Source organism: Brachybacterium sp. sponge (assembly GCF_001613775.1).
Lineage (GTDB): Bacteria > Actinomycetota > Actinomycetes > Actinomycetales > Dermabacteraceae > Brachybacterium > Brachybacterium conglomeratum.
In genome coordinates this window covers 1-55808 of the sequence record NZ_LRMP01000002.1, presented here as the reverse complement: position 1 = coordinate 55808, position 55808 = coordinate 1, and the positions used below count along the sequence as shown (strand labels likewise).

The following is a 55808-nucleotide window of genomic DNA, read 5'->3' as shown; positions in this document are numbered from 1 at the left end:
GCAGGATCCTCGTCGTCGGGTCCGCGAACGTGGATCTGGTGCTCGAGGTCCCACGCCATCCGCTGCCCGGCGAGACGCTCTCGAGCACCCGCATACGACGCTCCCCCGGCGGGAAGGGCGCGAACCAGGCCTGCGCCGCCGCCCGCCTGGGCGGCCACGTCAGATTCGTCGGTCGCACCGGCACCGACGACGATGCAGACCTCGCGCTCTCGCTCCTGCGCGAGGCAGGCGTCGAGCTGGACGACATCTCCGCCGTGGAGGACGTCGAGACCGGGCTGGCAGTGGTGACGCTCGACAGCGCCGGGGAGAACAGCATCGTGCTAGCCCCCGGCGCGAACGCCACCTGGACTCCGCAGCTGGTGGAAGCACTCGCTGACGACGTGGCCTCCAGTGACGTGGTCATCGCCCAGGGTGAGATCCCGGCAGAGGCGGTCGACGAGGTCGCGAGGCTCTGCCTCCTCACCGGGACGCGTCTTGTCCTGAACCTCGCGCCGGTGATCGACGTCGCGCGCTCGACGCTCATGAGTGCAGACCCGCTCGTGGTCAACGAGCACGAAGGCCGCCTGGTCCTCGAGATGCTCACCTCCGGTGACAGCCCTCAGGACGACGCCCTCGTCGTGCACGAGCTCCGACGGGCGGGAGTCCCGTCGGTGATCATGACCCGCGGCGCCGAAGGCGCCATCGTCAGCTCCTCGGACATCGAACCCGGTGACGAGGAGATCGCCGGCGGCGCAGTTCTCGACGAGGTCAGCTCGCCATCGGTCTCCGCCGTCGACACGACGGGAGCAGGCGATGCGTTCGTCGGCGCGCTGGGCGTCGCGATCTCTCGCGGTGAGGCCCTTCTCGCCGCGAGCGACTTCGCTGCTCGCGTGGGCGCCTTCGCGGTCACCCGGCACGGAGCGCAGGCCGCCTATCCGTGGAGCAGGGACCCGCTCCCTCGCTGACCGACGGGGCGAGATGCTCCATCGGTCCAGGGCCCTCGGACCGGTGCCGCCCTCACCGCTGCGGCGGCGGTGCCGAGGACGCGCGCTGGATCAGCCGCGGCGGCTGCTCGTCGAGGACGGTCTCGCCCTCGGTCGACTCCTCGATCTGCTCGATGAGCAGGTCCACCGCCGCGCTGCCGATGTCCGCGAGCGGGAGCTGGACGACGGTGAGCGAGGGGGTGAGGTGCTCGGCGAACCAGGTGTCGTGGATGCTCACCACGGAGATGTCCTCCGGGATGGCCGCTCCGGAGGCGAGCACCCCGGCATGCACGCCCAGCGCGCTGGTCGAGCTCGCGACGACCAGCCCCGTGGCCTCCCCTCCGGCCGCGAGAGAGGAGGCGATCTCCGCGCGCGCGGACTCCGCCTCCCAGCCGCCGGCGATCATCGGCAGCGGGGCGAGCCCGCCGCCCGAGAGCGCCTCGGCATAGCCCTGGAAGCGCCTGCGGGAGGTCGCGCCCTCGGCGCCGACGAAGGCGATCCGCGTGTGCCCGAGGTCCATCAGGTGCCGCGTCGCGGCCCTCGCGGCGGCAGCGTCGTCGAGCCGGAGCGTGCGCAGCCCGGGCGTCTCGTCGGCGTTGAACACCAGGGACGGCACCTCCCGGGCGACGTCCTGCAGGCCGGCGTCCACCGCCTGGAACCCGCTCTGGATCAGCAGGCCGTCGACGCGATGCCCGCGCACGAGGGCGCGATGAGCGCTTGGCCGGCCCATGAGGTCCTCGGCGCTGAGCAGCACGACCGAGTACCCGCGCGAGGTGGCAGCGGCCTGTGCGGAGTCGACGAGCTGGGCGTAGATCGGGTCGTTCACCCGGTGCAGCGCGAAGCCGAGCAACCCCGTGCGCGAGCTGCGCAGCGCGCGGGCCGAGGCGTGCGGGATGTACTGGAGCATCTCGACGGCCTCGAGCACGCGCTCGCGCGTCGCGGCGCGGACCTTGAGGGTGGGGTCGTCGTTGACGATGCGCGAGACGAGGCCGGGAGAGACCTCGGCCAGTCGTGCCACGTCGGACAGCCGGGCACCTCTGCGTGACACCGTCCCTCCCCTCCGCTGCGCCGTGCCGCCCTCGGGCGGACGCGTCGGTCTCAGCCCTTGACGTTGAGATGGACCAGGATACGGGCCGGTTCGGCCTCGCTCGCGCCCGTGATCCGCAGGCGCAGCCAGTTGCCGAAGAGCTCGAGGCGGTTGACCGCCATCGTCCCGTCGGCCGGGAGGGTGCTCGCCCGGCCGCACTCGGCCCAGGTGATCCCGTCCGGCGAGATCTCGGTGGTGACGGTCAGCGGCGGATGCGCCCCCTCCACCTGGGTGAAGAACACCGCCTCGGACGCCCACCCGGCCTCGTGGGGAAGGGTGACGTGCTCGGAGCGGATCCGGATCCTGCGGGCGAGGACGGAGGTATGGGTGGTCAGCACAGCGGGTCCTTTCGACGTGCCGGACGGGATCACTCGGTCGAGTAGAGGACCGAGTCGAGGAAGAGGTGCACCTGGCGGTCCGTGTCGGTCTCCACGTAGAAGATGGGGTTGATGAGGTTGTCGATGGCGCGGTAGCGGTCTGCAAGCGTCGGCTGGATCCCCCGCAGGTCGAAGACCCTGTCCATGCTCTGCAGCTCCACGTACTCGCGCTTGTCGACGTCCACGAGCAGGCGGAGGTAGAGCCAGTTGATCTTGTCCGGGCTCTCGTTGTAGAGCAGGTCCTGCTCGCCACCGGGCACCCACTGATAGCCGTCGGTGGAGCCGTCCTCGTGGCGGCGCCCGTACCAGAGGTTGTCGATGCCCGGGGCGCACCAGCCCTTCTCGACGCCGAAGTTCCAGTCGGCGTGGCTGACGCCCTCCTCCGCCTTCCAGTACTGCCATCGCTTCACGAGCTTCCCGTCCAGGGAGTTCACGTAGCGCACGCCGGGCATGTACCGGTGCTCGCCGTCCTGGATGTCGAAGTAGAAGCCGAAGGCGCGGATGTCCTCCTCGCCGATGCCGACGCGGTCCTGCGCAGGGGTGTACGCGTACCAGGTCTCGATCTGGATCTTCGAGGGATCGCCGAACCGGGACAGGCGCTTGACCGCCACCCCCATGGAGCCGTCGGCGGGCGGCTCGGTGGCCGGGGCGGCGGCCGCCCCCGTCGTGAGCTTCAGCGAATACGTCCCCTCCATCGAGCCGTGCGAGGCCGCGAAGCGCATCGGGGCGGAGCTGAGCATGCAGGGCGCCCAGCTGGTGAGGTCCACGGAGCTGTCGAAGGACTCGTAGTCCTCGTAGACGAAGTTCGGCGTCAGATCCATCCATCCGTTGAACCCGCGATCGAAGTCGTCGAAGGTGACCACGCGCTCCAGCGGCTGGAAGCGTGCGAGCTGTGGATCAAGGGCCCGTGTCCTGTGCATGCCTGCCTCGCTAAATCGTCGTAACCCGAAGCTCCTGCTCCCAGGCGGCGATCACCTGGGCCGATCCGTTCGATCGAGCCCCGTTGCGATCAGAAGTATAACGTCATACTCTCGTGGGGCGACAGCGGTGCGACGCAGCGCGCTGCGCAGACAGGAGGCATTGCCATGCGACGACGCACCTTCCTCACCGGGGCGGGCCTCGCCGGCGTCACGGCAGGGTCGACCGGATGCCTGCCGGGCTTCTCCCGCACGAGGCCGGGCTCCGAGGGCATCACCCTGCGGATGACGATGTGGTCCTCGAACCCGGATCACCTCGCCCTGTTCCAGGAGATCGCCGACGACTTCCTGGCCGAGCACGAGGAGGTCTCCGGCATCGAGTTCGAGAGCCTGAGCCTCGACCAGCTCGACATGGTGCTCACCACCGGGATGACCGCGGGCGACCCGCCGGACCTGACCTGGCTCCCGGTGGAGTCCAGCCGCGAGTACATCGACGCGGGAGCGCTGCTCGATGTCGCGCCGACGCTCGCTTCCACCCCCGACTACGACGTGGACGACCTCGTGCCCGAGCTGCAGGAGCGCTGGCGAGCGGGCGAGGCGCAGTACGGGGTCCCGTTCTCCACCGGGCCGCTGATCATGTACTTCAACAAGACCCTCTACGCCGAGGCCGGCGTGGCCTCGCCCGCAGATCTCCTCGCGGCCGGCGACTGGACCTGGGAGTCGTTCCGGGAGACCTCCCGTCAGCTCACCGAGGCCACCGGGCTGCCCGGCTACGTCGTCAACGACTTCGACTTCCAGAACTGGACCCGGCTGCTCCCGATCATGGAGGCCTACGGGGCCTCCCCCTGGGACGAGGACGCCGTGCGATGCACCGCCGACGCCCCCGAGATGGCCGAGGCGCTGGGGCTCTTCCACTCGATGGTGTACGAGGACGGCTCCTCCCCGGTGCCCGGCCGGCAGGTGGACTTCTTCGGCGGCCAGGCGGGCAGCACGACCGCCTTCCTGGGCTCCAGCACTCTCCTGGACGGCGCCGGCTTCGACTGGGACGTGCTGCCCACCCCGGGCGGGCCCGCCGGCGACATCCAGTCGGTGGGCCAGTCCGCGATCGTCGCGCTCAGCGCCGGGCGGCAGCAGGACACCGCGCTGGCCTTCCTCGCCCATCTCACCGCACGCGCGAACGCCGAGAAGATCTCCCGGTTCTTCCCGCCGTCCCGAGCGAGCCTGCTCAGCGCGGAGGTCCTCGCGCAGTCCTCGGGGCTGCTCTCCGCGGAGCAGCTCGAGCCCGTGGTCGAGGCGATCTCCGGCAGCGGGCACATCTTCCCCGTCGCCCCGAACGGGGCCCGTGTCGCCAACGCCCTGGACTCCTCCCTGGACGAGTTCGTGTACACGCCGGAGGCCGACCTCGACGAGGCCCTGCCGCGCGTGTGCTCCGCGATCGATCCGGTGATCTCGGCATGAGCGTCGCGACGCAGGCCGCACCCTCCCGCCCCCGCCGGTCCCTCCGCACGCGGGGGAGGAACCGCTTCGGATACCTGCTCCTGGCACCCCAGATGATCGGCTTCACCGCGGTGGGGCTGGTCGCGATCGTGTGGGTGATCTGGCTCAGCCTCCACGACGTCAACGTCCTCGCCGGCTCGCAGGACTTCGTCGGCCTGGACAACTACGCCCGGATCCTCACCGACCCGAGCATGATCACCGTCCTGCCCAACACCTTCTTCTTCGTCTGCGTGCTGAGCGTGGCCGGCACCGTGATCGCGCTGCTCCTGGCCGTGCTGCTGAACCAGACGCTGCGCGGCATCGGGATCTTCCGCTCGATCGTCTTCATCCCGGCGCTGGTCACGATGGTGGCGTGGGCGCTGGTGTGGAGCTTCATCGTGCAGCCCGAGGGGCTCCTGGACGCGCTGCTCGGCGCGGTCGGGGCCGACGGCCCGCCCTGGCTCCGCGGCGGCTGGCTCACGCTCGTCGTCTTCGCGGTGATCCAGCTGACCAAGAACGTCGGCATCAACGTGATGATCCTGCTCGGCGCGCTGCAGGCGGTGCCGCAGGAGCTGATCGAGGCGGCCAGGATCGACGGCGCGGGGCGCGTGCGCGTGCTGCGCAGCGTGGTGGTCCCGCAGATCTCGCCCGCGATCATGATGGTCTTCATGCTGATGATCGTCGGCTCCTTCAAGGTCTTCGAGGTCGTCATGCTCCTGACCGAGGGCGGGCCGGGCGTGCAGAGCTCGGTGCTGGCCTTCGAGATCTACAAGCAGGGGTTCCTGCTCAACGACGTCGGCTACGCCAGTGCGCTGGCCGTCCTCCTGTTCGCCGTGATCCTGCTGCTCACCGCAGCGCTGTGGCAGGCGAGGAAGCGAGTGGTCTTCCATGAGAACGACTGATCCGCGCCGCACCGTGGCCCGGGGCGCGAACTACCTGGTGCTCGTCCTGCTCGCCCTCGTGGCGCTCGCCCCGATCCTGTGGATGGTCAGCGCCTCCCTGAAGACGCCGGGCGAGATCCTGAGGTACCCGCCCACGATCCTCCCGGAGGAGGTCCGCTGGGAGAACTACGCCGATGTCTTCACGCTGCAGCCCTTCGCGCAGCAGTTCCTCAACTCGGTCGTCATCATGGCGCTCGTCGCGGTGCTCACCCTGGTCATGTCGATCCCCGCCGGCTACGCCCTGGCACGTGTCCGTCCCGTGGCCGCGGGCGCGGTGTTCCTCATGCTGCTGAGCGTCATCTTCATCCCGCCCGAGGCGACCATCATCCCGCTGTTCCAGTACGCGGCGACGCTCGGCTGGGTCGACACCCACTACCCGCTGATCATCTTCACGGCCGCGCTCGTCACCGCGCCGATCGCGACGTTCGTGATGCGGCAGGCGTTCCTGACGCTGCCGGCCGAGTTCGAGGACGCCGCCTCGATCGACGGCTCCGGGAGATGGCGCACCATGGTGCAGGTCTATCTGCCGCTCGTGCGGCCGTCGATCGCCTCGGTCGTGGTGCTCTCCTGCTGGTACAGCTGGAACCAGTTCCTCGAGCCGCTCATCTACCTGCGCTCCCCGGAGAAGCTCACGGTGCCCGTGGCGCTCACGCACTACGAGGATCCGCTGGCCGGCCCGCTGTGGGGAGTGCAGATGGCGGCGACGACCCTGTCGGTGATCCCCGTGCTGCTCGTCTTCTTCCTCGCGCAGCGGCACGTGGTCTCCGGCCTCACGGCCGGTGGCCTGAAGTCCTGAGCCGTACCGCCGCGCTCCCGTCCCCTCGAGAGGTGTCCCATGCCCGCCACGTACTCCGCGCCGCTCCGCCTCGCCTATGACCAGTACACCGTCAGATCCGACCGTCAGATGCTCGAGACGACGATCCGGGTGCTCGAGCCGGCCGGTCTGGACCAGCTGGAGAACCCCCGGCTGCTCTTCCTGCTCCCGGCCACCCCGGAGCTGAGCCACCGCTCCGGCGACGGGCTCGACGAGGTCCTGCGTCACGGCCTCCACGACCGCCACGGACTGATCGCCGTCGCCCCGACCTTCTCCGACTGGCCCTGGATGACTGACCTGCCGGACCGGCAGATGTTCCAGCAGGTGCTCTACTTCGTCGAGGACGTCGTGGGCTTCATCGACCAGAAGTACCCGGATCTGCCCCGCCTGCTGGTCGGCTACAGCAAGGGAGGCTCGGCGAGCCTGCAGCTGCTGCTGCGGTACCCGGAGCTCTTCCGCGCGGCCGCGGCCTTCGACTCGCCCGTCATGAAGGAGCAGCCGGATCAGTGGGAGATGCCCTACTACTGGCCGAACCCGGAGCACTTCCGTGACTTCGCGATCCCTCACTTGCTGAGGACGCGGGGTGGGCTGCTCGGCCCGAACCCTCGCATCGCGCTCTTCGGCCACGCGAACTTCGGAGCGGATCCCCCTCAGTGGTCGAAGGACCACCTCGGGGAGGGCCACGAGCTCATGGAGCAGCTCGGCATACCCCATCTGTACTCCGACGACACCCGGCGCGAGCACCGCTGGGACTCTGGCTGGCTGCCCACGGCCATCGACGCGCTCGACCGCATGTCGAGGTGATCGGGCCGAGCGCGACCGGCCTATGACGACGACCGACTCACGGCTCGCCACTGCGCAGGAAGGGGATCGCACGGCGACGAGTCCGACGCGCAGCTCGCTGGCTTCTCCGCGGCGCGCACCTCGACGCGGACGTGACCGACGTCGGCGGAGGACTACCGTGGGCGCCGTCCCCGTCCGCGCCTCCGAAGGAGTCACCCGCTCATGCCCTGCACCACCCTCCTCGTCGGCCGCCGTGCGAGCGCCGACGGCTCCCCGCTCGTAGCCCGCACCGAGGACTCCTCGGCCGGCAGCTTCGATCCGAAGCGGGCCGTGGTGGTGCGTCCCGAGGACCAGCCGCGCACCTACACCTCCGTGCTCGGCGGGCGCTCTATCGAGCTGCCCGAGAACCCGCTGCGCTACACCGCGATCCCGAACGCCCTGCCCGACGAGGGGATCTGGGGCTGCGCCGGGATCAACGCGGCCGACGTGGCGATGAGCGCGACCGAGACGATCACCTCGAACCCGCGCGTGCTGGCCGCGGATCCGCTGGTCGAGCGCGACGGGGAGACGCCGGGCGGCTTCGGGGAGGAGGACTTCGTGACCGTCGTGCTGCCGTACATCCGCTCGGCCCGCGAGGGCGTGCTGCGGCTCGGGGCTTTGCTGGCCGAGCACGGCACCTACGAGATGAACGGGATCGCGTTCAGCGACGCCGAGGATATCTGGTGGCTCGAGACGGTCGGCGGGCACCACTGGATCGCGCGGCGCGTGCCCGAGGACCACTACGTGACGATGCCGAACCAGCTGGGCATCGACTCCTTCGACCTCGAGGACGCCGAGGGTCCCGGCCGCGACCACCTCGCGAGCCCCGACCTGCGCGCCTTCCTGCGGGAGCACCACCTGGACCTCACCCTGCGCAGCGGCTCCACCGCCGGCGACACGGCGTTCAACCCCCGCGAGGCCTTCGGCTCCCACACCGAGCACGACCACCTCTACAACACGCCCCGCGCCTGGTACATGCAGCGCACCCTCAGTACCCGCGCCGAGGAGTGGGACGCAGGCCGCCCCGGCGCGAGCCCCGAGGCCGACGACCTCCCCTGGAGCCGCCGGCCGGAGCGCCTCCTCACCGTCGAGGACGTCAAGGACGTGCTCTCCTCCCACTACCAGGGCACCGTCTTCGACCCCTACTCCCCGCGCGGCACCGACGCGGAGCGGCGCGCCTTCCGCCCCATCGGCATCAATCGCCACAACGCACTGGCGATCCTGCAGATCCGCGGCGACCTGCCCGCCCCGCACCGCTCGGTGCAGTGGATCGCCTACGCCTCGCTGCCGTTCACGACGCTGATCCCGATGTTCACGAACGTCGAGGAGGCCCCGGCCTATCTCTCGACCACCGGCGAGACGGTCTCCACCGACAGCTTCTACTGGACGTCGCGGATGATCGCGGCGCTGGCCGATCCGCACTTCCACCAGGTGATCCCCCTGATCGAGCGGTACCAGCAGCGCACCATGGCGCTCGGCCGCGCCGCCGTCCGGGCGGCCGACGGGAGGGCCGCGTCGGCCACCGCCGACGAGGACGTGCCCGCGCTGCTCGCCGCGGCGAACACCGAGATCGCCGAGCAGGTGCGCGAGGCGACCGAGGCGCTGCTGGGGCAGGTGCTGTTCCTCGCGAGCGAGGGGATGACCAACCGGTTCTCGCGGTCGGACGGGTGAGTGGCGCAGCACGGGCTCGCGCCCATCGCCTCGACGATGCAGACGTCCTGGGACGGACCTGACCGATCGACGGATCGACCCCGTACTGCCGTGATCGCACCGCGCTGAAGTGCAGCGAGCCTCCTATCCTGGCGGAGTCCTGCCCTGTGACCTCGAGGAGACCGCCCCGTCATGCCCAGCTACGATCGCCCGTTCATCGATTCCCTGCCGAAGGCAGAGCTCCACCTGCACATCGAGGGCACCCTCGAGCCTGAGCTGAAGCTCGAGCTGGCCCGCCGCAACGGTGTCGACATCGGGCAGAGCACGGTGGAGCAGGTGCGTGCGACGTACGACTTCACCGATCTCACCAGCTTCCTGGCCGTCTACTACCCCGCCATGGAGGTGCTGGTCACCGAGCAGGACTTCCATGACCTGGCCATGGCGTACTTCGAACGCGCCGCCGCCGACGGAGTGGTGCGCGCGGAGACCTTCTTCGACCCGCAGGCCCACACCAGCCGCGGCGTGCCCTTCGCCGCCGTGGTCGACGGGCTCTGGTCGGCTGTGCAGGAGGCACGGGGCCTCGGCGTGGAGGCCGCGCTGATCATGTGCTTCCTGCGTGATCACAGCGTCGAGTCGGCCGAGGAGACGCTCGCGGCCTCGCTGCCCTATCGAGACCGGATCCTCGGGGTGGGGCTGGACTCCGACGAGCGCGGCAACCCGCCCGAGAAGTTCGCCGCAGTCTTCGACGCCGCGAAGCAGGCCGGCTACCGCCTGACCATGCACTGCGACATCGACCAGGAGCAGTCGATCGCGAACATCGCCACGGTGCTGCACAGGATCGGCGTGGAGCGCATCGATCACGGGACGAACATCCTCGAGGACGACGCCCTGGTCGCCGAGGCGAAGGAGCGCGGGATCGGGTTCACCTGCTGCCCGCTGTCGAACTCCTTCGTCACTGAGCAAATGAAGGGTCAGGAGATCACCGACCTCCTGCGCCAGGGGCTGAAGGTCTCGGTCGCCTCGGACGATCCCGCCTACTTCGGCGGCTACGTGGGCGACAACCTCGAGGCGCTGGCCATCGCCCAGGAGCTCAGCCGCGAGGAGGTCGTGCAGCTTGCCCGCAACTCGCTCGAAATCAGCTGGGCCGACCCTCAGCGCATCGACGCGTGGGTTGCTCAGCTCGAGGAGATCGCCGCTCGATGAGAGGAGGGAGGGCCGCGGCCGGTCCGGCCGCGCCGCTCACCCCCACCCCTTCTTCGCCGACGTCTCCCCCACCCCGACGTTGAACATGTTCAGCGGGTCCAGCTCCCGGTAGTGGGCGACCAGCTGCTCGGGGGCCGGGTAGATCCGCCCGTAGTTGTGCTCGGCCGGGACCGCAGCCCCGCGGTCCACCAGCAGCTGCGTCATCCGCTTCTTCAACGCGACCGGGTCCACGCCCTTCTTCGCCACATGGTCCTGGTGCAGGACGTGGCAGAAGAAATGGCCGAAGTAGGCGCTTTCGAGCAGCTGGTCGGAGATCTCCTCGGGCAGGCGCTCCAGCCAGTCCTCGTCGTCGCGGCGCAGGGCCACGTCGAAGGTGACCATCTCCGAGGCCTCGGCGCGGCGCATGACGAAGCAGCGGCTCGCGGCGCTGGCGACGCCGAAGCGGATCAGGGTCGCGCTCTGGGCCTCGTCGGCGTCGCACTCGAAGAAAGCACCCTCGTGCTCCGGCTCCGCGAAGAACTCGCGCAGGAACCGCTCCGTCGCCGCGCGCTCGCTGCCGCTGACCACCAGCAGCAGGTGGTGGTCGAAGCGGTCGCGGAAGTCGGTCAGTCGGCGCGGGATCCTCTCCGGCACCAGGGAGAAGAGCTTCTGGGAGATCGCATCGGCGGTGGAGGGTCCGAAGCCGGGCAGCTTCGCGAACACGCCGTTGGCCCAGGCCTTCAGCGCGAACATGCGCACCAGGGTGGCCGAGCCGGCGTGCTTGAGGGAGACGTAGGTGTCCTTGCCGTACTCGGTCGCGAGGTCGAAGGCGTGCGCGCTCATGTACTCCCCGGAGATCGGCAGCGGGCCCTCGGCGGCGAGGATGCGGCGGCGCAGCGCCTCGAGATCGGCAGGGCGGTCGGTGCCGATGTAGAAGGTGGCCTTGTCCTTCTCGAGCGGGAAGGTGCGGGTGCGCACGGCGAAGACCATGATCTTGCCGGCGTTGCCGGAGGCCTCGTGGAGGAAGGTCGGGTCGGCGTTGAAGCGCGCCGGGGTGTCGACCAGCTGGCGCACGTGGTCCGCGTAGTCGGTGCCGGTGGAGTCGGGCGGCGGCGGGGTGACGTCGGCGGCGTCCCAGTCCCCGCGCTCGAGCCGGTCGAGGATGTGCGTGGGGTCGGTGCCGAGATCGATCCCGAGGTGGTTCACCAGGTGGATCCGGCCGTCCTCATCGACGCGCGCGAAGATCGCCTGCTCCGTGTAGGCGGGGCCCTTGCGGATCTGGGAGCCGCCTGAGTTGTTCGCGATGCCGCCGACGACGGTCGCGCCGATGGAGCTCGAGCCGATCACCGAGTGAGGCTCGCGGTCGTGCGCGGCGAGCTTCTCCTCGAGCGAGAACAGGGTGGCGCCGGCCAGGCTGATCGCCTCGCGGGCATCGTTGATGAGGTGGATCCCGTCGATCCGCAGCGTGGAGAGGATGACGATGTCGCGGTCGTAGTCCTGGTCGCCGGGACCGGAGCCGCCGGTGAGACCCGTGTTCGCGGCCTGGGTGATGACGATCAGATCGTGGTCCACGCACACCTGCAGGGCCCGCCACATGTCCACCAGCGAGCCGGGCCGCAGCACGGCGAGCACGTCACCGGCGCCGAAGCGGCCGCCCGTGGTGAACGGCGCGGTGGCACGCGCCGAGGTGAGCACGTGCTTGCGTTCCATGATCCGGGTGAAGGCCTCGACGGCCTCGGCCGATCGCTGGTTCCTCGGTGTGCGCATTTCCGGCTGCTCCTTCGCCTCGGGTGCTGCGAGCACGCTGCGGTGCTCGGGGCCGTCGCGACCCCCTCGACAGCGTAGTCACCTGCGAGCGTCGCATGCGGGGCGGGGGCGACGACAGGGGCGTTCTCGGGCTGTGAGAGGCGCGGACGGCTGCTCAGCTCATGATGCCGTGCCGTCGGCCTCGCCGTTCGCGGCGCGCACGGCCTCGAGGTGCACGGACTTCACCCGGTCCACGGAGTCCGCGAAGTCGTCGTGGCCGCGGACCCAGCGAGCGACGTACGGGCAGACGGGCACGATCCGCTTGCCCTGCTCGACGCTCGCGGCGAGCGCGCCGCGGGTGAGCACGCCGGCCAGTCCCCGCCCGCCGAAGGCGTCGTCGATGACGGTGTGGTAGAAGATCCGCTGGTCATCGGGGTTCTCCGCCGGGGTGGTGAACATCGCGAAGCCTGCCTGGCGGCCACCGACGAGGATGTCGAAGCGCTGCCGCTCGGGGTTCTCCCGCACCTCGACGGTCTCGTCGGCCGGGTCGACGGTCTCTGCGGGGGTGGTGTCGTCGGTCATCGGGGGTCCTTCCTGAGGAGGGCGCGGCGGTCAGCGGGCGCCGGGCACGGGGTGGTGGGAGAGCACGGACAGACGGTTGTACGTGGTCATCAGCACGGCGGACCACTCCAGCGCCGCGAAGGCCTGCTCGCCGAGCACGTCGCGGGCGGTCATCAGGTCGCGGTCGCGGACCATCGGCTCGGGCAGGGTCGTGACCGTCTCGCCCAGCAGCAGCGCGGCGCGCTCGACGGCATCGAAGCTGGGCGAGTCGCGCCAGACGGGCAACTGGGCGACCTGGTCGTCCGGCGCGCCGGCGCGCACGGCACGACGGTGGTGGAGGTCCACGCAGAAGGCGCAGCCGTTGAGCTGGGAGATGCGCAGGTACATGAGCTCGAGCGTCGTCGTCGCGATCCCGGCGGACTCGTTCTGCTCCGCGACGGCGCGGCGCACCTCGCCGAGCAGGTCCCAGGCCTCGGGCGCGGTCCTGTCCAGGAACGGCAGCGGCCGTCTCATCACGCGCTCCCTTCGTCGGGTCCGTGCTCGCACACTAGTTCACCGGTGCCCGGACGCGGGGCGGTTCCGCAGGACGATCGAGAGCACGGACCAGTAGGTCGGCGCCGCCCGGACGATCCCGCCCTCGCCGAGACGCTCCGGATCGCCGCCGAGCAGGTCACGGCCGAGGCCGCAGCGCGACGCCTGCACATGACCCTGTCGGCCATGAGCCGGCGGTCGACGCCGCTCGAGCGGCGTCCGCGACCGATCCCCGGTGAGCGGTCCGACGGCTCCCGGTCCGAGCAGGACGATCGCGTGCGGAGGTCCGGTCTCGACGCGCCCGGGCCGTGACCTCCCCAGCACGGACTCTCCGCCGCACCGGACGGGTCGACGCGGGCAGCGCTCTCCCGCGGCTCCTCTCACACCCGATGGAGGTGCGCACCGCCCTTTCGCTACCGTCGGATGACCGCGTGATGGGGCGCACCGATCCAGTCGCCACGCCCCGGAGCCGCCATGACCCGCCTCGCCCGCCGATCCGTCCTGCAGCGCACCGCCGCGGGGATGATCCTCGCCCCGCTCGTGCTGGGCGCGGCCTCCTGCACCGGGGGCGAGGACGACCCGGGGCCCGCCCCCGGCGACAGGACGGACACGCCCGACGACGGGTCCGAGAGCCTCCGCCCCCGCTTCCATCTCACCCCTCCCACCGGCTGGATCGGCGATCCGCAGCGCCCCGTGCGGATCGGCGACACGCTGCATCTCTACGGGCTGCACCACGGCGAGGACACTGTTCCCGGCCCCACCGCCTGGGCGCACTGGACCAGCACGGACCTGGTCTCCTTCACGCACCAGGGCACGGCGCTCACAGGGGCCGACGGGGTCGACGTGTGGAGCGGCTCCGCGGTGGTGGACGAGCAGGACACCGCCGGCCTCGGCGCCGGGAGGGTGATCGCGCTGGCCACCCGGCCCACGGACGGCCGCGCCGAGCTGCAGGAGCAGTACCTCGCCGTCTCCGAGGACGCCGCGACCTTCGCTCTGGAGCCGGATCCGGTGCTGGCGAACCCCGACGGTCCCGCCGCACGCACCGAGGAGGAGATCGCCCAGGCCTCCTGGTTCCGTGATCCGAAACTGCAGCGGGACGAGGAGCGGGAGCAGTGGGTGTGCGCGATCGGCCGCGACCACCGCGTGTCCTTCTGGACCTCCCCGGACCTGCGCTCCTGGGAGCAGCGTGAGGAGTTCGCCTACCGCGACCTGGATCCCGACGGCCCGGACCTGGGCGGGGTGGAATGCCCGGACATGTTCCCCCTCACCGCGGACGACGGCACCGTGCACTGGGTGCTCGGCGCGAGCCTGGACGGCAGCGGCGCAGGCGAGCCGACGAACTACGCGTACTGGGTGGGCGCCTGGGACGGCGAGCGCTTCGCCCCGGCGGACCCCGCGCCGCGCTGGCTCGACCGCGGAGAGGACTGGTACGCCGCGGTGACCTGGCCGTCCGCGGATGACCCGGAGCACGTGCGCCACGCGATCGGGTGGATGAACAACTGGGCCTACGCGCGTGCGGCCTCTGCGACCGCGGCCTCCGACGGCTACGACGGCCAGTACTCGGTGGTGCGCGAGGTGCGCCTGGTGCGCGACGACGATGGCGCGCTGACCCTCGTCTCGACCCCGGTGCCGACGCTCGCCGCGACGGCGACCGCCGCGCGGGACCTCGCGGACCAGGAGGTCGTCCCCGAGGAGACCGACGGCACCGGATCCGACGACGCAGAGGAGGTCGAGGGGCTCACGGAGCTCGGTGCGCTGGGGCGCGCTGTCGCCCTGGAGATGGACGTGAGCTGGGACGATGCCGCCGAGGCGGCGGTGACCGTGGTCGGCTCCGCAGACGGCTCCCGGGGCACCCGGATCACGCTCGGCGGCGGGCAGATGCGGGTGGACCGCAGCGGCAGCGTGCTCATGCAGAGCGCGGCCGACGCTGTCGACGGCGGAGCGGGCGCCGAGGACGACGCCGACCCGGACGGCGCCGCGGAGCCCTTCTCGGGACTGACCGCGGCGATCGCCCCGATCGATCCGGCCGCTCGCTCCGCGCACCTTCAGATTCTGGTGGACACGCAGAGCGTGGAGGTGTTCCTCGACGACGGCCGCACCGCGATGTCGATGACGGTCCACCCCTCCCCCGGCGAGGAGCACGTGCGGCTGCACGCGGTGGGCGGATCCGTCCGTTTCACGGGACTGCGCCTGCGCGAGCACTGAGTCGTACGGCGCCGCACCCCTTCGGCACCGAATCTGCGCAAACGCTTGACCACCGACCGGCGAGCGTTCTACAGTCCCTGATCAAACGTTTGATCACGAGGGAGTGACATGCACCGCGCGCCGTTCTTCACCCCGACCCCCGACTGGGTCGGTGACACCATTCCGTTCGTCCACGAGGACGTGCTGCACGTCTACTACCTGCACCACCAGCGGGAGGCGCCGGGCCAGGGCACCTCCTGGCACCTGGTCACCACCACCGACCTGGTGACCTGGGAGGACCACGGCGAGGTGCTCCCCCATGGCACCGCGGCCGAGGAGGACCTCAACTGCTACACCGGCAGCATCGTCACCGACGAGGACGGTCTGCACCACCTCTTCTCCACCGCTCAGAACCCCGCGTTCACCGCCCCGGACGGCCGCCCCCTGCAGCGCGTCGCCCATGCCACGAGCACCGATCTGCTGCACTGGACCAAGCACCCCGAGCACACGTTCAGCGCGCCCGAGGGATACGACCCGGCGGACTTCCGCGACCCCTTCGTGCATCGGCCCGACCCGCATGGCCCGTGGGAGATGCTGCTCGCCGCTCGGCACGCCGCCGGTCCCGAGCGTCGCCGGGGCACCGTCGGCCGCCTCAAGAGCACGGATCTGCACACCTGGGAGCCGGCTCCGCCGCTGTGGGACCCGCAGCGCTTCCTCACCCAGGAGTGCCCCGAGGTGTTCCGGATCGGTCAGTGGTGGTACCTGGTGTACTCCGAGTTCACCGATGCCTTCGTCACCCGGTACCGCATGTCCCGCTCCCCGGAGGGTCCCTGGCACGCGCCGCGCTACGACTCCCTGGACGGCCGGTCCTTCTACGCGGCGAAGTCCGCCGAGTGGCGGGGGCGGCGGATCTTCGCCGGCTGGATCGCGACCCGGGAGGGACGGCGCGACGCCGGCCCCTGGCAGTGGGCGGGAACCCTCTCGCTGCTCGAGGCCGTGCCGCGCGAGGACGGCACTCTCGACCTGCGCCTGCCACCGGAGGTGCTCGCCCAGGACACCACCACCGCAGACCCCGGGCTCGAGCCCGTCCTCCTCGAGGCCGCCACCGGCTACGCCTCCGCCGTCGGCCGCACCGAGCTCCCCTCCCGCGCGACGATCCGCGCGGACCTCGCCCTCGACCCGGACGGTCGCGCCGGCGGGCTGCTGCTGCGCACCGACGCCGAGGGCGAGCACGGCTACGTTCTGCGGCTCGAGCCGCAGGCGGGACGAATGGTGCTGGACCGCTGGCCCCGCACCATCACCGGCTCCGAGCAGTGGCAGATCTCCGGGGACGTCCCCCACCTGCTCGAGCTCGAGCGCCCCGCGGATCTCAGCGCCCCGCACCACCGCCTCGACCTGGTGCTCGAGGACGACCTGCTGGTCGCGGTCCTCGACGAGAGCGTGGCCCTCTCCACCCGCCTCTACGACCACCCCGCCGGGCGTCTCGGCGTGTTCGCCGAGGACGCCTCCCTCACCCTCACCGCCCTGCACGTCACCACCGCCTGACCCCACTGCCCGAACCGCTCATCACCTGTCGAAGGAGACATCCCATGAAGCGCAAGCAGTTCCTGGCCCTCGCCGCCGGTGCGGCCTCCCTCCCCCTGATCGCCGCGTGCGGTGGCAGCACCGGGGGTGCGAGCTCCACCGCCGCCGCCGTGGAGGGGGAGATCGAGCCCCGCACCATCTCCTGGCTGCTCTCGCGGCCCGCCAACGGCGCGGTCATCGAGATCATGACGGCCCTGGCCGAGGAGTACGCCGCCGACCACGAGGGCTTCTCCCTCGAGCTCATCACCACCCCGGACCGCCCCAGCTACATCCAGAAGTACGAGACCCTCGCCGCCGCGAACGAGCTGCCCGAGCTGTTCGACACCGACGCCACGCCCTTCGCGGCGAAGCTCAACGCGGCCGAGCGCATGGTCGACGTCGAGGACCTGCTCACCCAGCTCGGCGTGCTCGAGGACTTCCGCCCGGCCGCGCTGGACTACCAGCGCTTCGACGACGGGACGCTGCGGATGATCCCGCTCGAGTTCGGGGTCGAGGTGTTCTGGTACAACAAGGCGCTGTTCGCGGCGGCCGGGGTCGAGGTGCCCACCACGCTGGACGAGATGGTGCCGCTGTGCGAGGCCCTCGCCGCGTCCGGCGTCACCCCCATCGCCGTCGGCGGCGCGGATGCCTGGCCGCTCGAGCGCTACGTCGCCTACCAGCCGTTCCGCATCGCCGGACCCGACTACATCACCGACCTCAAGCGGGGCGACGCCGCCTTCGCCGATGAGCCGGGCAGCGCGTCCGCCGCGTGGCTCGCCGAGCTCGGCGAGGTCGGCGCCTTCCAGCAGGGCTTCTCCTCCGTGGGCTACGCGGATGCGCAGGCCCTGTTCACCTCGGGCAAGGCCGCGATCTACAACATGGGCACCTGGGAGCTGCCCAACCTCGCCACCACCGAGCTGCCCGCGGAGATGCACGAGCAGATCGGCTTCTTCACGCTCCCGGCCGCCGACGGCTCCGTCACCGGGGCCGACGAGTTCGTGGCCCCCTCCGGCATCGGCGTGGCCGTGAACGCCCAGACCTACGACCCGCTGGTGCGGGACTTCCTCCGCTTCGCCCTCGAGCGCTACCCCGAGGAGTACGCCAAGAGCGGCCTGCTGGGCCCCACCAGCATCGACCCGGTGATCCCGGACAACGCCCTGCCGATCTACCAGGAGGCGATCGACGTCGCCGCGGAGCTCGGCGAGGCGACCCTCATGCCCTGGGACACCCAGCTGGATCCCTCGACGAACTCGCGACTCCAGCAGGAGCTGGTGCTGCTGGTCCAGGGAGACATCACCGCCGAGGAGTTCCTCACCACCATGGACGACACCCTCGCGAAGAACGCCCCCAAGTACTTCGAGGACTGAGCGGCACGCCGCCTGTCACGGACGGAGAACCCCATGCTCCCCTATCGCTCACGGCTCTCGGTGGCCGTGTTCCTCACCCCGCCCCTGCTGCTCTTCGGCGGCGGCGTGCTGCTGCCGATCGTGCAGTCGCTGGGCCTGAGCTTCTACGAGTGGGACGGCATCACCGGTCTCGACTTCGTGGGGCTCGCCAACTACCGATCGCTGCTGCTGGACGACGACGTGTTCCGCACCGCCTTCGTCAACCAGCTGGTCTACCTCGTGATCTGCCTGCTGCTGCAGGTGGGCGGCGGTCTGCTGGTGGCGACGCTGCTGATGACGATCACCCGGGGCCGCGAGATGCTCAAGGTGCTCTACCTGATGCCCGCGGTCATCTCGACCCCCGCGATCGCGCTGCTGTTCCAGCGCATCTACTCCTTCGAGCCGGTGGGGCTGGTCAACACGCTCCTCGGCGCGGTGGGTCTGGACGCCCTGGCCCGGCCCTGGCTCTCCGACGTCTCGACGGTCCTCGCGGCGGTCTCCGCCCCCGAGGGCTGGCGCTTCCTGGGGCTCTACACGGTGATCCTCTACGCGGCGCTGCTCGCGGTGCCGAAGGAGCTGGAGGAGGCCGCGTCCCTGGACGGGGCGAACCCCTTCCAGGTCTTCACGCGGATCCGGTTCCCGCACATCATGCCGGTGTTCGTCACCACCCTGATCATGGCGACCACCTACGCGCTGCGCGGCTTCGACATCCCGTTCCTGCTCACCAACGGAGGCCCCGGACAGGCCTCCGAGCTGGTGACCACCTACATGTACAAGACGGCGTTCACCTCCGGGCACTTCGGCTCCGCGAGCGCGATCTCCGTGATCATCGTCCTCGAGTGCCTGGTCGCAGTGGGGCTGATCCTGCTGCTGCTGCGCAGGAAGGCGGACTGACATGACGTCTGCATCCGCACCCTCCCCCGCCCTGCCCGAGCCCGCCTCGAAGGAGCGGAACATGACCCGATCCCCCGCTGACGGCCCCTCCCCCGAAAGCGGCTCCCCCGACGGCTCCTCCACCGACGGGTCGTCCACCGCCGGCGCCGCTCCGCGCCGCCGCCGCCGGCCCACGCCGCTGCGGATCTCGACGATGATCTCCCGCGCGCTCATCGCCGCGGTGCTGGTCCTCCAGGTCTATCCCTTCCTGTGGCTGCTCCAGACCAGCCTTCGCGACCGGCAGGACTTCGCCGCCTCGAACCCGTTCTCCCTGCCCACGCAGCTGACCCTGGACAACTTCGCGCGCGCCATCGAGCAGGGCGACCTGCTGCGCAACATCCTCAACAGCCTGCTCATCACCGGCGGCGCCTGCCTGCTGCTGGTGGTGTGCGGGATGGCCGGGGCGTACGCGATCGCGGTGCTCGGCTTCCGGTTCTCCGGCCTGGTCAAGGGCCTGTTCCTGCTGAGCATCGTGGTGCCGGTGCAGGTGGCGCTGGTGCCGCTGTTCATCGACTACTCGCGCCTGGGCATCCTGGACACGCGAGCGGCGGTGATCATCCCGCTGGCAGGCTTCGCGCTGCCGATGGCGCTGTACCTGTTCCTCTCCTTCTACAGCTACATACCTCGCGAGATGTACGAGGCGGCGACCCTCGACGGCGCCGGCCCCTACCGCATCTTCGCCCGGATCACGCTGCCGATGTCATGGAACACCGTGGTGACGGTGGTGATGGTCAACGCGATCTTCATCTGGAACGACTTCATCTTCGCCAACACCTTCCTCCTCAGCGAGGAGCTGAAGACCATCCCTCTGGGCCTGCAGAACTACATCGGCGCAATGGGCAACACCGACTGGACGGCCACCTTCGCCGCCGTGTCGATCACCGTGACCCCGCTGCTGCTGGTGTTCCTCGTGCTCAACCGTGCCATGATCTACGGTCTCGAGAGCGGAGCGAGCAAGGGATGACATCGATGACGGGCACGGGGCGAGCGGACCGCACGGTGACGATGCGCGAGGTCGCCGAGCGCGCCGGAGTCTCGGTCACCACGGTCTCCCACGTCGTCAACGACAAGCCGGGGGCCCGCATCGGCGCCGAGGCCCGGGCGCGCGTGCAGCAGGCCGTCGCGGACCTCGGCTACCGCCCCAACGTGCTGGCCAAGAACCTGGTGCAGGGCACCAGCGCCTTCATCGGCCTGGTCGCGGACTCCATCGCGACCACGCCCTTCGCCGGTCAGATCATCCGCGGCGCCCAGGAGGAGGCCTGGCGGCACGGGCACGTGCTGCTGGTCGCGAACACCGAGGGCGACGAAGCCGCGGAGCGGGACGCGCTGGGGATGATGCTCGAGCACAAGGTGCGCGGCATCCTCTACTCGACGTGGAACCACCGCGCCACGGAGATCCCCGACGCCCTCGCCGAAGCCGACCATGTCCTGGTCAACTGCTACACCGCGGGCACCGCGACCCGGGCAGTCGTGCCCGACGAGGTGGGCGGCGGCCGCACGGCGACCGACCTGCTGCTGGCGCAAGGGCACCGGCGGATCGCGTTCGTGAACACCACATCCCCCTCCCCCGCCCGGGAGGGCCGCCTGCAGGGGTACCGGGAGGCGCATGCCGCCGTCGGCGCGGAGGTGGACGAGGCACTGATCCTGGACGCGTCCCCCGAGCAGGAGGGCGGGTACGACGTCGCCGAGCAGCTCCTCGCCCTCGGCGTGACCGGCGTGTTCTGCCACAACGACCGGGTGGCGATGGGCCTGTACGACGCGCTGCGGGAGCGGGGGCTGCGGGTGCCCGGCGACATGGCGGTGGTCGGCTTCGACAACCAGGAGGTCATCGCCGGCCACCTGCGGCCGCCTCTGTCCACCGTGGCGCTGCCCCATTACGAGCTCGGCGTCCGGGGGGTACGGGTCCTGCTGGGCGCCGAGGAGCTCGCGCCCGGCGAGCAGCTGCGCGTGAGCTGCCCCGTCGTCGCCCGGGACTCGATCGCCGGGCGCTGAACCGCGGCCCCCGCTCGACCGCCCCCGCTACGACGCGACCCATCAGCGGCATCGCTGCGCTCCGCAGGAGCACGCCCCTCCCCGCACCGTCGCACAGCCGTCGCGTCACGCACCGTCCCCGAACCGAACCGATCCGATCCGTCCCCGATCCCACCGATGATGATGGAGAACGCCCGATGATGATCAGACCCACCCGACGCGACCTGCTGCGCACCTCCGGCTGCGGAGCCCTGGCCCTCACAGGAGCCCTCCTGAGCACCACGACCTCCCCCGCCCTCGCCGAGGAGCCCGCCTCGCTCCGCGCCCGCTTCCACCTCACCCCGCCCCGCGGCTGGCTGTGCGACCCTCAGCGCCCGATCCTCGCCGGAGGCACCACGCAGCTGTACTACCTGCACTCGGAGCAGAACTCCGGGGACGGCGGGTGGGACCGGGCGTCCACTGCGGACCTGGTCACCTTCGAGCACCACGGGGACGCGATCCCGCTGCGCCCGGACTTCCCGGTGTGGTCGGGCTCACTGGTGATCGACGAGGAGGACACCGCCGGCTTCGGCGCCGGCGCCGTGATCGCCCTGGCCACCCAGCCGACCGGCGGCGTGCGCAGGCAGCAGGAGCAGTACCTGTACTGGTCCCTCGACGGCGGTGCGAGCTTCACTCAGCTCGATGACCCGGTCATCGTCAACGAGGACGGCCGCGAGGCGGAGACCCCGGCGGAGGTCGAGAACGCGGAATGGTTCCGGGACCCGAAGGTCCACTGGAACGCTGCGCGCGGGGAATGGGTGTGCGTGATCGGCCGCCACCGCTACGCGGCCTTCTACACCTCCGCGGACCTGCGCACCTGGACGCTGCGCCGCAACTTCGACTACCGCCTCACCCCCCAGGACCCGGACCTCGGCGGCATCGAGTGCCCGGACCTCTTCGAGATGACGGCCGACGACGGCACCACTCACTGGGTGCTCGGCGCGAGCATGGACGCCTACGGCGTGGGGCTGCCGATGACCTACGCCTACTGGACCGGGACCTGGGACGGCGAGCAGTTCCTGGCCGACTCGCTCACCCCTCAGTGGCTGGACCACGGCTGGGACTGGTACGCGGCGGTGACCTGGCCCGCCCCGGAGGACCCCGCGCGTCTGCGGTACGCGATCGGGTGGATGAACAACTGGAAGTACGCGAACCGCGACGTGCCCACCGACCTCTCCGACGGCTACAACGGCCAGTTCTCGGTGGTCCGCGAGCTGCGCCTGCGGCGCGAGGCCGACGGGCGCTGCGCGCTCGTGTCCACGCCCGTGCCGGCGCTCGCGGCGGCCGCGCGCACGGTGCGCACGCTGCCTGACGTGACCGCGGACGGCGCGGCCGTGCTGGACGTCGACGCCCGCGCCTACGAGCTCGAGCTCGACCTGACCTGGGAGGAGGCCACGAACGTGGGCGTGATCGACGGACGCGTCTACGTGGACCGCGGCCCCTCGGATCTCGAGGGATACTCCTTCGGAGAATTCCGCCGGGCGGAGGCGCCCATCGACCCCGCCGCGCGCGTCGTGCACCTGCGGATCCTGGTGGACACGCAGAGCGTGGAGGTGTTCGTCGACGACGGGTACACGGTGCTGTCCCAGCAGGTGCACCTGCTGCACGGGGACACCGGCGCCTCGCTCTACGCCGACGGCGGCCCGCTGCACGCCACCTCGATCACGCTGCGGGAGCACTGAGCCCCGCCCCGGTCGGCGACGCGGCGCCGCCCCCTCTCGGGGACGGCGCCGCGTCGGTGATGCCGGGCTGCTCCTCCTGCGCGGTCGTCCGCGGGCCGTCAGGCCCGGGGCTCCCGGCGCAGGCCGCCGATCACTTGTAGTGACCGACACCGCCCTTGCGCTTGTTGGTGGGGAGGTACGCGTACGGGCCCAGGCCGTCGTCGCCGAAGGAGTAGTCCACCGCGGAGGTCGCGGTGGCACCGTCCACGTCCACCTTCACGGTGGGCGAGAGGGTGCCGCCGCGGCGGCCCTCGACGTTGTCGATGAAGGACTGGACCAGGCCGCCGGGCTGGATGTAGTGCGAGTACGCCTGGAACTGGCGCGGGTTCTGACCCTCGGTGGGCGACTCGGGGGCGTCGGCCGGGAGGTTCAGGTCCACGGGACTGCCCAGCACCACGCCGGAGGAGTTCAGCGGCTGGAAGTCGGAGCGGATGCCGTCACCGACGAAGCCGTAGACGCCGTCGGGGCCACGGAGGTCCGCCGCGTAGGTGAACTGGTGGGAGATCGTGAACAGGAAGTACTTCCCGTCCTCGATGATCATCTGGGGGCGCTCGGTCTGGTCGTTCACGCCGTAGGCGGTGAGGATCGGGGGGAGCATGGTCCAGGAGGTGAGGTCCTTGGAGTCCGCCCAGGCCAGGCCGATGTTGCCGCGCTGCCACTGGACGCCCTTGGCGTTGACCTCGTCGACGGTCTCCGCGAACGGGTCGCCGTCGACGTAGCCTAGGTCCTCGGCGGTCGCGTCGGTCTCCGCGGTGCCGGGCACGCCCGCGCCGCAGCCTTCGAAGAGCATGAAGGTGATCCCGGGGGTCGCCGGGTCCTCGAAGGTGAAGGGGTCACGGAAGGAGAAGTACTGGTTCTGCTCCTGGGTCTGGTACCAGGTGCCGTCGGGCTCCGCGATCTCGACGTGCTCGCCGAAGTCGGAGAAGCTCACGCCCTTCTTGGTGGCCTTGATCTTGCCGAGCACGGTCGCGAGCACGGCGGGCTTGCCCTCGGTGCCGGGACGCTTCTCGCCGAAGGTGGTCGCGGTGTAGAACACGCGCACCTTGTTGCCCTGCAGGAGGCGGGCGGAGCCGGACCACTCGGTGTTGGACAGGGAGGTCTCGTCCTCGAAGAGGTAGCCGCCGTAGGTCCAGGCCTCGTCGGGCTCGGCGGTCGAGGGGCGGGTGAAGTAGCCGATGCGGGCGCTCCAGTGGCGCTCGTCGAAGGGGATGTCGCGCGGGGCGACGAGGGAGAAGATGACGTCCCAGCCCTTGTAGCTCATCTGGTTGGAGTACTCGTCGGTCAGCGACCAGGTGTCCCAGACCCACACCTCGTCGGTCATGATCGGGAAGTCCCTGGGGATCTCCGGCATGGTGATCGACTCCGGCATGGAGTTCTCGCCGCGCTCGACGCTCGTGTCGTTCTGGGTGCGCATGATCTGGCGGGCATCCGCACGGGTCCAGCGGGCGTGGAAGTCACTGGTGATCGGGTCGTAGGCCTGCTGGGTGTGAGGGGTGGGCTGCGGGCCGTCCGCGGTCGGGGCGGCGGGAGTGGCCGAGGCGGCGGGGGCTGCCTGGGCCGCGGAGGAGCCGAGCGCCGAGGCGGTGCCGGCGGCGGCCAGCGTGCCCAGGGCGAGGGCGCCGAAGCCGCGGCGGGTGGGGTTCAGGGGGGTGGTGTGACGGGACACGTCTACTCCTGGATCGGGGATGCGGGAGACGGTTGCCGGCGTCGAGACGGACGTGCCGCCGTCGACCGCCGGCGCTCGTCGGAATCGACCTTGACACGTGCCGAAGCGGGCGCGTCAAACGGTCGTGACGGCGGCCACAGGGGCACTCATTCGCTTGACGCCAGGCACAGCGGCTTCCTTCAGTGCAGGTCAGAGCGCCACAGCCGCGTTCAGGTGAACGTTCCCGTGAAGCTCGGCAAGGCGTGACGGAGACCTCACGCAGACCGTCGGATCAGCGACGCGCCTCGAGCGGTCGACCAGCCGCCGGCCGGGCTCAGACCTCCCGCAGCCGCTCCGCATCGTCGCTCCCGGCTGCGCATCGCCGACGTCGCCGCGGCCGTTCACCTGACCCCCTCGCACGCGATGACCGTGTTCCGCCGCACCGTCGGCGTGACCCTCGGGCAGTACGTGACCATGTGCCGTGTCGCCGAGGCGCAGCGCCTGCTGCTGACCACCTCGCTGCGCGTCACCGAGATCGCCGAGGAGGCCGGGTTCGGGTCCCTGTCCAGCTTCTACGAGCACGTGAGCTCGGCGTGCGGGATGACGCCGCGGGAGTACCGGCGGCAGGGTCGGTGAAGCGCCCGCCCCGGCGCGCTCACCCGTCGGCCGGGCTCGCCTCCCGGCCCCGTCCGTCGCCGAGCGGGTCCAGGTGCGGCAGCGCGGGCTCGCGCTTGCCGAGGAGGAGCAGTCCCCCGGCCGCGGCCATGAGGAGCACGCCGGCGATCCCGAGGGGACCGTCGAGGAAGTGCGAGTAGTGCGCCATGGTCTGGGTGGTGGCGGCGATCCCGAGGAGCACGCCGGAGAGGGTGTTGATCCCGGCGTGCGCGAGGGCGGCGGGCAGCGGGCTGCCGCTGGCGCGGTCGGTGAGGGCGCCGAACAGCAGCGTCATCGCGATGCAGGGCAGCAGGAACATCGCCACCGCCGCCGCCCGGTCCGCGCCGGGGTAGTTGTAGCCGATGAGCACGACGGGCAGGTGCCACAGCGACCAGATGACGCCGCCGACGAGCGTGGCGGGGATCCGGCCGAGCGGCGTCAGCGCCAGCCACAGCCAGCCGCGCCAGCCGATCTCCTCGCCAAGGGTCGCGAGCGTCGTCACGAGCAGTCCGGCGAACACGGTGGCGGCGGTGATCAGCACGAGGGCGATCGCCGGGATCTCCTGCCCGGTCTGCGCGGCGACCTGGGCCATGCCGGTCTCGAGCCAGGTGCGACCGGTGAGGTCCATCGGGACGCCGCGCACGGCGGCGACCAGCTCGCTCAGCAGCAGGATCGCAACGACCAGCACGAGCCCGAGCGGCATCCAGGCGAGGATTCTCGCCCAGCGTCCGCGGAACCGCAGGCCGACGCGGGTGCGCCAGGAGACGCGCTCGACGCCCTTGGCCATGATCAGGGAGGCCGCGGCGGGCGCCCACATCCCGACTGCGATCACGGGGGTGAAGGCGGGATGGGCGATGCCTCCGGGCAGGAACCAGAACGGCGCGGCGGCCAGCGCGAACAGGCCGTAGGAGATCAGCATGAACAGGCCGATCCGCCGCCACGGGACGCGGGAGTACCGGATCACGGGAGCCGGCGGCAGGTTCGCGGCGCGGGCAGGGTCAGGAGAAGCGGCAGGGGCGGGAGCGGTGAGGTCGGCGGTGTCCATGTCCTCCACCACACGCCTGCCGCGCCCGGAAGTCCACGGTCCGGTGCTGCGACGCGACCTCTGACGGTCGGCAGTCGACGAAGGTCGTCGTCCGGCGTCGCTCACCCCCGCCCTGCCGACCTCACCGCCCGGCCGGTGGTCGCCCCTCGGTACGCTGCCGCCCGATGTTGCCGTTCGCTCCGGAGAGGAGCCAGGTCGACTCGGAGAGTGCGGTCGTGTCCGCCAGGCCAGGCCCCGCCGCCCGACGTCGGCGGCCTGAAGCCCCCGCCCTCACCTCCCGTGCGCCACCGCCGGGATCTGCGTCGCGAGCTTCCCGCCGGACACGTCCACGAGGGTCCCGGTGATGTACGAGGCCTGGTCGCTGGCGAGGAAGATCAGCAGGTCGGCGACGTCGTCGGGGCTCTCCCAGCGGCGCAGCGAGAGGGTGTCCAGCAGTCGGTCCTGCCGCTCGGCGGGCATGTCGGCGAAGCCGTTCATGGAGGTGGGGACCATGCCGGGGGCGTAGGCGTTGACGGTGATGTCGTGGGGGCCGAGCTCGGAGGCGAGCACGCGGGTCAGCTGCACCACGGCGGCCTTCGAGGCGGCGTAGGCGGCGCTGCCCACGCTCGGCACGATCGCGGCGAACGACGCGGCGTTGAGGATCCGCCCGCGCCCGGCCCTCTGCATGTGCGGGGCCACTTCCCGGCACATGAGGAAGGTGCCGCCGGTGTTCACGTCGAAGCACTTCTGCCAGGTCGCCCAGTCGGTCTCGACCACGGTCGAGTCCGCGACGATCCCGGCGTTGTTCACGAGCACGTCGATCGTGCCGTGGCGCTCCACGACGGCCTCGACCGCGCGGTGCACGGACTCCGGGTCCGCGACGTCGCAGACCACCTGGTCCACGGTCGGCGCATCCTCCGCCGGCTCGTCCGGGAAGGCGAGGTCGAGCGCGACCACGCGCGAGCCCTCCTCGGCGAAGCGTGCGGCGATGGCCGCGCCGATCCCACGCGCCGCCCCGGTCACCACGACCACCCTGTCCCGCAGATCCAGCTCCATCGCCCTGTCCTCTCCTGCGGCTGCCGTGCCGCGCTCGGTGTGCGGCCCGTCGGCCGCGCTCAATAGTCATACTATTGGGTGACGTCGGCCCGTGGGGCCGGGAGGTCGCCGCAGAGGACCTGATGGCGAGGACGCCCGAGGAGGAGCGAGATGACGACGGACGGGACGACGGCGAGCGGACGAGGCGCGCAGCACGAGCCGACGCACGGCGCGAGCGCGACCCCTCGCACAGTGTGGATCACCGGCGCGGGCAGCGGCATGGGGCGCGCGACGGCGCTGCGGGCGGGGCGCTCGGGCTGGACGGTCGCGCTGAGCGGCCGGCGCCGTGAGGTGCTCGAGGAGCTCGCGGCCGAGGTCCGCGAGGAAGGCGGCAGCGTGCTGGTCGCACCGCTGGACGTCCAGGACCGGAAGGCCGTGCGGAGCACCGCCGAGCGGATCACCGAACGCCTCGGCGGGATCGACGCACTCGTTCTCGCGGCCGGCCTGAACGCGCCGAAGCGGCGCTGGGACGATCAGGACCTGACGGAGTTCGACGCTATCGTCGCCACGAACCTCACCGCGGTCGCGAGCACCGTCGATGCCGCCCTCCCCCACCTGCGCGAGCGCGGCGGGCAGGTCGTGGTGATCTCCTCCTATGCGGGCTGGTCGTTCCAGCCCGGTGCGGGGGTCGCCTACTCGGCGAGCAAGACGGCGCTCGGCTCCCTGGTGCGCACACTGAACCAGCAGGAGGCCGCGCACGGGGTGCGGGCGTGTCATCTGTGCCCGGGCGATGTCGCCACCGACTTCCTCGACCAGCGCCCCTCCGTGCCCGACGCCGAGGCTCGCGCACGGATGCTCACCGCGGAGGACATCGCCCGCACCGCCTGCTTCGTGCTCGACTCCCCCGCGCACGTCCGCATCGACGAGCTGGTCGTCTCCCCCGTCTCGCAGGCATGACCGCCGGCGCGAGCGCCTTCGAGCAGGCGCTGGACCAGCTCGGCGCCGCGATCGTCGGCGGCGAGCTGGAGGCCGGCGCCGCGGACACGATCGAGGGGTTCATCGCCCGCACCGGCGCCTCCCGCAGCGTGGTCCGCGAGGTCACGCGAGTGCTCGGCGGACTCGGGATGCTGAGCGCCGGCCGACGGGTCGGCCTGCGCATCCTCCCGATCAGCGAATGGGACCTGCTGGACCCGCGAGTGATCCGCTGGCGCCTCGAGGGCCCGGACCACGCGCGGCAGCTCGCGGAGCTGCGCTCCCTTCGCCATGCTGTCGAGCCCGCGGCCGCCGCGGCCGCGGCCCGCGAGGTGCGCGACGGGCGCGGGAGCACCCGCGCGCTCGATACCGCCGCGGAGGCGATGGTCGAGGCGGCCGAAGGGCCCGAGTCCGGCGCCTTCCTCCCCGCCGACCGGGCCTTCCACGCCGAGGTCCTCGCCCTCTCCGGCAACGCGATGCTCGGCCGACTGCGGGCCGTGATCGAGGAGGGGCTGCGCCACCGCGCGACGGTCGAGCGGGGCGAGCAGGCCCCCGACCGGCACGATCTCGGCCTGCATCAGGAGGTCGTGGCCGCGATCGGCGCCGGCGACGAGGCGGGGGCCGCCGCGAGGATGCGGGAGATCATCGAGCGGGCGACCCCGGCACGGTGAGCTGCGACGCGCTCAGTTCATCAGCGCTCCGCGACGACACTGCGCGATGAACGCCGTGGCCCGCCTGCTCAGCCGCACTCCTGCGGGATGAAGGGCGACCACGGGAAGCGCCGGCAGATCATCGTCGAGATCCCGCGCCACCGGGCCTCTCGGGGATCCGGGGGCGGCGTGGGCGACCTGTGTGAGCAGCGCGCAGCCGAGCCCCTCGGCGACGAGGTTCGCGACGAGCTGGCTCGAGCTCGTGCGGAAACGGACCTCGGGCTCCAGTCCACGCTCCCGGAAGAAGGACAGGAAGTAGTCGGCGGCCGGGTGGAGATCCAGAAGGATGAGCGGCTCGGCAGCGAGATCGGCAAGGGACACCGGACCATCTGCCAGTGCGTGCCCCGGCGGGACCAGCGCACGAGGAGGTGCCGCAGTGAGCGGCACGGCGCTCAGGCGCTGCGGGTCGGGAAGTCGGTCGAGTCGGTAGTCGTAGGTGATCGCAACCTCGCACCGACCGTCCTGCAGAGCGCCTGCCAGCTCCAGGTCCGACCCCTCGAAGAAGCTCAGCTCGATCGCCGGATGCGCTTCGAGGAAGCCGCGGACGTTCGAGCCGATCATGTGGGGCGCGAGCGTCGTATAACAGCCCACTCTGAGCGGGCCGCTGAGGCCTGAACCGGATTCCTGGGCCGCATTGCGGAACTCGTCCGCGAGCTCGAGAAGAGTTCGGGCCCGACCGAGCAGCTCGGCCGCGCCCGGCGCCAGTGTCACCCCGCGGCGGTGGCGATGCAGGAGCGTCACCCCGAGTGCCCGCTCGAGATCAGCGAGCGCGGAGGACATCGCCGACTGCGAGACGCGCGCCGTCTCTGCCCCGCCGGAGACCGAGCCCCGTTCGGCCACGGCGACGAAGTACTCGAGCTGCCGCAACGTGATCTGAGCCATACCTGCAGATCATACGGTCATATCGAGATAAGCGATAGCAGCAACCGGTATTTCCTGTTTTCCTTCTATAAGCGATCGACCTAGTGTTCCTGCAACGCACGATCCGACGCGCACCGCAGCGCGACGACGCCGGGCTCCCGGCGCTCTCGACGACGAGGGAGAAGCATGCCGACCAAGACGCAACGACGGATATTCGCCGGGGTATGGCTCACCTATTTCACGGTGAGCATGCTCGCGTTCATCTGGCCCCTGGTCTCCGTGGCGAACTCGATCGAGCCGCGGATCTTCGGCATCCCGTTCCTCGTCAGCTGGTACCTGATCTGGGTGCTCGTGATCTTCGTCGGCTCCGTGGGGATGTACCTCTGGGACCTGCGCCTGAGCTCGCGAGGTGGTCATCGTGGCTGACTGGATGATCGTCTCCGGGGTCGTCGGCCTCTACCTCGCGCTCGTGCTCGCCGTCGGCCTCGCCGCGAGGCGCGGTCAGGAGTCGAGCCTGGAGGGCTACGCGACCGGCGGCCGCTCGATCGGCATCGTGGTGCTGTTCTTCATCCTCGGTGCCGAGATCTTCTCCGCCTTCACCTTCCTCGGCGCCCCGGGCGAGGCGTTCGGCTCGGGCGTGCCCTCGCTCTACATCCTCGCGTACCTCTCGCTCGCGCTGGTCATGTGGTGGTTCATCGGTCCGCGCGTGGCCGAGCTGGGCCGCCGCCACGGCTACATGACGCAGGCCGACCTCATCTCCGACAGGTTCCGCAGCAAGAAGCTGTCGATGCTGATGGCCGCGATGAGCGTGGTCGCTCTGATCCCCTATCTGACGATCCAGATCACCGGTGCCGGTCTGCTGTTCAGCTTCGCGACCGAGGGGAAGTTCCCCTTCTGGCTCGGGTCGCTGATCGCCTTCGGCGTGGTGACGCTGTACGTGTACGTCTCCGGGCTGAAGGGCATCGGCTGGACCAACCTCCTGCAGGGCGTGCTGATGCTCGTGGTCGCCTGGGTCATCGGGGTCTCGGTGATCGTGCAGTTCTTCGGCACTCCGGGAGAGATGTTCACTCAGATCGAGGCCGTGGCGCCCGAGTACCTGACCCTCCCCGGCGGCGGCGACGCCTGGACCTGGGGCACCTTCTCCTCGGCGATCGTGCTCAGCGTGCTCGGCTTCGTGATGTGGCCGCACGTCTTCATGAAGTCGTACAGTGCGGGCTCGAACCGCTCGATCAAGAAGACCATCACGCTGTACCCGCTGTACGCGCTGCTGGTCGTCCCGATCATCCTCGCGGGGCTCGGCTCGATCGTGCTGCTGCGCGACGACCCGCCCGCCCGCGCCGATGAAGCGCTGCTGCAGGTTCTCGTCTACCTCCTGAACCTCCCGCCCGCGGTGGTCGGCGTGATCCTGGCCGGGGCTGTCGCCGCCGCGATGTCCACCGGCGCGAATCTCGCCCACGCAGCAGGCACCATCTTCGTGCGCGACTTCGTCCAGCCCGCCGCGGGCAGCCGTCTCTCTGACACGGCGGCCTACCGCTGGACCCGGCTCTCCGTGGTCGTGATCTCGGCGCTGGCCTTCGTGTTCGCGGTCGTCAACGTCTCTACGATCGTGCAGCTCTTCCTGCTCGCCTACGGCATCGTGATCCAGTTCCTGCCCCTGACGCTCGCAACCCTCTACTGGCGGCGCGCCAACCTCGCCGGTGCGATGAGCGGAGTGATCGGCGGCCTCCTCGTCTCGATCTGGTTCACCTTCGTGCAGCCGCATCCGCTGGACATCGACGGTGCGCTGTGGGGCCTGGCGGTCAACACCCTGCTGACGGTCGTGGTCTCGATCGCGACCAAGCCGATGCCGGCCGAGCACACGGATCGCTTCATCATCACCGCCGACGAGCTCGACGAGGCCGATCTCGCCCTCGACGCCGAGAAGGACGCCCTGGTCCAGGCCGGGACCTCGCCGGCGGCCGCCCCGGCTCCCGAGGCCAGTTCCGGCACATCGCACCCGCCAACAGCGCGCAGCGCAGCCCAGCGCCCCGACTGACCGTCCGGGCTGACGCCCCGTCGGCCCTCACCCAGCACGACACCCACGACCTTCCAGAGGGTGCCGCTATGCGGCATGCCCTGGGCTACAGGAAAGAGAACGGAGAGTGCCATGATCCGCACTGGCCAGGAGTACATCGAGTCCATTCGGGACGGCCGTCAGGTCTGGATCGACGGCGACCGCGTCGAGGACGTCCCGAACCATCCGGCATTCAAGCCGATCGTCGACATCCGCGCGCGGATCTACGACCTCGCCCACGAGCCCGAGACGCAGGACGTCATGTCATACGTCGATGAGGAGTCCGGCGAGCGCAGCCCCGTCGGCGCGAAGCCGCCGAAGACCAAGCAGGACTGGTACGACAAGAAGACCGCCGTCGAGACGGTGCTGTCCGACGTCGGCGGGGTCGTGACCCGGGTGGGCGACGAGACCTTCGGCGAGATGTGGTCGCTCTTCGACGGCAAGGAGGTCCTGGACCGGATCGATCCGCGGTTCTCCGAGAACATCACCCGCCACATCCGCGAGACCGTGCTGCACGATCCCTTCCACGTCTCGGCCAATACCGATGCGAAGGGCGATCGCTCCAAGTGGCCGCAGGAGCAGGATCCCGACTGCCTGCTGCGCGTGGTCAAGGAGACCGACAACGGGATCGTGGTCCGGGGCGCGAAGTTCGAGACCGCCGCCGCGTACGCGAACCAGGCCTTCGTCAAGCCCACCATCGCCGACTGGAACAACGCCCCGCAGTCCGAGTACGCGGTCGGATTCCTCTCCCGCATGGGCGCCCCCGGCCTGAAGCACGTGTGCCGCAGCGGCTTCGCCGGCACCAAGCCGATGGAGGACTACCCGCTCTCCAACCGCTTCGACGAGATCGACACGATGTTGATCTTCGACGACGTGGAGATCCCGTGGGAGGACGTGTTCTTCTACCGGCACACCGAGGCGGCCTCGTTCATCCGCTCCACCCTGCACCGCTACAGCGTCTTCCCGTTCCTGCAGCGTCACCTGCGCCATGCCGACTACTTGCTCGGCGCGGCCTACCTGAGCGTGCAGCAGACCGGTGTGAAGAAGCATCAGGGGGTCCGCGAGAAGATCGCTCGGATCGCCGCGTACCGCGAGATGATCAACGCCCATCTCATCGCCGCGATCGAGACCGCGCAGAAGAGCCCGGAAGGTCTCCTCATGCCGAACCCGCACATCATGTACTCCGCCCGGGTCCAGGCCTGCGATCAGCTGCCCGAGATCATGCACCTGGTGCGCGATCTCTCCGGCTGCCAGATCAGCCTCGTGCCCAGCGCCTCCAGCTTCGACAACCCCGAGATCTCGGGACTGCTGGAGAAGTACTTCACCGTGGGCGACGAGGGCGCGGAGGAGCGTCGCAAGATGCTCACCTTCACCCGCGACCTGCTGAACTCCGACTACGCCGGGCACCGCCTGACCTTCCAGCTGTTCGCACAGTCGCCGCCGTTCTCCCACCTGCTGGCCGTCTACAACAACTACGACTTCAGCGAGGTCAGCGAGCTGGTGCGCGAGGCGATGGACGTCGCGACCCGCACCGAGCCCGTAGTGCACGAGCCCGCCCCCGGCCTCGTGCCCGCCTCCGCCTGAACCGCTCCCCCACTCCCCGAGAGGAATCCTCCATGAAGCACACCCGGATCCGCCCGTTCAACACCAAGGACACCTATCGAGAGCAGAATCTCGACAACGATCTCGCTCAGGCCGTCGTGGCGAACGGGATCGTCTACCTGCGCGGACAGGTCGGCCAGGACTTGAAGACCACCGAGGTGGTCGGTAACGGCGACGTCGTCGCCCAGACGAACCAGGCGATGTCGAACATCAAGGAGCTGCTCGAGGAGGCCGGCTCCAGCCTCGAGGACATCGTGAAGCTCGTCGTCTATATGACCGACGTCCGCTACCGCGAGCCCGTCTACCAGGCGATGGGCAAGTGGCTCAAGGGCGTCCACCCGGTCTCCACCGGCATCATCGTCTCGGGCTTCGCCCGTCCCGAGTGGGTCGTGGAGATCGACGCGACCGCCGTGATCTCGAAGGAGGACTGACCCGATGACCTTCTCCATCGTGGGCCGTGACCCGAGCACCGGGGCTCTCGGCATCGCCTTGACCTCGTCCTCGCCCTGCGTCGGAGCGCGGTGCATCCACCTGCGCGACGGGGTGGGTGCGGTGACCTCCCAGAACGTCACCGATCCGACCCTCGGTCCGAAGATCCTCGACCTGCTCGAGAGCGGGCTCGGAGCGCAGGAGGCGCTGGACCGGGCGCTCGACGGCTACGAGACCGCGCGCTTCCGCCAGCTCGCCGTGGTCGACGCCGCAGGCAGCATCGGGCACTTCAGCGGCGAGGGCACCCTGGGCACGCACGACGTCGTCGTCGGGGACCAGGTCGTCGCGGCCGGGAACCTGCTCTCCTCCCCCGAGGTGCCGCAGCGGATGGTCGACGCCTTCTCCGCGACGGAGGGGGAACTCGAGCTGAAGCTCCTGGCCGGGCTCGCTGCCGGCGAGAAGGCCGGCGGCGAGATGGGCGAGGTGCACTCGTGCGGCCTCTCGGTCGTCCACGACGCCGGCTGGCGCGTGACGGACGTGCGTGTGGACTGGGCCGATGGGCCGATCCAGCAGATGGGCGAGATCCTCACCCACTGGATGACCGAGCGCGACGCCTATGTCACCCGCGGTCTCCGCCCTAATCTCGCCCCCTCATACGGCGTTCCGGGGGACGAGTGATCGACGAGCACGACGCGACGGGCCGCGGGGCGATGCCCCGCGGCCCCGAGGGTGTCGCGACAACGGACGACACGGGTCATGGTCCCCACGCCGACCTGCTGAAGGAGCATGTGCGCGAGGAGATTTTCGCTCACCGCGAGGACCTCATTTCCCTCTCACGCGAGCTGCACAGCGAGCCCGAGCTCGGCTGGCAGGAGCATCGCTCGTCGCAGCGCGTCGGCGAGCGCCTCGGAGCGGCTGGCTTCGAGGTCACCCAGCCTTATCTGGGCCTGGAGACCGCACTGCACGCGGTGCACCCGTCGGGTGCCGCGGCCGGTCGGGACAGCGCGACCGCGGGGGCCGCTCCCCCTCTGCGCATCGGGATCATGGCGGAGTACGACGCTCTGCCCGGGCTCGGTCACGCCTGCGGGCACAACCTCATCTCGGCGATCACCGTGGGAGCCGCGACGGGCCTCTCCCGGGTCGCCGAGGCACTCGGGCTCCAGGTGGAGGTCTTCGGGACACCGGCCGAGGAGGGCGGCGGGGGCAAGATCGATCTGCTCGAGCGTGGAGCGTTCGAGGGACTCGATCTGGCGATGATGGCCCATCCCGGCCCAGTGGACGTCGCCCGGGCGGACCCGCTCGCGGTCGCGCACTGGGCGGTGAGCTACCACGGCCGTGCCGCGCACGCCTCCGCCTTCCCCACTGAAGGCGTCAATGCGGCTGATGCCTTCACCATCGCGCAGGTCGCGATCGGCCTGCTGCGTCAGCAGCTTCCCGCCACCACCCGCGTGCACGGCGTCGTGCTCGAGGCGGGGACAGCTCCGAACTCGATCGCCGGCAGTGCTCGAGGGCGCTGGTACGTCCGCGCGAAGGACCTCGAGGAGCTCGAGAGGGTCGAACAGCAGGTGCGGGCCTGTTTCGAGGCCGGCGCGCTGGCCACCGGGTGCCGACTCGAGATGGAGCTGGAGTCGAAGCCGTACGCCAGCTTCAAGCGCGTGGACGAGCTCGACGCGCTCTACACCGCGAACGCCGAGCGGCTCGGCAGGGTGTTCCGCCCGGATCATCCGGGCGCGAGGATGGCGAACGCCTCGACCGACATGGGCAACGTCTCCCAGGCAGTGCCGTCCCTCCATCCCTACGTGGGGCTGGACTGCTACCCGGTGCTGAATCATCAGGCGGAGTTCGCGGACGCGACCCTCGGTCCCGTCGCGGAGCAGGCGCTGCTCGACGCCGCCACCGCCCTTGCGTGGACGGCGATCGATCGAGCGCTGGCCGAGCGTTGACGCCAGCGGCCTCCTCCACCGGCAGCGATCAGACCGAATCTCGCCCCCGCACCCCACTCCACGTCGCCCAGCGCCACAGCCGCTCCAGCGGCCCCTGCCCGTACCGGGCCAGCCACCAGCGCGAGAGCAGTGACTGGACGACCAGCAGCAGCACGCATCCGCCCCAGATCGCGAACATCTCCGTGCCTCCGATCAGCACGCTGTCCCGCCCGAGCAGGCCCGACAGCGGGGCGTACAGCGGCCATCCGACGAGCACGCCGATCACGGACGCACCGACGTAGTTGGTCAGCGCCATCCGCCCCAGCGGCGCGAACACCGCCTCGAGCAGGCCGCGCAGCGGGGTGTGCAGGAGCACGGCGAGCACGCCCACCAGCGCCATGCCGCTGAGCAGGCCGGCGACGGAGCTGACCGCATCGAAGCCGGCGGTCTCGGGGCTCAGCAGCTGCAGGACGACGAACGGGGCGGCCGCGGCACCGGCGGCGAGAGCGAGCAGCGCACCTGGACGCACGGACTCCTCGGCGCGGCGCGGCAGATCGGCCTCGGCGAGCGCGAGCCCGAGCAGGAACAGGCCCGGGATCAGCACCATCCCGCCGACCGGTGCCGCGACGGCGGTGAGCACCAGGCCGGCCGCCGCCGCGATGCGGGTCCGCCACGGCCGCGGGAGGAAGGAGGCGGGCAGCAGCACGGCGATGCCGATGATCGCGTAGATGAGCAGCGCCTCGCCGGGCTGCAGGAGCTGATGCAGCACCCCCAGCCCGCCGAGGGTCGCGAGCCTACGCAGGAGCACCAGGCGGGGGCGGGCGGCGCGGCGCTCGGCGGAGGCGAGCAGCATCCCGAAGCCCACCCCGAACAGCAGGGAGAAGATCGGGAAGAAGCGCTGCTGGACGAGCAGCTGCTGCAGGGTGTGGCTGAGCGGCGGGACGCCGTCGTCCCACTGCACGAAGACGCCGAGGATCGTGGCGACGTTCGCGAACAGGATCCCGGCGACCGCGACGCCGCGCACCATGTCGAGGACGAGCAGGCGCCGCCGCTTCGCGGGGGCGGGGACAGCCGGTGCGGCCAGGGCCGGGGCAGGGGGCGAGGAGGTCATGGGCCCATGGTGCGGGCGACCCCGCGGGCGTCGCATCAGCTCACGGTGCGATCCTGCCCGCACGCTCGTCCCCCTGCAGTCGGAGGCCACTAACGACCTGAGGTTCCCGCCGTTGCGGGCTCAGCCGCGCAGCAGCTCCGCGAGGATCCCGAGGCTCCCCTCGAGGTCGACCTCGTCGTCGAGCAGCCACTGGGTCTGCAGCCCGTCGGAGGCGGCGACGACGAGCGCGGCGACCTTGTCGACGTCGAGGTCCTCGCGCAGGGTGCCCTCCTCCTGCTGGCGCCTCAGCGCGCGGGCCGCGCTCTCCCGCACATGCTCAAAGCGTCGGGTGAAGTACTGCCGGGTCTCGCTCTCGCCGTCCTCGAGGGCCGAGGCGACGAGGGTCGAGTAGAGGTGGACGTAGCCGCGGCGCTCGACGTTGACGCGCGCCGCCCGTTGCATGCGCTCGACGGCGCCGAGGTCCTCGGGCTCCTCGGCGCGCAGCTCCTGTCGATGGGTCTCGGTGTGCTCGTAGAGCGCGAGCAGCAGCTGCTCCCGGGAGCGGAAGTAGTGCAGCAGGGCGCCGTGGGAGACCCCGATCTCCTCGGCGACGCGCCGCAGGGAGGTCCCCTCGGGCCCTCTCTCCCGGAACACCTCCAGGGCCCGGTCGAGGATCTCCTGACGCCGCGCGATGCCCTTGGAGTACGAGCCGCGGCGACCGATCTGGACGTCGTCGTCCCTGGTCTCGGGTGTGGTGGCCATGGCCCGATCCTAGGCCGGTCGAAAAACCTCCACCTGCCGGCATAAAACCTCCGTGCGCATGTTTTCTGGGTTATGCTCGCCGCCACGCCCGACCGACGGGTCTCTGCACCGACGACGATGTACCGATCCGGGAGGATCGCATGAGCGCAACGACGCAGCCCGGCACCACCTCCGCACCTCCGGCCCCGACCGGACCGACCACCCCCGTCAGCGCAGCCTTCATGGCCCGCTACGCCCTGGCCTACTTCGGCATGTGGGTCGCGCTGCTGACCCCCACCTCCCTCACCCTCGGGGTGCGGGCCAAGCAGGTCGCACCGGACGGCGCGGCCGAGCTGCTGTCCCTCGTGCTCGGGGTCGGCTCCGCCCTGGCGATCATCTGCAACCCGCTGTTCGGCAAGCTCAGCGACCGCACCCGCTCCCGTCATGGGATGCGGCGCCCGTGGATCGTGGGCGGCGCGCTGGTGGGGACCGTCGGCCTCGCACTGGTCGCCCTCGCGCCGAACGTGCCGCTGCTGGTGCTCGGCTGGGCGATCACCCAGGGCTCCTTCAACGCGGTGCTCGGCGCGCTCACCGCGATCCTGCCCGACCAGGTGCCCTCCGCGCAGCGCGGCCGGATGTCGGGGCTGCTGGGCCTGTGCGGCCCGCTCGGCATCGTGACCGGCACCTTCGTCGCCTCCCGGGTGGACCAGAGCGTGGCGCTGATGTTCCTGCTGCCGGCCGCGATCGGTCTCGCCGCGATCCTCCTGTTCGCGCTCCCCCTGCGCGACCGTCGCCTCCCCGCGGACCACCCGCTGCCCGCGTACAGGCTCGGCGAGTTCCTGCGGAGCTTCTGGGTCAATCCCTTCACCCACCGCGACTACGGCATCGCCTGGTTCAGCCGTCTGTTCATGAACTGGGGCTACGCCACCGGCATGAGCTACCAGGTCCTGTATCTCACCGACGGGCTCGGGATCGAGGTCGCGGTGGTGGCGGGCATCGCCTTCATCGCCTCCTCCGCACTGCAGGTGACGGCGGTGGTGTTCAGCGGGCTCGGCGGCTGGCTCTCGGACCGCATGGGCAGCCGCAAGAAGGTCGTGATGATCGCCGCGGTCTTCCTCGCCGCCGGGCTGGCCGTGGTCGCCTTCTCCGACAGCGTCCCCGCCTTCATCATCGGCGTCGCGATCGCGGGCGTCGGCCAGGGGCTGTACGTCTCGGTCGAGCTCGCGATCGTGGCCGAGGTCGTCACCGACACCACCACCTCCGCGCGTGACTTCGGCGTCTCCAACATCGGCAACACGCTCCCGCAGACGCTCGTGCCCGTGATCGCGCCGATCGCTCTTGCAATGCCGATGGTCGGCGGGGGCGGCGGGGAGAGCTTCGCGGCGCTGTTCCTGCTCGGCTCGGTGCTCACCCTGGTCGGCGCCGTGCTGATCCTGCCGATCCGCGCCTTCCGCTGACGCACAGGCGGACTGCTCCCCCGCCGCCCCTGCCCGCGGGCTACGGTGAGCGTCGGGGTGGGAACGGCGGCGCGGGGGCGCCGACGACCTCCTCCTCGTCCATCAGATCTCGCAGAAGGAGTCGCACCATGTCGCAGCCGCCCGAGGGCAGCAACCCGCTGGATCCGCAGCACGGACAGGGCTCCGCGCCCGAGCCGTCGAGCGGCGGATTCGGCGCCCAGGACCAGGCCCCCTCCGCGGGCGGGGCCGGGCAGGATCCCTACGCCGCCCCGTCGTCGGACCCCTACGGCCAGCAGACCGCCGCCGCGTCCGGCCAGCAGGACGCCTGGGGTGCGCAGAGCGCGCCGTCGGCCCCGCAGCCGCCCGCCCAGGACCAGGCCTGGGGCTCCGCGCAGAGCCCCGCGGCCGCGCCCTACCCCGCCACCGGCGGCGGCGCCTCCGGGGACGGCCGCTTCGGCGAGGCAGGCTTCTTCAAGGCGCTGTTCGACTTCAAGTTCGAGCACTTCATCACCGTGAAGTTCTCGTCCTTCCTCTACGTCATCGCGTTCGTCGTCGCAGCGCTGATGTGGCTGATGAGCATCATCAACGGCATCTTCCTCGGCATCGCCTGGGGCAGCATGAACAGCTTCTACGGCGAGGGCGGCTTCAACGCGTTCCCGCTGATCCTCTCGATCCTTTTCGGCTGGATCCCCTCCGTGATCGCGCTGATCGCGATGCGCCTCGGGCTCGAGTTCGCGGTCGCGACCGTGCGCACGGCCCAGAACACCGGCCGCATCGCGGAGGCCTCGCAGCGCTGACCTCGCTCCGGGCCTGGCCGGCCCACATGTCGTCCTGAACGGGGCGTCCGCCGCTCGGCGGGCGCCCCGTTCGCGATAGGCTCGCAAGCATGGGGACGGAGTGGGGACCGCCGCCGGGGACGACGGCGCAGCACGGCGATGAGCTGGCACGACATCTGCAGGCAGGGCGCCTCGACGCCGCGCGCCGCACGGCCGACGAGCTCCTCGCGGTCGACGGCCAGGACGAGGTGCTCGCCCTCCTCGCCGAGCACGCCGGATCGAGCCCCGCCGCGCTCGAGCTCTTCGTCGAGGTGCTGGACGGCACCGGGGTGGTGCACCGCTTCGCCGGGGCCGCGCTGCTGGATCCCGGTGCGGTCGAGGACGTCGCCCAGGACTCGCTGATCTCGATCGCGGAGTCGATCCACCGCTTCGACGGCCGCTCCAAGGTCACCACCTGGGTGCATTCGATCGTCCGACGCCGCGTCGCGGACCATCTGCGGCGCCTGCGGGCCACGGTCGAGCTCGAGGAGCAGCACCGGTCCGCCGAGCGGATGAGCTCGATGACCGCCGAGCGCGTCAGCGTGCGGCAGGTGCTCGCGGATCTCCCGGACCTCTACCGCGTCCCCCTCGAGCTGCGTGACCTCGAGCAGCTGCCGTACGCGCAGATCGCCGCGAAGCTGGACCGCGCCGAGGGCACCGTGAAGTCGCAGGTCAGCCGCGGCCGGGCGATGCTCGCCGGTCGGCTGGGCGCGGGCGATCCCGTGCCCGGGGCTCCCGCGTGACGGCGCTCGGCGAGCGCTACCGCCTGGGCGGGGTGATCGGCGCGGGCTCCTTCGCGACGGTGCATCGTGCGCGGGACGAGCGGCTCGACGCGGATGTCGCGGTGAAGGTGCTCGCGGAGAACCACAGCCTGAACCCGGAGATCCGCGAGCGTTTCATCGCCGAGGGCCGCAGCCTGCGCCGCGTCGGCGGGCGCCACCTCGTCTCCGTCCACGACATCGACCAGAACGAGCGCCAGCAGCCCTATCTGGTGCTCGAGCTCGCCGACCGCGGCTCCCTGCGCCGCCGCGTCGAGGAGCTGCGCGCGGGCGGCTGGCGCGCCGCCGGCGCCGACGTCCTCGCCGTGGCGAGGCCCCTCGCCGCGGCGGTCGCCGCCGTGCACCGCGCCCAGCTGGTCCACCGCGATCTCAGCCCCGGGAACCTGCTGCTGACCAGCACCAGCGGTGAGGCGGCGCGCGCCGTTGGCATCGAGTCCTCACCGTCGGCCGTGGTGCGCGCCGACGAGCGGCTCCTCGTCGCCGACCTCGGGATGTGCAAGGACCTCGCCCGCAGCTCCGGCCTGACCGTCGCGGCGGGCACCGACGGGTTCCGCCCGCCAGAGCAGTCCCGCACCGGCACCGTCGACATCCGCGCCGACATCTGGGCGATGTCCGCGCTGCTGCGCTGGCTGATCGACGACGCCGAGATGCCGCAGGCGCTCCAGGACGTCCTCAACCGGGGCCTCTCCGAGGATCCCGCCGCACGCCAGGCCGAGGCGACGGAGTGGCTCGCCGAGATCGAGGAGGCGCTCGCCCTTCCCCCGCCCGCTCGTCCGACGGGCGGCGCCGACCCCGAGACGGTCGGCGCCTCGGCCGCGAACGGCACTGCGGGAGCTGTCGACGGTGCGCCGGGGGCCGACGGCGATGCGGGCGCCCGCCCCAGCGCGGCCGACAGGACCACCGCGCACACGACGACCTCGCAGTCCGCGGAGGGTTCAGACGCTGACGTCCCCGCCGCAAGCCCGCGCCGCCGCGCCCTCCTCGTCGCGCTGCCGGCGCTCGCGCTCGGCGTCGGCCTCGGGGCCGGGGCGCTGCTGGGACTGGACGCGTCCGCCCCGTCTGCCGCCGGTTCGTCCTCCCTCGAGATCGCCGGACCCGAGGAGATCCGCGTGGGCGAGCAGGCGGTGTTCACCGCCGAGATGGCGGGCGTGGACTCGTGGGTGTGGACGCTGCCCACGGGCGAGCACCTCGTCGACGCCCAGCAGGCGACGCTGACCGCCTCGGGACCGGGGCGCGCCGAGCTGGTGCTGCGCGCCCGCACCGCGAAGGGCCAGGAGCTGGAGGCACGGCGCGTGGTGAGGGTCCACGCGTGACCGCTCGAGGAATTGGCCCAGATCCGATGCAACCGATCCGCTCCGGCCGACGACATACATCGTGAGAGAACATCCCCGGCGGCCGCGCAGCCGCCCGAGAGAAGGAGTCCGACCATGACCGCTCACCGCATCCGTCTCACCACCCGGCGCGGGGCCCTGCTGGCCCTCGCCTCGCTCGGCGCGCTGTCGCTCGCGGCCTGCACCACCGGCGGCGACGCCGAGTTCGAGGAGTCCGGTGGGAACGAGGCCGGCGACGGCGGCTCCGACAGCGACTCCGGCGACCAGGAGCAGCCGGCCGCGTCCGACGGCGGCGGGGAGGAGGGCTCCGCGGGCGGTGCGGACGATGCGCAGGCAGCCTCTTCCGTCGACCCGGCCGACGCGATCGCCACGCTCGAGTACCCCATCGCATCCGACGAGGCGGAGGGGACGATGACCGTGGGCCTGCACCACCTGCGCCGGCGCGGCGAGACCCTCGAGCTGCTGCTCACCTTCACCCCGGAGTTCACCGAGCCCGGCGCCTTCACGCTCTTCGACCTGCACGGCGACAACCACTCCGTGGTGGCGCCGGCCCTCGTGGACCGTGCGAACCTCACCCGCTACGACATCCTGAACACCAGCAAGAGCTACGACAGCCCGGCGATGTGGAACAGCACGCAGAACGTGATCGAGCTCTCCTCCGGCGACACCCAGGCGTACTGGGCGAACTTCGCCGCCCCGATCGACGACATCACCGCGATCGACGTCGTGATGGGCGCGGGCCCCTCCTTCGAGGACGTGCAGATCGAGGCCGAGGAGGGATGAGGATGCTCCGCACGACTCCGCAGCCCGAGGCGACGCACCTCTCTCCCGCCGACCCGTCGCCCCGTCGCGCCGAGCCGCCCCGACACGGCGCCCCGCGCCCTACGGCCGAGCCGTCGGCGGCCCGGGCCGCCCGCCGACGGGCCACGGCCGCCGCCTCGCTCGCGGCATCCGCCCTGCTGCTGGCCCTCGGCGCGCCCGCGGCCTTCGCCGAGGGCGAGACGAAGGGCCCGCCCGAGCAGCCCTTCGAGATCACCGACGAGATCCTCCAGCGCTCGATCACGGTCTACGACCCGGCACGCTCGATCACCGAGTGCGAACCCGCCCGCTCGATCACGGAGCTCGGCGGCAGCGAGCCCGCCGAGGACGAGGTGATCGTGCTCGAGGCCGACATCCTCTTCCCCTCCAACGCCTGGGACCTCTCCGTCGGGGCCGCCGCCCGCATCGTCGAGCTCGCCGCCGAAATCCCCGAGGGCACGACCGTGCAGGTGGGCGGGCACACCGACTCTCTGCCCGTGGACCGCTCGCAGTATGACTTCGACAACCAGCAGCTCTCGGAGAACCGCGCCCAGGCGGTCGCCGACGCGCTCGCGGCGGAGCGCCCCGATCTCACCCTCGAGGTCACCGGGCACGGCGATGCGAAGCCGTCCGCCGCAGGAGGCGGAGGGGACGACGCCGGCAATGCGGCGGACCGCCGCGTCGAGCTGCGCTACGGGGACTGACCAGGCCCCACCCTTCAGGACGAGCGGCCGACGGGCCCTGGCGCGGACCTCTACGCGGCAGGGCCCGTCGGCCGTGGCGGTCCGGCGCCCCTCGCGGACGCCGCGGACGTGCACGCCGCGGACGCGACCGCATGCGTCTGCTACGGTCGTCGCCGATCCCTCGGGTGCCCGTCGCAACGGGCTGAGATCGAACTGTCGCGGTTCGAGCACCGACCGAACCTGCCCCGGGTCATGCCGGCGAAGGAAGAAGGAGAGCGACTGCATGTCCGCACGCCCTGAGAACTACCCCACCCACAGCCTCGGCCACCTGGAGGACCCCGCGCACGGCCTGCGGGTGCCCGTCACCCGCATCGCCCAGGACCCCTCCCCCGCCGGGACGGCCAACCCGCCGCTGGACGTGTACCGCACCGCCGGTCCCGGCTGCGTCCCGGAGGAGGGCCTGCCGCCGCTGCGCGAGGAGTGGATCCGGCGCCGCGGCGACGTCGAGGAGTACGCGGGCCGGGACCGCGATCTGTCCGACGACGGGCGCGGTGCGGTGCGCCGCGGCGAGGCCAGCGCCGAGTGGCGCGGCGAGAGCCGGCCCCCGCTGCGCTCCCTCCCGGGCCGGTGCGTCACCCAGATGCACTACGCCCGTCGCGGCGAGATCACCCCGGAGATGCGCTATGTCGCGCTGCGGGAGGGCCGCGACGTGGAGCTGGTGCGCAGCGAGGTCGCGGCGGGTCGCGCGGTCATCCCCGCGAACGTGAACCATCCCGAGGCGGAGCCGATGATCATCGGCCGCAGCTTCCTGGTGAAGGTCAACGCGAACATCGGCAACTCGGCGGTGACCTCCTCGATCGCCGAGGAGGTCTCCAAGCTCGAGTGGGCCACCCGCTGGGGCGCCGACACCGTCATGGACCTCTCCACCGGGGACGACATCCACACCACCCGCGAGTGGATCCTGCGCAACTCCCCGGTGCCCATCGGGACCGTCCCCATCTACCAGGCGCTGGAGAAGGTGAACGGGGACGCGAACGCGCTGACCTGGGAGATCTTCCGGGACACCGTGATCGAGCAGAGCGAGCAGGGCGTGGACTACATGACGATCCACGCCGGGGTGCTGCTGCGCTACGTGCCGCTGACCGCGAACCGGGTCACGGGGATCGTCTCGCGCGGCGGCTCCATCCTGGCCGGCTGGTGCCTGGCCCGGCACCGGGAGAACTTCCTCTACGAGCACTTCGACGAGCTGTGCGAGATCTTCGCCCGCTACGACGTCTCCTTCTCCCTCGGCGACGGACTGCGGCCCGGCTGCCTCGCCGACGCGAACGACGCCGCGCAGTTCGCCGAGCTCGACACCCTCGCCGAGCTGACCCGTCGGGCGTGGGAGCACGACGTGCAGGTGATGGTCGAGGGCCCGGGGCACGTGCCGCTGCACCTGGTGCGCGAGAACGTGGAGCGCCAGCAGGAGCTGTGCGACGGCGCGCCGTTCTACACCCTCGGCCCGCTGGTCACCGACGTGGCGCCGGCCTACGACCACATCACCTCCGCCATCGGCGCGACGGAGATCGCCCGCTACGGCACCGCGATGCTCTGCTACGTCACGCCGAAGGAGCACCTCGGGCTCCCGGACCGCGACGACGTGAAGACCGGGGTGATCACGTACAAGATCGCCGCGCACGCGGCCGATGTCGCCAAAGGGCATCCCGGTGCCCGCGAGCGCGACGACGCCCTGTCGAAGGCCCGCTTCGAGTTCCGCTGGCGGGACCAGTTCGGGCTCTCGCTGGATCCGCAGCTGGCCGAGGAGTACCACGACGAGACCCTGCCGGCCGAGCCCGCGAAGACCGCGCACTTCTGCTCCATGTGCGGGCCGAAGTTCTGCTCGATGAGGATCTCGCAGGACATCCGCGACACCTACGGCGACGCCGCCTCCCAGGAGCGGATCGCCCAGGAGGGCATGGCCGAGAAGTCGCGGGAGTTCCGCGAGCGGGGCGGCACCGTGTACCTGCCGACGCCGCGGTTCTGATCCCTGCCGACACGGCGGTCCTGATCCCCGTCGGTCCGTGGAGCGCGCCGCGGCGTTCGCGGGCCCCGAGGGCCGGGGGCGGGGGCGCGCACAGGCGCCGACGCACCCGGCCGTCGGCCGGTCATCGATCCGGAGCCGGTCGGCTTCGGCCCGGGGCTGGCCGGGTCGGGTCAGGCGCCCTTGCGGACCGTGATCGTCCAGCCGGCCTCGCCGGTGCGGTCGAAGGCGACGACCTCGTGACCGTCCGTCGCCGCCCACTGGGGCAGGGAGTCGGTGGCCTGGGTGCAGTCGAAGTCGATGATCAGGTCATCGCCCGTGCTCAGCTGCTGCATCGCGTTCTTCGCGTCGATCAGCGGGAACGGGCAGACGGAGCCGTTGGTCTGGAGGGTGTAGGCGGCCATGGGAGCGGTCCTTCCGAAGGAGGGTCGGGGCAAATTCTGGGTGCTGTTCGGTGAGCTGGTGAGCGGGGCGGTCAGGAGGCGGGGGTGAGCACCGGGGCGGGGCGGTTGGCCTCGGCGGCGCGCTGCGGGCGCTGCAAGAAGAACCAGGCCGCGCCCCAGGTGCCGAGCATGATCGCGACCAGCGAGACCCAGCCCTGGTAGCTGAACAGGCTGGTCTCCACCAGGGAGTTGCCGATGGTGCAGCCGCCGGCGAGCGCAGCGCCGACGCCCATCGCGACGCCGCCGCCGGCGCTGCGCAGGATGGTCTGGGAGTCCGGGACGCGCCAGCGGAACTCGCCGGAGAGCTTCGCAGCGACGAAGGAGCCGACGAGGATGCCGAGCACGAGCATCACCGACCAGTCCACGAGGGTCACGTCGCCCGTGGTCAGGAAAGTGGCGATCTTGGCCGACGGGGTGGTGATGCCGAGCCCGCCGTTGCGGCCCGCCGCGGTGGACAGCAGCCACGCGGCGATCGCGATCAGACCCAGCAGCACGCCGCCCACCCAGGGGCTCCAGGGGATGTCGGCGAGGTAGTGGCCGAGGCCGGTGCGACGAGCCGGGAGCTTCACGGAGGGGCGCCCCGCGGCGGCGCGAGCCTTGGCGGCGCGGTACCGGCGCACGACGAGCACGGCGACGATCGCGCTGAACACGAGGGTGGGGACCCAGACGCTCACGCCGAGGGTCTCGTGGATCGTGGAGTCGGCGACGGTGCGGGCGCGGGCGGCCTCGGTGAAGCCGCCGAGCGGGCCGTACTTCATCACGGCCGCGAACAGGGCGTAGAAGATCAGCGCGACCCAGGAGCCGATGAGACCCTCGCCGGCGCGGTAGTAGATGCCGGTCGCACAGCCGCCGGCCATGATGATGCCGACGCCGAAGATCAGTCCGCCGCCGATCACGGCGAGCGGGGCGAAGGAGGCGGGCTCGGGGGCGAGCATGCCCATGCCGGTCAGCGCGGCGACGCCGACGGCCTGGATCGCGATGGCGAGCAGGAAAGGGGTGAAATAGCGGGTGGAGCGGGTGAGGTAGAGGTCGCGGAACGCGCCGGTCACGCAGAACCGGGAGCGCTGCAGGACGTAGCCGAGCACGGCGCCGAGGAGGAGGCCGGTGAGGATCATGCGCACCAGGCTAGCTAATGGGCGCCATAAGGGAAACCGTGGGTGAAGTGTGAACGTCCGGCCGCGGAGGCACGTCAGCCGATGCGCCCTCCGTAGCCGCGCTGGGCGGCCTTGTCCTTCAGATCAGCGAAGACCTTGCCGAGGCCGGTGGGCTCGGGCTCGTCCTCCGAGGGCAGCTCGATGTACTCCACGATCGAGCGCATCGTCGCCACGTCGATGCTGGGCATCCCGCCGGCCAGGAGAGTGCCGATCCGCTCGCCGACCAGGGTCTCGAGCCTGTCGGCCGCGTCGGCCCCACGCTTCTCGCGGGTCTCCTCGAGGCGCTCGTGCAGCATGCGCGCAGCGACGGGCGAGGCAGGGATCGGCTCGGGGTGTCCGGCGACGGTGATCTGTTCCATGGCGCTCCGCATCGGATCGAGGGGGCCGGGCGGCTGCGACCGGCTCCGAGCAGGGTACCGGGAGGCCCGGGGAGCGGCCCGGGGAGTCTGCAGAGCAGCGGTCGCAGCAGGCCGCGCCCTCTCAGTCGTGCAGCCCGTCCACGGGGTAGTCCACATAGGCGATCGAGCGGCCGTCCGGGGACCAGCTGTGCACGTTCATCGTGCCCTGGCCGCCGAACACACGGGCGAGGTCGCGGATCCCCGTGCCGTCGGCCGCGCACAGCCGCACGATCACGTCCTTGTCCGCGGGATGGCCCTCGGTGCCGGGCGGGAAGCTGACATAGGCGAGGCGGCTGGAGTCGGGCGAGACGTGCGGGAACCAGTTCACGCGCTCGTCGTAGGTGAGCTGCTCGATGCCGGTGCCATCGGGGCGCATGCGGAACAGCTGGGCGTGGCCGGAGACGGTGCGCGCCCGCTCGGAGTTGAAGTAGATCCACTGTCCGTCGGGCGAGTACTCGGAGCCGTCGTCGGGGAACTCGTCGTCGGTGAGCTGCACGTCCTCGCCGCCCGCGGCAGGGATCGTGAAGACGTTCGGCGGGGCCCAGTTCCCCTCCGCGTCGGCGGTCAGCCCGATGTAGGCGAGGGTCGTGCCGTCGGGACTGACGCCGTGGAGGAAGTGGAGGCGGCCGTCGTCGTTCGTGATACGTCGGGGGGTGCCGCAGGCGAGCGGGGCCCGGTAGATGTGCCAGTCCATGCAGGAGACGAAGATGTGCTCCCCGTCGGGGTCGAGGACGTGGTCGTTGTTGAGCTCGGGGAGATCGCCGAGGTCGATCCGCTCCGGCGTGGAGCCCGGTCCGACGGGAAGGCGGAAGAGGTGGCCGTCGCCGTTGACGTACAGCGAGGAGCCGTCCAGGGACCAGTTCGGGGCCTCGTAGAGAGTGTCTGCGGACTCGTGGACGAGGGTGCGCTCCCCGCTGTCGACGTCGAGGGTAAAGATGCGGGAGCGCCGGCCGGGAGCGAGGGTGCGTGCCATGAGGGGATTCTGCCCGACCCCGTTCCATCCCTCACCCCGCCCTGGCCCGGGCCCCTCCCCCGCCCTTACGATCGGTGGGTCCCCCTCCGCTTCCAGCGTCGGCAGCGAGTCCCCACCCCGTCCCGCCGCTGGAGGTCCCCCGATGACGCAGTCGCACGCTCCCCAGGCGCCGCTCTCCCCCGGACGTCTGCGCCTGGTGATCCTCGCGATGGCGCTCGGCGCCTTCGCGATCGGCACCACCGAGTTCGCCTCGATGGGGCTCCTGCCGCAGATCGCGCGAGACCTCGACGTCTCGACCCCGCAGGCCGGGATGCTCATCACCCTGTACGCGCTGGGCGTCGTGATCGGCGCACCGCTGGTGACGATCGCAGCCGTGAAGATGCCGCGGGCGAGGCTGCTGGTGCTGCTCATCGCGCTGATCGGGCTGGGCAATCTGCTCTCCGCCATGGCACCGAGCTTCTCGGTGCTGGCCGCCGCGCGCTTCGTCGCGGGCCTCCCCCACGGCGCGTTCTTCGGCGTCGCCTCGCTGGTCGCGGCGCGCCTGTCCCCGCCCGGACGGCGAGCCCGCTCCGTCTCGCTGGTGATGCTGGGCCTGACGATCGCGACGATGCTGGGCGTGCCCGCCTCCACCGCCTTCGGGCAGGTCGTCGGCTGGCGCTCTGCGTACGTGATCGTCGTGGTCGTCGCCGCTCTCAGCACGATCGCGATCTGGCGCCTGGTGCCCGAGCCCGAGGGCGCCGGGGTCACCGGCTCGATCCGCGGTGAGCTGCGGGCGCTGCGCCGGGCGCAGGTGTGGTTCGCGCTCGGCATCGGCTCGATCGGGTTCGGCGGCATGTTCGCGGTGTACAGCTACATCGGCGAGATCGTGCCCGGGGTGATGGGGCTCGGCGAACGGGCGGTGCCGGTGGCGCTGTTCGTGTTCGGCGTGGGCATGACGATCGGCAACGTGCTCGCCGGTCGCGCCGCGGACCGCAGCCTCTACGGCACGATCTTCACCGGCCTGATCGGCATGACGGTGAGCCTCACGGTCTTCGCCCTCGTGGCGGAGAACGCGATCGCCGGGATGCTCCTGCTGTTCGCCCTCGCGGTCACCTCGCAGTTCATGGGCCCCTCGCTGCAGCTGTTCCTGCTGGACGCCTCGCCGGATGCGCCCTCGCTCGCCGCGGCTCTGCACCACTCGGCGCTGAACATCGGCAACTCCCTCGGCGCGGCGCTGGGCGCGGCCGTGCTCGCCGTCGGCTGGGGCCTGCTCGCCCCGGCCTGGACGGGCGTGGCCCTCGCGATCGCCGGTCTCGGCATCGCCGGCTGGTCCTTCGCCGTGCACCGCCGCCAGCAGGCGCGCGCCGCCGTCGAGGCGCCGACGACGACCGACGGGGTCCCCGCGGTCTGCTGACCCGGCTCGGGCCACTGACCGGGACCGGCCTGCACAAAGGGGACTCCAGCGGCACGGCGTGGAGCTGAGCTCCCCGGCGTGCTGCTGGAGTCCCCTTCGTGCAGACGCCGCCCTCGGCTCAGGACGCGGCGGGCGCCCCGAACCGCTTCGCGTTGCGGGCCCGGGCCTTCTCCCGCTCCACCTCGCGGTCCTTCGGCGGGGCGGAGGCGACGAGATCGGCGAGCAGGTGCTCGGTGGCGTGGGCGATATCCGCCACCGCCCGCTCGAGCATCTCGGCGTTGGCCTGCGAGGGCTTCGTCATCCCGCTGACCTTGCGCACGTGCTGCGGTGCGGCATCGTGCACCTCCTGCGAGGTGGCCTCCGGGCTCCACGTTGTGGAGGGGTCGGATGCTGCGGCACATGCCGTCAGGCTGGCACGTGCCGCGCGAGCCGTCGAGCCGGCCCTGCCGTCACGATCCTGCGCAGGACGATCCACCGGTCCATGACCCTTCCTCGCACGCCGCCCCCGTGGTGACACGGCCATGACCACGACCGATCCTGCCACCGGTGTCCTCGTCATCGGCCAGATCGCCCGAGATCTCGTGCTCCGCGTCGAGCACTGGCCACCATCCAGCGGCAGCGCCCGCGTCGCCGAGCGACGGGAGATGCTCGGCGGAAGGGCGCCGATCAGGCGGTCGCTCCGCGGCATCTCGAGGCGCCGGTGCTCCTGCTCGGCGTCGCCGGGACCGACTGGACGAGGCCGTCGACGGGGCGGCCCGCGACCGGCTGCTCGGGGCGGCCGACGTGGTGCGGACGGACGCCGCGGAGACGCATCTGATGACCGGCATCGAGCCGGCCGATCACGGGGCGGGCCGCCTCGCAGCCCGGGGCGCCCTCGACGCCGGGGCCGGGTTCGTCGCGCTCTCCGTCCCCGACGGCGATCTCGTGGTGTGGCCGGAGGGCGAGCAGCTGGTGTCGCACCGAGCGGGTCGCCGATCCGGCCGACGCTGGCGACGCCTTCCTCGCGGGCCTCACCACCGGCCTGCGCCGGGACGAGCTCCCGGAACAGGCCGCGCCGCGGGCGGGTGCGGCGGCGCCGTCGACCGTGCGGCGGCTGGGTGGGCGGCCCGACCTGCGCGCCCAGCGCCCGGCAGACGGCTGACCCCCAGCCGGGTCCCGCGAACCGGGCTCCTGGGCAACCGGCCGGAGGCGCTGCCGAGGAGGACGTCCTGCCGAACCGAGCGAGCCGGACGGTGCATGCCCGCTCACGGTGCCGGCGGCGTCACGGGACTGCCCGGTCTCAGGGGCGGCGCCAGGCATCGTCGACCGTCGCCGCCGCGCCCTGCGGCCCCATCTGCAGCATCCCGCCGTCCACGGCCCAGGAGGCTCCCGTGACGTAGGAGGCCTGGGGGGAGGCGAGGAAGGCGATGACGGCCGCGACCTCGCGAGCGTCCCCGGGCCGCCGCAGCGGCACGCCGGGGCGCTCCTCGGTGCGGGGATCCTGATCGGTCTGCCCGGTCATGGGGGTCGCGATCTCCCCGGGCGCGACGGCGTTGGCCGTGATGCCGTGCTCGCCCAGCTCGAGGGCGATGGTCTTCAGCAGCCCGCCGAGGCCGTGCTTGGCGGCGTCGTAGGCGGAGGATCCGACCTTCGGCTGGTGCTCGTGCACGCTGGTGACCCCGATGAGCCGTCCGCCGTTCCCGGCCTGGACGAGGTGGCGAGCGGCGGCCTGCAGGCAGACGAACGCGCCGTCGAGGTCGACGGCCATGACGTCGCGCCATGTCCCCAGCGGCGTGTCCAGGAAGAGGGTGCTGTGGCCGGAGCCGGTGCACTGCACGAACACGTCGAGCCCGCCGAGTTGCGCGACAAGCCGGTCCACGACGCCCCCGGCCCTCTCGAGGTCGGAGGTGTCGAGGTGGGCGACGACGGCCTCGCGGCCGTGGCTGCGGACCTCCTCGGCCGTGCCCTCGGCGCCCTGCCGGTCGGTGTTGAAGGTGATGCCCACGTCCATCCCGGCCTCGGCCAGGGCGACCGCGGTGGCCCTGCCGATCCCGGAGTCGGAGCCGACGACGACAGCACGGGTGGGGGCGAAGGACATGGGATGCTCCTGTGGGTCGGGTCGGGTCACACGGTCGAGGCGGGGAAGGTGCGCGTAGCGGAGGGGGACGGCCGTCCGGCCGTCCCCCTCCACGTTCACGGGGCGCAGGAGCTGAGCCCCACGGGCCTCAGGAGCTCTGGCCACCCTTGCGGCCGGCCTCGCTGGGGTCGGCGGAGTTCTTCTCGCCGAAGCTGCCCGAGCTCTCCTGGCCGCCCTGGCGACCGGCCTGGCTCGGATCGGCCGAGTTCTTCTCGCCGAAGCTGCCCGAGGACTCCTGGCCGCCCTGCCGGCCGGCCTGGCTCGGATCGGCCGAGTTCTTCTCACCGAAGCTGCCGGTGCTGGCCTCGCCGCCCTTCTGGGCCTGCTGCTCGGTGTCGTTCCGGTTGCCGAACTGTCCGGAGTTGTTCTGATCAGCCATGATGGAACTCCCTTCCTGTTCGCCGGTCAGTGTGCCCGGCTGAGCCATCTGCTCGTGGCAGTGACGCTAGGACTCTCCCTCGGTGCCTGGCAACGTAACGACCCGTCCGGTCGACCGCCTTGCAAGTCCGTGCCGGGGGGCCGACCATGCGCGCGACACGTACGGACCATCGTCCGACTCACCGCGAAGCCACCGCCACGAGCTCCCGTCGAGAGCTCTCCGCTGCGGGACGTGCCGAGCGGATCGTCAGTCGTCGGGGAGACGTAGCCCTTCGGTTCGGTGCATCGGTGCACGTGACGCAGCACCGAGGAGTCCCTCATGGCGGAAGCACTCGACATTGGACGATCCGCGCCCATGACTGCACCCCGCCGCTGCGCCAGGCGTCGGAGATGCTTCTGACCGTGCCCGCGAGGAGCGAGAACGCGCGCCATAGTGCGTACAGATCCCGGGCATGACAAAGGGAGTGGAGGAGGCGAACACCCCGCAGGGGTTCAAGCACTCCTCCACTCCCAGTGAAGATGTCCGGCGGCGACCTACTCTCCCACACCCTCCCGAGTGCAGTACCATCGGCGCGATCGAGCTTAGCTTCCGGGTTCGGAATGGAACCGGGCGTTTCCTCGACGCTATGACCGCCGTAACACGATGAGACACAACCAGCCACCCACCCACACCAGAAACGGTGCCGGCAGCAGGGTTGTTCCCCAAGAACCGCACAGTGGACGCGAACACACACAGAGTAAACAACAAGCACAAAGAATGTTGTTGTAAGTCATCGGCCATTAGTACCAGTCAGCTCCACACATTGCTGTGCTTCCACATCTGGCCTATCAACCCAGTCATCTACTGGGGGCCTCACACACCTCAAGGGTGCAAGGATATCTCATCTCGAAGCAGGCTTCCCGCTTAGATGCTTTCAGCGGTTATCCCTTCCCGACGTAGCCAACCAGCCATGCCCTTGGCAGAACAACTGGCACACCAGAGGTCAGTCCATCCCGGTCCTCTCGTACTAGGGACAGGACTTCTCAAATATCCAACGCGCGCAGCGGATAGGGACCGAACTGTCTCACGACGTTCTAAACCCAGCTCGCGTACCGCTTTAATAGGCGAACAGCCTAACCCTTGGGACCAACTCCAGCCCCAGGATGCGACGAGCCGACATCGAGGTGCCAAACCATGCCGTCGATATGAGCTCTTGGGCAAGATCAGCCTGTTATCCCCGGGGTACCTTTTATCCGTTGAGCGACACCCATTCCACAATGAGGTGCCGGATCACTAGTTCCTGCTTTCGCACCTGCCCGACATGTCTGTCTCGCAGTCAAGCTCCCTTGTGCACTTACACTCAACACCTGATTGCCAACCAGGCTGAGGGAACCTTTGAGCGCCTCCGTTACTCTTTAGGAGGCAACCGCCCCAGTTAAACTACCCATCAGACACTGTCCCTGATCCGGATCACGGACCGAGGTTAGGAATCCAGAACGACCAGAGTGGTATTTCAACGACGACTCCACACTCACTGGCGTGAATGCTTCCCAGTCTCCCACCTATCCTACACAAGCCGTCCCGAACACCAATATCAAACTATAGTAAAGGTCCCGGGGTCTTTCCGTCCTGCTGCGCGTAACGAGCATCTTTACTCGTAATGCAATTTCGCCGAGTTCGCGGTTGAGACAGTGGAGAAGTCGTTACGCCATTCGTGCAGGTCGGAACTTACCCGACAAGGAATTTCGCTACCTTAGGATGGTTATAGTTACCACCGCCGTTTACTGGGGCTTAAATTCTCAGCTTCGAACTCCGAAGAGCTCTAACCGGTCCTCTTAACCTTCCAGCACCGGGCAGGCGTCAGTCCGTATACAGCGTCTTACGACTTCGCACGGACCTGTGTTTTTAGTAAACAGTCGCTTCTCCCTGGTCTCTGCGGCCCTCTCCGCTCTCACGGATCGGGCCCCCCTTCTCCCGAAGTTACGGGGGCATTTTGCCGAGTTCCTTAACCACGATTCTCTCGAACGCCTCGGTATTCTCTACCTGATCACCTGAGTCGGTTTAGGGTACGGGCGACCGTATTCGTCACGCCGGAACTTTTCTAGGCAGTACAGGATCACTCACCTACGCCCATACGGGATCCCCATCACGTCTCACCCTCATGGCCCCAGCATTACCCGGGGCCGGGCTGCACGCTTAGACGGACTATTCCATTAAGTCCGCGGAAGCTACCTCTCTGCGTCATCCCACGCGCTGACCTACTACGACCTTGGTTCCCAGCCTCACCACCATCCACACCCCGAAGGGTGCGGTGGCAGCTCGGGTGGTTAGCATCAGCCGCCTCGGTATGGGTCCTCCTACGATCGGTTCGGGAATATCAACCCGATGTCCATCGACTACGCCTGTCGGCCTCGCCTTAGGTCCCGACTAACCCAGGGCGGATAAACCTGGCCCTGGAACCCTTGATCAATCGGCGGACGGGTTTCTCACCCGTCTTTCGCTACTCATGCCTGCATTCTCACTCGTACAGCCTCCACCACTGGGTTCCCCCGCGGCTTCACCGGCTGTACGACGCTCCCCTACCCACCCCAACACACGTTAGAGTGACACAGCTTCGGCGGTGTGCTTGAGCCCCGCTACATTGTCGGCGCAGAATCACTTGACCAGTGAGCTATTACGCACTCTTTCAAGGGTGGCTGCTTCTAAGCCAACCTCCTGGTTGTCTCAGCAACTCCACATCCTTTTCCACTTAGCACACGCTTAGGGGCCTTAGCTGATGTTCTGGGCTGTTTCCCTCTCGACTATGAAGCTTATCCCCCACAGTCTCACTGCTGCGCTCTCACGTACCGGCATTCGGAGTTTGGCTAAGGTCAGTAACCCGGTGGGGCCCATCGCCTATCCAGTGCTCTACCTCCGGCACGAAACACGCAACGCTGCACCTAAATGCATTTCGGGGAGAACCAGCTATCACGAAGTTTGATTGGCCTTTCACCCCTATCCACAGGTCATCCCCTCCATTTTCAACTGAAGTGGGTTCGCGCCTCCACGCGGTCTTACCCGCGCTTCACACTGCCCATGGATAGATCACTTCGCTTCGGGTCTAGAGCCGGCGACTGAACGCCCCGTTCAGACTCGCTTTCGCTACGGCTACCCCACACGGGTTAACCTCGCCACCGACCACTAACTCGCAGGCTCATTCTTCAAAAGGCACGCCGTCACCCCTCAAGGCTCCGACGGATTGTAAGCGCACGGTTTCAGGTACTATTTCACTCCCCTCCCGGGGTGCTTTTCACCTTTCCCTCACGGTACTTGTCCGCTATCGGTCACAAGGTAGTATTCAGGCTTACCAGGTGGTCCTGGCAGATTCACACCGGATTTCACGGGCCCGGTGCTACTCGGGAACAGCGTCACGCCGCGCACTGGTTTCGTCTACGGGGGTCACACCCTCTACGCCACCGCACTCACCACGGCTTCGACTACCACTGCGCGT

49 protein-coding genes, 2 rRNA genes, 1 pseudogene and 1 riboswitch (1 of these 53 running past the window's edge) are annotated in these 55808 nt (G+C 70.5%); of the genes and pseudogenes, 31 read left to right on the top strand and 21 right to left on the bottom strand.

The window, feature by feature from the left end:
• On the top strand, window positions 1-944 hold the 3' portion of the coding sequence (locus A4A78_RS08340; RefSeq protein ID WP_062949768.1) for a ribokinase. The gene continues 28 nt to the left of window position 1, outside the view; only the last 944 of its 972 coding nucleotides appear in the window; its start codon lies beyond the left edge, outside the window; the stop codon is at window positions 942-944.
• 52 nt (window positions 945-996) lie between these two features.
• Here A4A78_RS08340 and A4A78_RS17480 read toward each other — a convergent pair whose 3' ends face one another.
• From A4A78_RS17480 to A4A78_RS08325, 3 genes are read right to left on the bottom strand one after another with little or no spacing between them, the layout of a single operon-like run.
• Window positions 997-2010, bottom strand: coding sequence for a LacI family DNA-binding transcriptional regulator (locus A4A78_RS17480; protein ID WP_197466653.1), 1014 nt, complete (start codon window positions 2008-2010; stop codon window positions 997-999).
• A gap of 50 nt (window positions 2011-2060) precedes the next feature.
• Window positions 2061-2387 (bottom strand): DUF6385 domain-containing protein, encoded by a 327-nt coding sequence (locus A4A78_RS17940; protein ID WP_062948243.1) that lies wholly within the window; start codon window positions 2385-2387, stop codon window positions 2061-2063.
• 29 nt (window positions 2388-2416) lie between these two features.
• Window positions 2417-3346, bottom strand: a complete 930-nt coding sequence (locus tag A4A78_RS08325; RefSeq protein WP_062948241.1) for a DUF6772 family protein — start codon at window positions 3344-3346, stop codon at window positions 2417-2419.
• A 165-nt stretch (window positions 3347-3511) separates the two neighbouring features.
• Between A4A78_RS08325 and A4A78_RS08320 the strand changes: the two genes are divergently transcribed.
• The 6 genes from A4A78_RS08320 (at window position 3512) to add (ending at window position 10249) form a co-directional block, all read left to right on the top strand.
• Window positions 3512-4801 (top strand): ABC transporter substrate-binding protein, encoded by a 1290-nt coding sequence (locus A4A78_RS08320; RefSeq protein WP_062948239.1) that lies wholly within the window; start codon window positions 3512-3514, stop codon window positions 4799-4801.
• A complete protein-coding gene (locus A4A78_RS08315; protein ID WP_062948237.1) occupies window positions 4798-5721 on the top strand; it encodes a carbohydrate ABC transporter permease in 924 nt (307 codons plus the stop codon). The genes A4A78_RS08320 and A4A78_RS08315 overlap by 4 nt, the downstream gene beginning before the upstream one ends.
• Window positions 5708-6556: a carbohydrate ABC transporter permease gene (locus A4A78_RS08310; protein WP_082835258.1), complete on the top strand. Its 849-nt coding sequence runs from the start codon at window positions 5708-5710 to the stop codon at window positions 6554-6556. Before A4A78_RS08315 ends, A4A78_RS08310 begins: the two co-directional genes overlap by 14 nt.
• Window positions 6557-6595: 39 nt before the next feature.
• Window positions 6596-7378, top strand: coding sequence for an alpha/beta hydrolase-fold protein (locus A4A78_RS08305; protein ID WP_062948233.1), 783 nt, complete (start codon window positions 6596-6598; stop codon window positions 7376-7378).
• A gap of 201 nt (window positions 7379-7579) precedes the next feature.
• A complete protein-coding gene (locus tag A4A78_RS08300) occupies window positions 7580-9067 on the top strand; it encodes a C69 family dipeptidase (RefSeq protein WP_062948231.1) in 1488 nt (495 codons plus the stop codon).
• Between the two features lie 171 nt (window positions 9068-9238).
• Window positions 9239-10249, top strand: coding sequence for an adenosine deaminase (gene add / locus A4A78_RS08295; RefSeq protein WP_062948229.1), 1011 nt, complete (start codon window positions 9239-9241; stop codon window positions 10247-10249).
• 36 nt (window positions 10250-10285) lie between these two features.
• Here the strand turns inward: add and dld are convergent, their stop codons facing one another.
• From dld to A4A78_RS08280, 3 genes are all read right to left on the bottom strand, one after another.
• Window positions 10286-11995 carry a D-lactate dehydrogenase gene (gene dld / locus A4A78_RS08290; protein WP_062948227.1) on the bottom strand — a complete coding sequence of 570 codons (1710 nt, stop codon included), beginning with the start codon at window positions 11993-11995 and terminating at the stop codon, window positions 10286-10288.
• A 159-nt stretch (window positions 11996-12154) separates the two neighbouring features.
• Complete coding sequence (locus tag A4A78_RS08285) at window positions 12155-12556, bottom strand: GNAT family N-acetyltransferase (protein WP_062948225.1); 402 nt, start codon at window positions 12554-12556, stop codon at window positions 12155-12157.
• A gap of 30 nt (window positions 12557-12586) precedes the next feature.
• Window positions 12587-13048: a carboxymuconolactone decarboxylase family protein gene (locus A4A78_RS08280; protein WP_062948223.1), complete on the bottom strand. Its 462-nt coding sequence runs from the start codon at window positions 13046-13048 to the stop codon at window positions 12587-12589.
• A gap of 492 nt (window positions 13049-13540) precedes the next feature.
• Here A4A78_RS08280 and A4A78_RS08275 point away from each other — a divergent pair, with 492 nt between their 5' ends.
• From A4A78_RS08275 to A4A78_RS08245, 7 genes are all read left to right on the top strand, one after another.
• Complete coding sequence (locus A4A78_RS08275) at window positions 13541-15271, top strand: glycoside hydrolase family 32 protein (protein WP_062948221.1); 1731 nt, start codon at window positions 13541-13543, stop codon at window positions 15269-15271.
• Window positions 15272-15379: 108 nt separating this feature from the next.
• Window positions 15380-16795 carry a family 43 glycosylhydrolase gene (locus A4A78_RS08270; RefSeq protein WP_062948219.1) on the top strand — a complete coding sequence of 472 codons (1416 nt, stop codon included), beginning with the start codon at window positions 15380-15382 and terminating at the stop codon, window positions 16793-16795.
• Window positions 16796-16839: 44 nt separating this feature from the next.
• Window positions 16840-18180: an ABC transporter substrate-binding protein gene (locus A4A78_RS08265; protein WP_062948217.1), complete on the top strand. Its 1341-nt coding sequence runs from the start codon at window positions 16840-16842 to the stop codon at window positions 18178-18180.
• A 33-nt stretch (window positions 18181-18213) separates the two neighbouring features.
• Entirely contained in the window at window positions 18214-19092 is an 879-nt protein-coding gene (locus tag A4A78_RS08260) for a carbohydrate ABC transporter permease (protein WP_053917806.1), read from the top strand.
• Window positions 19093-19153: 61 nt separating this feature from the next.
• Window positions 19154-20095 (top strand): carbohydrate ABC transporter permease, encoded by a 942-nt coding sequence (locus A4A78_RS08255; RefSeq protein ID WP_062948215.1) that lies wholly within the window; start codon window positions 19154-19156, stop codon window positions 20093-20095.
• Complete coding sequence (locus A4A78_RS08250) at window positions 20092-21123, top strand: LacI family DNA-binding transcriptional regulator (RefSeq protein WP_062948213.1); 1032 nt, start codon at window positions 20092-20094, stop codon at window positions 21121-21123. The genes A4A78_RS08255 and A4A78_RS08250 overlap by 4 nt, the downstream gene beginning before the upstream one ends.
• 176 nt (window positions 21124-21299) lie before the next feature.
• The gene (locus A4A78_RS08245; RefSeq protein ID WP_062948211.1) at window positions 21300-22823 is read left to right on the top strand and encodes a glycoside hydrolase family 32 protein; all 1524 of its coding nucleotides are present in this window, start codon (window positions 21300-21302) and stop codon (window positions 22821-22823) included.
• A 130-nt stretch (window positions 22824-22953) separates the two neighbouring features.
• Here the strand turns inward: A4A78_RS08245 and A4A78_RS08240 are convergent, their stop codons facing one another.
• Window positions 22954-24528 (bottom strand): glycoside hydrolase family 68 protein, encoded by a 1575-nt coding sequence (locus A4A78_RS08240; protein ID WP_062948209.1) that lies wholly within the window; start codon window positions 24526-24528, stop codon window positions 22954-22956.
• Between the two features lie 270 nt (window positions 24529-24798).
• On the opposite strand from A4A78_RS08240, the gene A4A78_RS08235 reads away from it, so the two are divergent.
• The gene (locus A4A78_RS08235) at window positions 24799-25143 is read left to right on the top strand and encodes a helix-turn-helix transcriptional regulator (RefSeq protein WP_369816759.1); all 345 of its coding nucleotides are present in this window, start codon (window positions 24799-24801) and stop codon (window positions 25141-25143) included.
• Window positions 25144-25162: 19 nt separating this feature from the next.
• Here A4A78_RS08235 and A4A78_RS08230 read toward each other — a convergent pair whose 3' ends face one another.
• Both A4A78_RS08230 and A4A78_RS08225 read right to left on the bottom strand, forming a co-directional pair.
• Entirely contained in the window at window positions 25163-26206 is a 1044-nt protein-coding gene (locus tag A4A78_RS08230) for a CPBP family intramembrane glutamic endopeptidase (RefSeq protein WP_062948205.1), read from the bottom strand.
• A 270-nt stretch (window positions 26207-26476) separates the two neighbouring features.
• A complete protein-coding gene (locus tag A4A78_RS08225; protein WP_062948203.1) occupies window positions 26477-27241 on the bottom strand; it encodes an SDR family NAD(P)-dependent oxidoreductase in 765 nt (254 codons plus the stop codon).
• 150 nt (window positions 27242-27391) lie between these two features.
• On the opposite strand from A4A78_RS08225, the gene A4A78_RS08220 reads away from it, so the two are divergent.
• Both A4A78_RS08220 and A4A78_RS08215 read left to right on the top strand, forming a co-directional pair.
• Window positions 27392-28177 carry an SDR family oxidoreductase gene (locus A4A78_RS08220; protein WP_082835256.1) on the top strand — a complete coding sequence of 262 codons (786 nt, stop codon included), beginning with the start codon at window positions 27392-27394 and terminating at the stop codon, window positions 28175-28177.
• A complete protein-coding gene (locus tag A4A78_RS08215; protein WP_062948201.1) occupies window positions 28174-28863 on the top strand; it encodes a FadR/GntR family transcriptional regulator in 690 nt (229 codons plus the stop codon). The genes A4A78_RS08220 and A4A78_RS08215 overlap by 4 nt, the downstream gene beginning before the upstream one ends.
• Window positions 28864-28875: 12 nt before the next feature.
• Here A4A78_RS08215 and A4A78_RS08210 read toward each other — a convergent pair whose 3' ends face one another.
• Complete coding sequence (locus A4A78_RS08210; RefSeq protein WP_062948199.1) at window positions 28876-29784, bottom strand: LysR family transcriptional regulator; 909 nt, start codon at window positions 29782-29784, stop codon at window positions 28876-28878.
• A gap of 165 nt (window positions 29785-29949) precedes the next feature.
• On the opposite strand from A4A78_RS08210, the gene A4A78_RS08205 reads away from it, so the two are divergent.
• The 6 genes from A4A78_RS08205 (at window position 29950) to A4A78_RS08180 (ending at window position 35790) form a co-directional block, all read left to right on the top strand.
• Window positions 29950-30189 (top strand): hypothetical protein, encoded by a 240-nt coding sequence (locus A4A78_RS08205; RefSeq protein WP_062948197.1) that lies wholly within the window; start codon window positions 29950-29952, stop codon window positions 30187-30189.
• The gene (locus A4A78_RS08200; RefSeq protein ID WP_197466652.1) at window positions 30182-31798 is read left to right on the top strand and encodes a sodium:solute symporter; all 1617 of its coding nucleotides are present in this window, start codon (window positions 30182-30184) and stop codon (window positions 31796-31798) included. The genes A4A78_RS08205 and A4A78_RS08200 overlap by 8 nt, the downstream gene beginning before the upstream one ends.
• Before the next feature lie 111 nt (window positions 31799-31909).
• On the top strand, window positions 31910-33400 hold the full coding sequence (locus A4A78_RS08195) for a 4-hydroxyphenylacetate 3-hydroxylase family protein (protein ID WP_062948195.1): 1491 nt from the start codon (window positions 31910-31912) through the stop codon (window positions 33398-33400).
• A gap of 32 nt (window positions 33401-33432) precedes the next feature.
• Window positions 33433-33849: a RidA family protein gene (locus A4A78_RS08190; protein ID WP_062948193.1), complete on the top strand. Its 417-nt coding sequence runs from the start codon at window positions 33433-33435 to the stop codon at window positions 33847-33849.
• A 4-nt stretch (window positions 33850-33853) separates the two neighbouring features.
• Entirely contained in the window at window positions 33854-34525 is a 672-nt protein-coding gene (locus A4A78_RS08185) for a DUF1028 domain-containing protein (RefSeq protein ID WP_062948191.1), read from the top strand.
• The gene (locus tag A4A78_RS08180) at window positions 34522-35790 is read left to right on the top strand and encodes a M20 family metallopeptidase (RefSeq protein WP_231880994.1); all 1269 of its coding nucleotides are present in this window, start codon (window positions 34522-34524) and stop codon (window positions 35788-35790) included. The genes A4A78_RS08185 and A4A78_RS08180 overlap by 4 nt, the downstream gene beginning before the upstream one ends.
• A 28-nt stretch (window positions 35791-35818) precedes the next feature.
• Here the strand turns inward: A4A78_RS08180 and A4A78_RS08175 are convergent, their stop codons facing one another.
• Window positions 35819-36880: a DUF418 domain-containing protein gene (locus A4A78_RS08175; RefSeq protein WP_062948189.1), complete on the bottom strand. Its 1062-nt coding sequence runs from the start codon at window positions 36878-36880 to the stop codon at window positions 35819-35821.
• Window positions 36881-37000: 120 nt separating this feature from the next.
• Complete coding sequence (locus A4A78_RS08170; protein ID WP_062948187.1) at window positions 37001-37621, bottom strand: TetR/AcrR family transcriptional regulator; 621 nt, start codon at window positions 37619-37621, stop codon at window positions 37001-37003.
• 140 nt (window positions 37622-37761) lie between these two features.
• On the opposite strand from A4A78_RS08170, the gene A4A78_RS08165 reads away from it, so the two are divergent.
• The 7 genes from A4A78_RS08165 to thiC all read left to right on the top strand — a co-directional run bounded on the left by A4A78_RS08165 (window position 37762) and on the right by thiC (window position 45486).
• Entirely contained in the window at window positions 37762-39057 is a 1296-nt protein-coding gene (locus tag A4A78_RS08165) for an MFS transporter (protein ID WP_062948185.1), read from the top strand.
• 128 nt (window positions 39058-39185) lie between these two features.
• Window positions 39186-39854 carry a DUF4282 domain-containing protein gene (locus A4A78_RS08160; RefSeq protein ID WP_062948183.1) on the top strand — a complete coding sequence of 223 codons (669 nt, stop codon included), beginning with the start codon at window positions 39186-39188 and terminating at the stop codon, window positions 39852-39854.
• Window positions 39855-39943: 89 nt separating this feature from the next.
• Complete coding sequence (locus A4A78_RS08155) at window positions 39944-40615, top strand: RNA polymerase sigma factor (protein WP_062948181.1); 672 nt, start codon at window positions 39944-39946, stop codon at window positions 40613-40615.
• Window positions 40612-41964, top strand: a complete 1353-nt coding sequence (locus A4A78_RS08150) for a serine/threonine-protein kinase (protein WP_062948179.1) — start codon at window positions 40612-40614, stop codon at window positions 41962-41964. The genes A4A78_RS08155 and A4A78_RS08150 overlap by 4 nt, the downstream gene beginning before the upstream one ends.
• 114 nt (window positions 41965-42078) lie before the next feature.
• On the top strand, window positions 42079-42765 hold the full coding sequence (locus A4A78_RS08145; RefSeq protein WP_062948177.1) for a hypothetical protein: 687 nt from the start codon (window positions 42079-42081) through the stop codon (window positions 42763-42765).
• A gap of 2 nt (window positions 42766-42767) precedes the next feature.
• A complete protein-coding gene (locus A4A78_RS08140) occupies window positions 42768-43484 on the top strand; it encodes an OmpA family protein (RefSeq protein ID WP_062948175.1) in 717 nt (238 codons plus the stop codon).
• A gap of 150 nt (window positions 43485-43634) precedes the next feature.
• Window positions 43635-43749: riboswitch (TPP riboswitch) on the top strand.
• The gene (gene thiC / locus A4A78_RS08135; protein ID WP_062948173.1) at window positions 43747-45486 is read left to right on the top strand and encodes a phosphomethylpyrimidine synthase ThiC; all 1740 of its coding nucleotides are present in this window, start codon (window positions 43747-43749) and stop codon (window positions 45484-45486) included. It overlaps the preceding riboswitch by 3 nt.
• Before the next feature lie 170 nt (window positions 45487-45656).
• On the opposite strand, the gene A4A78_RS08130 is transcribed toward thiC, so the two are convergent.
• The 4 genes from A4A78_RS08130 to A4A78_RS08115 all read right to left on the bottom strand — a co-directional run bounded on the left by A4A78_RS08130 (window position 45657) and on the right by A4A78_RS08115 (window position 48451).
• Window positions 45657-45887: a sulfurtransferase TusA family protein gene (locus A4A78_RS08130; RefSeq protein ID WP_010552177.1), complete on the bottom strand. Its 231-nt coding sequence runs from the start codon at window positions 45885-45887 to the stop codon at window positions 45657-45659.
• Between the two features lie 71 nt (window positions 45888-45958).
• A complete protein-coding gene (locus A4A78_RS08125) occupies window positions 45959-47041 on the bottom strand; it encodes a YeeE/YedE family protein (protein ID WP_062948171.1) in 1083 nt (360 codons plus the stop codon).
• A gap of 74 nt (window positions 47042-47115) precedes the next feature.
• Entirely contained in the window at window positions 47116-47439 is a 324-nt protein-coding gene (locus A4A78_RS08120) for a hypothetical protein (RefSeq protein WP_062948169.1), read from the bottom strand.
• A 121-nt stretch (window positions 47440-47560) separates the two neighbouring features.
• Window positions 47561-48451, bottom strand: a complete 891-nt coding sequence (locus A4A78_RS08115) for a TolB family protein (RefSeq protein WP_062948167.1) — start codon at window positions 48449-48451, stop codon at window positions 47561-47563.
• Window positions 48452-48593: 142 nt separating this feature from the next.
• Here A4A78_RS08115 and A4A78_RS08110 point away from each other — a divergent pair, with 142 nt between their 5' ends.
• A complete protein-coding gene (locus tag A4A78_RS08110) occupies window positions 48594-49844 on the top strand; it encodes an MFS transporter (RefSeq protein WP_062948165.1) in 1251 nt (416 codons plus the stop codon).
• A 118-nt stretch (window positions 49845-49962) separates the two neighbouring features.
• On the opposite strand, the pseudogene A4A78_RS08105 reads toward A4A78_RS08110, so the two are convergent.
• The 5 genes and pseudogenes from A4A78_RS08105 to A4A78_RS08080 form a co-directional block, all read right to left on the bottom strand.
• Window positions 49963-50245, bottom strand: a pseudogene (locus tag A4A78_RS08105) (DUF2277 domain-containing protein).
• Between the two features lie 878 nt (window positions 50246-51123).
• Entirely contained in the window at window positions 51124-51921 is a 798-nt protein-coding gene (locus A4A78_RS08095; protein ID WP_082835254.1) for an SDR family oxidoreductase, read from the bottom strand.
• Between the two features lie 127 nt (window positions 51922-52048).
• Entirely contained in the window at window positions 52049-52339 is a 291-nt protein-coding gene (locus A4A78_RS18350) for a hypothetical protein (protein ID WP_062948161.1), read from the bottom strand.
• 520 nt (window positions 52340-52859) lie between these two features.
• Window positions 52860-52976: ribosomal RNA gene (gene rrf / locus A4A78_RS08085) — 5S ribosomal RNA — on the bottom strand.
• Between the two features lie 122 nt (window positions 52977-53098).
• A 23S ribosomal RNA gene (locus A4A78_RS08080) occupies window positions 53099-55808 on the bottom strand; the annotation flags it as partial.

What these genes read in the sequence shown, in the direction of transcription:
- A4A78_RS08305 (WP_062948233.1), top strand. Translation starts at nt 6,596, where the DNA reads ATGCCCGCCACGTACTCCGCGCCGCTCCGCCTCGCCTATGACCAGTAC.
- A4A78_RS08320 (WP_062948239.1), top strand. Translation starts at nt 3,512, where the DNA reads ATGCGACGACGCACCTTCCTCACCGGGGCGGGCCTCGCCGGCGTCACG.
- dld (WP_062948227.1), bottom strand. Translation starts at nt 11,995, where the DNA reads ATGCGCACACCGAGGAACCAGCGATCGGCCGAGGCCGTCGAGGCCTTC.
- A4A78_RS08170 (WP_062948187.1), bottom strand. Translation starts at nt 37,621, where the DNA reads ATGGCCACCACACCCGAGACCAGGGACGACGACGTCCAGATCGGTCGC.
- thiC (WP_062948173.1), top strand. Translation starts at nt 43,747, where the DNA reads ATGTCCGCACGCCCTGAGAACTACCCCACCCACAGCCTCGGCCACCTG.
- A4A78_RS08110 (WP_062948165.1), top strand. Translation starts at nt 48,594, where the DNA reads ATGACGCAGTCGCACGCTCCCCAGGCGCCGCTCTCCCCCGGACGTCTG.
- A4A78_RS08265 (WP_062948217.1), top strand. Translation starts at nt 16,840, where the DNA reads ATGAAGCGCAAGCAGTTCCTGGCCCTCGCCGCCGGTGCGGCCTCCCTC.
- A4A78_RS08145 (WP_062948177.1), top strand. Translation starts at nt 42,079, where the DNA reads ATGACCGCTCACCGCATCCGTCTCACCACCCGGCGCGGGGCCCTGCTG.
- A4A78_RS08285 (WP_062948225.1), bottom strand. Translation starts at nt 12,556, where the DNA reads ATGACCGACGACACCACCCCCGCAGAGACCGTCGACCCGGCCGACGAG.
- A4A78_RS08120 (WP_062948169.1), bottom strand. Translation starts at nt 47,439, where the DNA reads ATGGAACAGATCACCGTCGCCGGACACCCCGAGCCGATCCCTGCCTCG.
- A4A78_RS08190 (WP_062948193.1), top strand. Translation starts at nt 33,433, where the DNA reads ATGAAGCACACCCGGATCCGCCCGTTCAACACCAAGGACACCTATCGA.
- A4A78_RS08310 (WP_082835258.1), top strand. Translation starts at nt 5,708, where the DNA reads ATGAGAACGACTGATCCGCGCCGCACCGTGGCCCGGGGCGCGAACTAC.
- add (WP_062948229.1), top strand. Translation starts at nt 9,239, where the DNA reads ATGCCCAGCTACGATCGCCCGTTCATCGATTCCCTGCCGAAGGCAGAG.
- A4A78_RS08250 (WP_062948213.1), top strand. Translation starts at nt 20,092, where the DNA reads ATGACATCGATGACGGGCACGGGGCGAGCGGACCGCACGGTGACGATG.
- A4A78_RS08210 (WP_062948199.1), bottom strand. Translation starts at nt 29,784, where the DNA reads ATGGCTCAGATCACGTTGCGGCAGCTCGAGTACTTCGTCGCCGTGGCC.
- A4A78_RS08280 (WP_062948223.1), bottom strand. Translation starts at nt 13,048, where the DNA reads ATGAGACGGCCGCTGCCGTTCCTGGACAGGACCGCGCCCGAGGCCTGG.
- A4A78_RS08095 (WP_082835254.1), bottom strand. Translation starts at nt 51,921, where the DNA reads ATGTCCTTCGCCCCCACCCGTGCTGTCGTCGTCGGCTCCGACTCCGGG.
- A4A78_RS08315 (WP_062948237.1), top strand. Translation starts at nt 4,798, where the DNA reads ATGAGCGTCGCGACGCAGGCCGCACCCTCCCGCCCCCGCCGGTCCCTC.
- A4A78_RS08115 (WP_062948167.1), bottom strand. Translation starts at nt 48,451, where the DNA reads ATGGCACGCACCCTCGCTCCCGGCCGGCGCTCCCGCATCTTTACCCTC.
- A4A78_RS08325 (WP_062948241.1), bottom strand. Translation starts at nt 3,346, where the DNA reads ATGCACAGGACACGGGCCCTTGATCCACAGCTCGCACGCTTCCAGCCG.
- A4A78_RS08195 (WP_062948195.1), top strand. Translation starts at nt 31,910, where the DNA reads ATGATCCGCACTGGCCAGGAGTACATCGAGTCCATTCGGGACGGCCGT.
- A4A78_RS08160 (WP_062948183.1), top strand. Translation starts at nt 39,186, where the DNA reads ATGTCGCAGCCGCCCGAGGGCAGCAACCCGCTGGATCCGCAGCACGGA.
- A4A78_RS08205 (WP_062948197.1), top strand. Translation starts at nt 29,950, where the DNA reads ATGCCGACCAAGACGCAACGACGGATATTCGCCGGGGTATGGCTCACC.
- A4A78_RS08185 (WP_062948191.1), top strand. Translation starts at nt 33,854, where the DNA reads ATGACCTTCTCCATCGTGGGCCGTGACCCGAGCACCGGGGCTCTCGGC.
- A4A78_RS08260 (WP_053917806.1), top strand. Translation starts at nt 18,214, where the DNA reads ATGCTCCCCTATCGCTCACGGCTCTCGGTGGCCGTGTTCCTCACCCCG.
- A4A78_RS08155 (WP_062948181.1), top strand. Translation starts at nt 39,944, where the DNA reads ATGGGGACGGAGTGGGGACCGCCGCCGGGGACGACGGCGCAGCACGGC.
- A4A78_RS08165 (WP_062948185.1), top strand. Translation starts at nt 37,762, where the DNA reads ATGAGCGCAACGACGCAGCCCGGCACCACCTCCGCACCTCCGGCCCCG.
- A4A78_RS18350 (WP_062948161.1), bottom strand. Translation starts at nt 52,339, where the DNA reads ATGGCTGATCAGAACAACTCCGGACAGTTCGGCAACCGGAACGACACC.
- A4A78_RS08230 (WP_062948205.1), bottom strand. Translation starts at nt 26,206, where the DNA reads ATGGACACCGCCGACCTCACCGCTCCCGCCCCTGCCGCTTCTCCTGAC.
- A4A78_RS08175 (WP_062948189.1), bottom strand. Translation starts at nt 36,880, where the DNA reads ATGACCTCCTCGCCCCCTGCCCCGGCCCTGGCCGCACCGGCTGTCCCC.
- A4A78_RS08255 (WP_062948215.1), top strand. Translation starts at nt 19,154, where the DNA reads ATGACCCGATCCCCCGCTGACGGCCCCTCCCCCGAAAGCGGCTCCCCC.
- A4A78_RS08300 (WP_062948231.1), top strand. Translation starts at nt 7,580, where the DNA reads ATGCCCTGCACCACCCTCCTCGTCGGCCGCCGTGCGAGCGCCGACGGC.
- A4A78_RS08140 (WP_062948175.1), top strand. Translation starts at nt 42,768, where the DNA reads ATGCTCCGCACGACTCCGCAGCCCGAGGCGACGCACCTCTCTCCCGCC.
- A4A78_RS08220 (WP_082835256.1), top strand. Translation starts at nt 27,392, where the DNA reads ATGACGACGGACGGGACGACGGCGAGCGGACGAGGCGCGCAGCACGAG.
- A4A78_RS08130 (WP_010552177.1), bottom strand. Translation starts at nt 45,887, where the DNA reads ATGGCCGCCTACACCCTCCAGACCAACGGCTCCGTCTGCCCGTTCCCG.
- A4A78_RS08270 (WP_062948219.1), top strand. Translation starts at nt 15,380, where the DNA reads ATGCACCGCGCGCCGTTCTTCACCCCGACCCCCGACTGGGTCGGTGAC.
- A4A78_RS08125 (WP_062948171.1), bottom strand. Translation starts at nt 47,041, where the DNA reads ATGATCCTCACCGGCCTCCTCCTCGGCGCCGTGCTCGGCTACGTCCTG.
- A4A78_RS08245 (WP_062948211.1), top strand. Translation starts at nt 21,300, where the DNA reads ATGATGATCAGACCCACCCGACGCGACCTGCTGCGCACCTCCGGCTGC.
- A4A78_RS08225 (WP_062948203.1), bottom strand. Translation starts at nt 27,241, where the DNA reads ATGGAGCTGGATCTGCGGGACAGGGTGGTCGTGGTGACCGGGGCGGCG.
- A4A78_RS08215 (WP_062948201.1), top strand. Translation starts at nt 28,174, where the DNA reads ATGACCGCCGGCGCGAGCGCCTTCGAGCAGGCGCTGGACCAGCTCGGC.
- A4A78_RS08275 (WP_062948221.1), top strand. Translation starts at nt 13,541, where the DNA reads ATGACCCGCCTCGCCCGCCGATCCGTCCTGCAGCGCACCGCCGCGGGG.